We start from the raw sequence: 56574 nt of genomic DNA on the forward strand, positions 1-56574 counted from the left end.
CGTACGCGAGGTCCATCCGGTCCACGTACGGTACCGGGATGTAGGGGGGCATCCCCGGCATCTGCTGCACGTGCGGCAGTTCGTTCTTCGGGCCGACCGCGTGCAGGATCTGGATCCCGGCCTGCTGCAGCCACGGCGCGACCTGCTGGACGACCTCGTTGAGGCGGCGGGCGCCCTGCGAGCCGCCGGAGACCAGCAGGGTGGGCAGGTTCGGGTCGAGACCGAACATCGCGCGGGCCTCGGGGCGCGCGGCCGCGCGGTCCAGGGTGGCGATGGAGCGGCGCAGCGGGATGCCGATGTAGCGGGCGTCCCGCAGCTTGCTGTCGGGCGTGGAGACGGCGACCCGGGCCGCGTAGCGCGAGCCGATCTTGTTGGCCAGCCCGGGGCGGGCGTTGGCCTCGTGGACCACGATCGGCACGCCGAGACGCTTGGCGGCGAGGTAGCCGGGCAGGGCCACATAACCGCCGAAGCCGACGACACAGTCCGCCTTGGTGCGCTCCAGGATCTGCTCGGCGGCCTTGATCGTGCCGCGCAGCCGGCCCGGGACGGTGATCAGCTCAGGAGTGGGCTTGCGCGGCAGCGGCACGGCGGGGATCAGCGCGAGCTCGTAGCCCCGCTGCGGAACGAGCGTGGTCTCCAGGCCGCGCTCCGTGCCCAGGGCCGTGATCCCCACAGTGGGGTCCTGCCTGCGCAGGGCGTCCGCGAGGGCGAGCGCGGGCTCGATGTGGCCGGCGGTCCCCCCACCAGCGAGTACGACATGCACCGAAATTCACCGCTCTCCGGACGGGCGCGCCGCCGAGGCACGCCGTCGCATCGTGTTCCATCTCCGGGGGCTCCGAACGAACGCAGAGCTCCCGGTCCCCCGCTTTCTACCAAAACGGGGGTGGCGCATCGCAAGCGCCGCCCGCGCAGCGGGCTCGTCGCGTGCGAAGGCGATCAGCAGCCCGATGGCGAACATGGTCGGCAGCAGGGCGGAGCCCCCGTAGGAGAACAGCGGGAGGGGCACGCCGGCGATCGGCAGCAGGCCGAGCACCGCACCGATGTTGATCACCGCCTGAGCGGTGATCCACGTGGTCACGCCTCCCGCGGCATACCTCACGAAGGGGTCCTCCGTGCGTCCGGCCACGCGGATACCCGCATAGCCTAGAGCCGCGAAGAGGGCGAGTACCGACAGCGTCCCCGCGAGGCCCAGTTCCTCACCGGTCACGGCGAAGATGAAGTCGGTGTGCGCTTCGGGGAGTTGCCCCCATTTCTCCACACTCGCCCCGAGTCCCGAGCCGAAGATCCCGCCGGAGGCCAGGGCGTAGATCCCGTGCACGGCCTGCCAGCAGGCGTCGCCCGGACCGGGGTCGGTCGCGCCGATGCACTTCAGCCGGGCCATGCGGTTCGGGCTGGTCTTGATGAGGATCACGCCGATCGTGGCGGCGACCGCGAGCACCCCGGCGAACAGCCGGGTGGGCGCCCCCGCCAGCCACAGCAGGCCGAACAGGATCGCCGTCAGGATGATCGCCGTGCCCATGTCACCGCCGAGCATGATCAGACCGAGCAGCAGAAAGGCGACCGGCACCAGCGGCACCAGCATGTGCTTCCACTGGGCCAGCAGCTTCCTGTCCTGCTTGCGGGCGAGCAGATCGGCGCCCCACAGCACCAGCGCGAGCTTGCCGAACTCGCTGGGCTGGATCTGGAAGGAGCCGCCGAGCGAGATCCAGTTCTGGTTGCCGTTGACCGACATCCCTATCCCCGGCACCTGCACCAGCGCCATCATGAAGACGGCGCCGGCCAGGATCGGGTAGGCCAGAGCGCGGTGCAGCTTCACCGGCATCCGGGACGCGACCAGCAGCAGCACGCCGCCGATGGAGGCGGCCAGGAACTGCTTGCGGAAGAAGAAGGAACCCGGCAGCGACATCTGCAGCGCGGTGATCTGGGAGGCCGAGTAGACCATCACAAGGCCCAGCACGGTGATCAGCAGGCTGCCGCCGAAGATCAGGTAGTAGGCGGTCAGCGGCCGGTCCCAGGCCTTGCGGGCACGCGTGTACAGGCGTCGCAGCGGGTTGTCACGGCGCGGCCGGGCGGTCGCGGAGGCTCCCCGGACGGTCCGCTGGACGGGCGGACGCCCGGTGCGGCTACCGGGCATCGGGTGCTCCGCTGCACACGGCTCGTCCGCTGCATGTCGGCCCTGACGGTCCCACGCGTCCCTCCCAAGGTCGCCCGGCAGGCGGCGGCCGGGTCAGGCGCCGAGTTCGCTGACCGCTGCTGCGAACGCGTCACCGCGCTGGTTGTAGTTGGCGAACATGTCCATCGAGGCGCAGGCCGGGGCGAGGAGCACGGTGTCGCCTTCGACGGCGAGGCGCCGAGCCTCCTGGACAGCCGCGAGCATCGCCCCAGTGTCGGTCCGTTCGACGTCGACGACGGGTACTTCCGGGGCGTGTCGCGCCAGGGCTTCTCGGATCAGGGCGCGATCGGCGCCGATGAGCACGACCCCGCGAAGTCGCTTCGCCGACTTGGCGACGAGCTCGTCGAAGGTCGCGCCCTTGGCCAGTCCGCCCGCGATCCAGACGATCGACTCGTAGGCCGCCAACGAGGCTTCCGCCGCATGCGTGTTGGTCGCCTTGGAGTCGTCGATGTACGCGACGCCGTCCAGGTCCGTCACATGGGCGATGCGGTGGGCGTCCGGGGTGAAGGCCCGCAGACCGTCCCGGACGGCCTTGGCGGGCACCCCGAAGGCACGGGCGAGGGCCGCCGCGGCAAGGGCGTTGGCGATGTTGTGCGGGGCGGGCGGGTTGACGTCGGAGACCGAGGCGAGCTCCTGGGCGTTCTTCTGCCGGTTCTCGACGAAGGCACGGTCGACCAGGATGCCGTCCACGACACCGAGTTGGGAGGGCGCGGGCGCGGCCAGGGTGAAGCCGACGGCCCGGCAGCCCTCCTCGACGTCCGCCTCGCGCACCAGGTCCTCGGTGGCCTTGTCGGCGACGTTGTAGACGCAGGCGACCCGGTTGCCCTCGTAGACGCGCCCCTTGTCCTTGGCGTACGCCTCCATGGAGCCGTGCCAGTCGAGGTGGTCGGGGGCGAGGTTGAGGACGGCGGCCGAGTGGGCGCGCAGGGAGGGCGCCCAGTGCAGCTGGTAGCTGGAGAGTTCCACGGCGAGGACGTCGTACTGCTCCTCGCCGAGCACCGCGTCCAGCAGCGAGACGCCGATGTTGCCGACGGCGGCCGTGCGCAGGCCTGCCGCCTTCAGGATCGACGTCAGCATCTGGGTGGTGGTCGTCTTGCCGTTGGTGCCGGTGACGCACAGCCAGGGAGCCGCGTCGGGTCCCCGCAGCCGCCAGGCGAGTTCGACGTCGCCCCAGACCGGCACGCCGGCTTCGCGTGCCGCGGTGAAGAGCGGCTTGTCGGGCTTCCAGCCGGGTGCGGTGACGATGAGTTCGGTGCCTGCGGGCAGGGTCGCCCCGTCGCCGAGGCGCACGGTGACGCCCAGGGCCTGCAGCTCGGCGGCCTGTTCACGCGCGCGTGCGTCGTCGCCGTCGTTGACGACCGTGACCTTCGCGCCGAGCCCGTGCAGCACCTTGGCCGCCGGGATGCCGGAGACGCCGAGCCCGGCGACGGTGACGTTCTTCCCCTGCCAGTCGGTCACTTTTCTGCTGCCCATCCCGCGTAGAAGAGACCCAGTCCGACGATCACACAGATGCCCTGGATGATCCAAAAGCGGACCACGACAAGGACTTCGGACCAGCCCTTGAGTTCGAAGTGATGCTGCAGTGGCGCCATCCGGAAGACCCGCTTGCCGGTGAGCTTGAAGGAGCCGACCTGGATGACCACCGACATGGTGATGAGGACGAACAGTCCGCCCAGGAGCGCGATGAGCAGCTCGGTGCGGGAGCAGATCGCGAGGCCCGCGAGCACACCGCCGAGCGCCAGCGAACCGGTGTCGCCCATGAAGATCTTGGCCGGTGACGTGTTCCACCACAGGAAGCCGAGGCAGGCGCCCATCAGCGCGGAGGCGATGACCGCGAGGTCCAGCGGATCGCGCACCTCGTAACAGGCGTTGGGGTTGGTCAGGGTCTCGCCGTTGGCGCAGGACTCCTGGAACTGCCAGACGCCGATGAACGTGTACGCGCCGAAGACGAGGACGGAGGCGCCGGTGGCGAGGCCGTCCAGACCGTCCGTCAGGTTCACGCCGTTGGACATCGCGAGAATCATGAACAGCGCCCAGACGACGAACAGCACCGGGCCGATCGTCCAGCCGAAGTCCGTGATGAACGACAGCTTCGTGGAGGCCGGGGTGTTGCCGCGCGAGTCGGAGAACTGCAGCGAGAGCACCGCGAAGGCGATGCCGACGATCAGCTGGCCGGCCATCTTCGCCTTGGCCCGCAGACCCAGCGAACGCCGCTTGACGATCTTGATGTAGTCGTCGAGGAAACCGACCAGGCCCATGCCGCACATCAGGCCGAGCACCAGCAGACCCGAGTAGGTCGGCGGCTTGCCCGAGATGACCTTGGACAGGAAGTACGCGGCGACCGTCGCGAAGATGAACGCGATACCGCCCATCGTCGGCGTACCGCGCTTGCTGGCGTGCTCGCGCGGGCCGTCGTCGCGGATGTACTGGCCGTAGCCCTTGCGGGCCAGCAGCTTGATCAGCAGCGGTGTGCCGACCAGCGTCAGGAAGAGGCCGATGACACCCGCGAACAGGATCTGATTCATCATCGGGTGGCGACCTCACCCTCGGCGCCGGTCGCGAGCAGCGCCTGCGCGACGCTCTCGAGGCCGACCGAACGGGACGCCTTCACGAGCACGACGTCCCCCGGGCGCAACTCGCTGCGCAACAGGTCGACCGCCGCCTGTGCGTCGGACACGTGCACCGACTCCTCACCCCACGAACCCTCGTTATATGCGCCCAATTGCAGCCAGGCGGCTTCTCTGCCCCCGACCGCGACGAGCTTGCCGACATTGAGCCGGACGGCGAGCCGTCCGACCGCGTCGTGCTCGGCGAGCGCCTCGTCCCCGAGCTCGGCCATCTTGCCGAGCACCGCCCAGGTCCGCCGCCCCTTGCCCATGGCCGCGAGCGCGCGCAGAGCGGCTCGCATGGACTCGGGGTTCGCGTTGTAGGCGTCGTTGACGATCGTCACGCCGTCCGGGCGCTCGGTGACCTCCATCCGCCAGCGGGAGAGGGAGCCCGCCTCGGAGAGTGCGGTGGCGATCTCTTCCGCGGACATGCCCAGCTCATGAGCGACGGCGGCCGCGGCGAGCGCGTTCGACACGTGGTGCTCACCGTACAGGCGCATGGTCACGTCGCTGCACCCGGAGGGTGTGTGAAGGCTGAAGGCAGGCTGTCCGCTGTCCGTGAGTCGCACGTTCTCGGCCCGTACGTCCGCTTCGCCGGACTCTCCGAAAAAGACCACCTTCGCCTTCGTACGGGAGGCCATGGCCCGGACCAACGGGTCGTCGGCGTTGAGGATCGCCGTGCCGCCGTCGCTTTCCGGTGGCAGGCTCTCGACGAGCTCGCCCTTTGCCTGTGCGATCTGTTCGCGGCCGCCGAACTCGCCGATGTGGGCGGTGCCGACGTTCAGCACGAGGCCGATCCTCGGCGGTGTCAGATCGGCGAGGTAGCGGATGTGGCCGATCCCGCGGGCGCCCATCTCCAGCACGAGGAACTTGGTCTCCTCGGTGGCGGACAGGGCCGTCAGCGGCAGCCCGATCTCGTTGTTGAGCGAGCCGGGCGTGAAGACGGTCGGCGCCTTGCGCCTCAGCACCTGGGCGATGAGGTCCTTGGTGCTGGTCTTGCCGGCCGAGCCGGTGAGCGCGACGAGGGTCGCGCCGAGCTTGTGCACGACGTGTCGGGCGAGGGCGCCGAGCGCCGTCTGGACGTCGTCCACGACGATCGCGGGAACGCCGACCGGGCGCGAGGCCAACACGGCCGCCGCACCCGCCTCGACGACCGCGGCCGCGTAGTCGTGGCCGTCCACCCGTTCGCCCACGAAGGCTACGAAGAGGCTGCCGGGCTCCACCTCGCGGGAGTCCCGGACGACCGGTCCGGTGACCTCCACGGAGGGATCCGGTATGTCGTGCGTCTGCCCGCCGACGACTGCTGCGATCTCGGCGAGGGAGAGGGCGATCACAAGTTCATCCCTGGGTCTGCTGGATAGCTTCGCGAAGCACCTGGCGGTCGTCGAACGGACGGACGACGCCGGCGATGTCCTGGCCCTGCTCATGGCCCTTGCCCGCGACCAGCACGGTGTCCCCGGCGTGCGCGCGGGCGACGACCGCGGCGATCGCGGCGGCCCGGTCCTCGAACAGGAGGACCTCGCCGCGCTCGTGCGCGGGCACGGACGCCGCGCCCTCGAGCATGGTCGCGAGGATCGCGAGGGGGTCCTCGGAGCGGGGGTTGTCGGAGGTCAGCACGGCGGTGTCGGCGAGCCGGGCCGCCGCGGCGCCCATCGGGGCCCGCTTGGTGCGGTCCCGGTCGCCGCCGCAGCCGAGGACGACGTGCAGCCGCCCCTTGGTGACCTTGCGCAGCGCTCTGAGGACCGATTCGACGGCGTCCGTCTTGTGGGCGTAGTCGACGACCGCGAGGTAGGGCTGCCCGGCGTCCACCCGCTCCAACCGGCCCGGCACGCCCGGCACGGCGGCGACGCCGTCGGCGGCGGTCTGCGCGTCGATGCCGGCGGCGGCGAGGGAGACGATCGCGGCGAGGGTGTTCGCCACGTTGAAGGAGCCGGGCAGCGGCGCCTTGGCGGCGACCCGCACGCCGTCGGGGCCCACGACGGCGAACGTCGAGTCCATGGGGCCGATCTCGACGTCGACGGCGCGCCAGTCGGCGTCCGGGTGGCCCTCGGCGGAGAAGGTGACGACCGGGACCGTGGCCTCCTCCGCGAGCCTGCGCCCGTACTCGTCGTCGAGGTTGACCACACCGAGTTTGCTGCGTTGCGGTGTGAACAGCTGCGCCTTGGCCCGGAAGTAGTCCTCCATGTCGGAGTGGAACTCCATGTGCTCCGGGCTGAGGTTGTTGAACACGGCGACGTCGAAGACGCAGCCGTCGACCCGGCCGAGGACCAGGGCGTGGCTGGAGACCTCCATGGCGACCGCCTCGACACCGCGCTCGCGCATGACGGCGAACAGGGCCTGGAGGTCGGTGGCCTCGGGGGTGGTGCGCTCGGACTTGATGCGCGTCTCGCCGATGCGCGTCTCGACGGTGCCGATGAGCCCGGTGGACCGGAGCGGCTTCAGCCCGCCCTCGACGAGGTACGCGGTGGTGGTCTTGCCGGAGGTGCCGGTGATGCCGATCTGGAGCAGTTCGCGGCCCGGCCGGCCGTAGATCGTGGCCGCCAGCTCGCCCATCCGACCGCGCGGGTCGTCGACCACCAGGACCGGCAGGCCGGTCGCGGCGGCGCGTTCGGCGCCGGTGGGGTCGGTCAGCACGGCGACCGCGCCGAGGCCCGCGGCCTGCGCGACGAAGTCGGCGCCGTGCAGACGGGCGCCCGGGAGGGCGGCGTACAGGTCGCCGGGGCGGACCGCGCGCGAGTCGTGGGTGATGCCCGTGACCTCGACGGCGACACTCCGCGGCTGCTCGGCGCCCAGCTGATCGGCGAGCTCCGCGAGGGGTGTGGCGGAGACCTGGGCCGGTCGCGGCGGTCCCGGATATGTCACGGAAGCGCCCTTCTGGGTGGTTCGGGACTGATCAGCGTGTGGCACGGCGGTGAGCGTACCGGGCGCACCCGCCCGCGGGCCAAGCGAGGGCGAAGACGGGGGCGCGGGCGGCGATGCGGGCAGTACGTGGTTCCCGGGGTCGGGAGTGATCATGGTCACGGGCTTGGTTCCTGGCTTGCTCGGCGCTGAACAGTGGCGGACGGGGGTCGTGGGCGGACGGGGCGGTCAGGGCTGGGCGGTCGAGGACTGGGCGGTCAGGGCGAGAAGGAGACCGGGAGGTTCGGGGCCTTCGCGCCGGTCGGCGGGACCTGCAGGGTCTTCAGGGCGAACTCCATGACCTGCTTGAAGACGGGACCGCAGATCTGGCCGCCGAAGTAGCTGCCCTGGGTGGCGTTCTGGATGGCGCAGTACACGGTGACCCGGGGGTTGTCGGCGGGCGCGAACCCGGCGAACGACGAGGTGTAGCCCTTGTAGGTGCCGGTGGCCGGATCCACGCGGTTGGCGGTACCTGTCTTGCCCGCGACGCGGTAGCCGGGGATGCGCGCCTTGCCGCCCGTGCCCTCCTCGTCGTCCACCACCGACTCCAGCATCTGGGCGAGGGTCTTCGCCGTCTTCTGGCTGACGACCCGGCTCTTCGCGGGAGCCTCGGCGGGGGTGAAGCGGCCGTCCGGTCCCTTGGTGCCGCGCACCAGGGTGGGCTCCACGCGGACCCCGCCGTTGGCGATCGTCGAGTACACGGAGGCCGCCTGGAGCGCGTTGAGGGACATGCCCTGGCCGAAGGGGATCGTGTACTGCTGCGAGGTCGACCACTTGTCGGGCGCGGCGAGGATGCCCTTGGTCTCACCGGGGAAACCGAGCCCGGTGTGGCTGCCGATGCCGAACCTGTGCAGGTAGGAGTAGAGGACCTGGTTGGCCCGGGGCTGCGTCTTGCCGAGCTGGCCGGTGGCCAGGATGGTGCCGATGTTGCTGGACTTGGCGAGCACGCCGTTGAGCGTGAGGTACCAGGTGGCGTGGTCGATGTCGTCCTGGAAGAGCCGGTCGCCGCGGTGCAGCCGGTTGGGCACGGTGACGTGCGTCAGCGGGGTGGCGGCGTTCTCCTCCAGGACGGCGGCCATCGACATGACCTTGGCGGTCGAGCCGGGCTCGTAGGCGTCCTGGACGGACGGGTTGCCCAGGTCCGCCGAGTTGGCCTGGGAGAGGTCGTTGGGGTCGAAGCCCGGCGAGTTGGCCATGGCGAGGATCTCGCCGGTCTGCGTGTCCTGGACGATGACGTAGCCGCGGTCCGCCTTGGACTCCTCCACCTGCTCGGTGATGGCGTTCTGCGCGGCCCACTGGATGTCGCGGTCGATCGTCAGCTCGACGTCGGAGCCGGGCACCGCCGGGGTCTCGGTGGAGCCCGCGGTGGGCACCTGACGGCCGCCGGACTGGGCGTAGCGGATCTTGCCGTCCTTGCCGGCCAGGGTCGCGTTCAGCTGCTGCTCGATGCCGCCGCCGCCCTTGCCGTCGGCGTTGACCCAGCCCAGTATCCCGGCGGCGAGCTCGCCGTTGGGGTACACGCGCTTGCTGCTGGGCACCGCGAAGAGGCCGGCGAGGACGTTGACCGTGCTGCGGTCCGTCTCCGCCTTGTCGGAGAGTGCGGACCTCAGATCCCTGATCTGCTTCCAGACCTGCGGGGTCTGCCGCCCGGCGAGCTTGACGTAGCGCAGGTCCTTGTCCTTGGGCCGCAGCTTCGTGACGAGCGCGGACTGCTCCTGGCCGAGGATCGGCGCGAGGAGGGCGGCCGCCCGCTCGGGTCCGTCGTCGATCTTCAACTGCGCGCGGGTGAACATCGTCGGGTCGGCCGTGATGTCGTAGGCGTCCTCGCTGGTCGCGAAGGCCACGCCGGTGCGGTCGGTGATCTCGCCGCGCTCGGCGGCCAGCACCTGGCCGACGTACCGGTTCTGCTCGGCCTTGGCGGTATAGGTGCTCGCGTCCACGGCCTGCACCTGCAGGAGGCGGACGACGAAGGCGAGGAGCACCAGCGTCAGCGCCAGGCCGACCATGCGCAGCCGGGGCCGGGGGCTGCCGAGCCGGATGACGCGCGGCGCGGCGGCGCGGGGGGCGGGCGCCGACGGGCGGCGGGCCGGGCGGGCGCCGGGCCCCGGGCGCCGCTGCGCGGACGCGGGGCGGGAGGGCCGGGCGGGGCCGGGCACGCGCCGGCGCGGCTGTTCCCTGTCGGACACTTCCGTCACCTGCCGGGGGTCTCGGGGTCGGCTGCGGTCGGGGCGAGGGCGGCCGGGTCCGGTACGGGAGAGTCGCTCGGTACCGGATCGGCGCCGGGTACGGGTGAGTCGTCGGGTACGGGCGAGGCGCTCGGCCCGGGCGTCGTCGAGGACTCGATCGTCTGGGAGAACAGGACGGCCTCGGGCGGCCGTACGACGACGGGAGCGTCCGGCACGGACTGCCGGGCGGCGGGCGACGGAACGCCCTTCACACTGCCGTCGGGGTTCAGGAAGGCCGGGTCTCCGCCCGGGACCATGCCCAGTTCGCGTGCGCGGCGCTGGAGGGCGTCGGGGGCCGAGTAGGAGTCGATGTCCCGCTGGAGGGCCTGCTCCTCGTCGGTGAGGCTCTTGGTGTCCTTCTGGAGGTCGTCCATCTTGAACGAGCCCTCGCTCAGGGCGGAGTTCAGCACGAGCAGTCCGATGAGACCGCCGCCGAGGAGGAGGACCACGAGGAGGACGAACGGCGTGCGGGCCGCCTGCCGTGGGCCGGCCGGGAAGAGCCGCGCGAGCCGGGCGGCCCTCCCCTTCAACTCGGGTTTCCTGGCCACACGCCCTCCCCCAGGTGGAATTCCGGACCCTCGGCTCACGCCCGTCATTCGATGGACTCCCTGATTCGCTCGGCCCCGCGCAGCCGCGCCGGGGCGGCGCGCCGGTTCTCGGCGACCTCTTCCTCGGTGGGAAGTTCGGCACCACGGGTGAGCAGCTTGAGTCGCGGCTGGTAACGCTCGGGGACGACCGGCAGCCCGGGCGGTGCGGTGTTGGCGGCGCCGGCCGCGAACACCTGCTTGACCAGCCGGTCTTCGAGCGAGTGATACGACAGGACGGCGATCCGCCCGCCCACGGCGATCGACTGCACCGCGGCCGGGATCGCCCGCTCCAGGACGGAGAGTTCGCCGTTGACCTCGATGCGCAGCGCCTGGAAGGTGCGCTTGGCGGGGTTGCCGCCGGTGCGCTTGGCGGCCTGCGGAAGCGCGTCCCGGATCAGCGCGACGAGCCGGGCGCTGTTGGTGAACGGCTCCTGGCCGCGCTCGCGCACGATCGCGGAGACGATCCGCTTGGCCTGCTTCTCCTCGCCGTACGCCCGCAGGATCCGGACGAGTTCACCGGGCGGGTAGGTGTTGAGGACCTCGGCGGCGCTGACGCCGGTCGTCTGGTCCATGCGCATGTCGAGCGGGGCGTCCTGGGCGTAGGCGAAGCCGCGGTCGGCCTCGTCGAGCTGCATGGAGGAGACGCCGAGGTCGAACAGCACGCCCTGCACGCGCGCGATGCCGAGCCGGTCCAGTACCTCGGGGAGCTCGTCGTAGACGGCGTGCACGAGGGTGGCGCGCTCGCCGAAGGGGGCGAGGCGCTCACCGGACAGGCGCAGGGCCTCCTTGTCCCGGTCGAGGGCGACGAGCCTGGCCTCGGGGAACTGTGTCAACAGGGCCTCGCTGTGCCCGCCGAGACCGAGCGTGCAGTCGACGACCACCGCTCCCGGTTCCTGGAGCGCGGGGGCCAACAGGTCCAGGCACCGCTGGAGCATCACCGGGACGTGTCGACTCTGGCTCAAGGGGCCCTCTCAGATCCGGCGGGAAGACGCACCGCCGGGTCCCCGCCCTCTCGTATGGGGAAGGCCTGCCGCGGCACGCGGGGAAGTTCAGTCCAGCAGGGAGATCGTCGCCTCCCGCTTCGCGTCACTTTAGTCCACGCTGTCTCGCGGTCAATCAACCGGCCTGCGCGGCGCGGCCCGGCGCGCGCGCCCCTCCCGCACCCTTGTGGCTTACCTCACAAACGGGACGTGATGACGCTCTTTTTCCCTTCTCACACCAGGACCGGAACGGCCGTGACCAGTACCGTCATGGATATGACGACTTCCGCATCCGTACCCACCGAGTCCGAGGGCGCCATACGCGGCGGCACCGTGACCGACCGCCTGGTGGAGGCGAACGCGCGGTATGCCGCCGCCTTCTCCGACCCCGGCATGGACGCCCGCCCCGTTCTGCACGTCGCGGTCGTGGCCTGCATGGACGCCCGGCTCGACCTGCACGCGGCGCTCGGCCTGGAGCTCGGCGACTGTCACACGATCCGTAACGCGGGCGGTGTGGTCACCGACGACGTGATCCGCTCGCTCACCATCAGCCAGCGCAAGCTGGGCACGCGCAGCATCGTTCTCATCCACCACACCGGCTGCGGTCTGGAGGCGATCACCGAGGACTTCCGCACCGAGCTGGAGATGGAGGTCGGCCAGCGTCCGGCCTGGGCGGTGGAGGCCTTCCGGGACGTCGACCAGGACGTCCGGCAGTCGATGCAGCGGGTGCGCACCTCGCCGTTCCTGGTGCACGCCGACGATGTGCGCGGCTTCGTGTTCGACGTGAAGACGGGCCTGCTGCGCGAGATCGACCCCGCGTAACCGCTACCGAAACCCCGCGTAACCGCTCACGGGCGGTGTCGTTCACTGTCGTTTCGCTGTTGATTTCCGCCTCCGGGATGCCCAAATGGTCATAACACCGACATATCGCGGACAGTTGTCCACAGGCGAGTGACACGAATCGGTAACGGCAGCAAGAATGCGGGTGTGACGTCGCGCTGAGCAGTTCGCGAGTGGCGTCCGTGATTCGGGGTGGGCCGGTTTGCCGCACAGAGCGACGGCCCGGAGAAAGTTTTGGGCCGAGGAGGGCCGGGTGACGACCTATGACGAGCGAGCGAGCCTCACAGATCTGACCGCCACTGTGGAGCGTGTCCGCAGTTCGGTGGAGGGAGTGATCGAGGGCAAGCCCGAGGTCGTACGGCTTTCGCTGACCGTGCTCCTCGCCGAGGGGCATCTGCTGATCGAGGACGTGCCGGGCGTCGGCAAGACGATGCTCGCCAAGGCGCTGGCGAAGTCCATCGACTGCTCGGTGCGCCGGATCCAGTTCACGCCCGACCTGTTGCCCTCGGACATCACCGGGGTGTCCATCTGGGACCAGCAGCGCCGGGAGTTCGAGTTCAAGCCGGGCGCGATCTTCTCGCAGATCGTGATCGGCGACGAGATCAACCGCGCCTCGCCGAAGACGCAGTCGGCGCTTCTGGAGTCGCTGGAGGAGGGTCAGGTCACCATCGACGGGCAGACCTACGAGCTGCCCAGCCCGTTCATGGTGGTGGCCACGCAGAACCCGGTCGAGATGGAGGGCACCTACCCGCTGCCCGAGGCCCAGCGCGACCGCTTCATGGCCCGCGTCTCCATCGGCTACCCGAGCCCCGAGGCCGAGCTGCAGATGCTCGACGTCCACGGCGGGATCAGCCCCCTGGACGACCTCCAGCCGGTCGCGCACGCACACGAGATCGTCAAGCTGATCGACGCCGTCCGCGGGGTCCACGTCGCCGAATCCGTGCGCCGCTACGCGGTCGACCTGGTCTCCGCCACGCGCACCCACCCCGATCTCAGACTCGGCGCCTCCCCGCGCGCGACGCTGCATCTGGTGCGCGCGGCGAAAGCGACGGCGGCCCTCAGCGGCCGGGACTACGCACTGCCGGACGACGTGCAGAACCTCGCCGTGGCCGTCCTGGCCCACCGGCTGCTGCCCACCGCGCAGGCCCAGCTCAACCGCCGCACGGCGGAGCAGGTCGTCGAGGAGATCATCCAGCGCACCCCGGTGCCCTCCTCCCCCCAGCAGCACGGGTACGGGCTGGGCCACGGCACGCAGGCGTACGGCCAGCAGCAGTCGCGGAGGCTGTGATGACGACCGGGGCGGCCGGACAGCCGTCCACCGCCCGGGGCGAGCCGAGCGACAAGGGCGGCGCGCGCACGGCCCTGGCCGGTCTGACCACCCGCGGCCGTTCCTTCCTGGCCGCCGGCATCGCGGCCGCCATCTGCGCCTATGTGCTCGGCCAGCCCGACCTGCTGCGGGTCGGGCTGCTGCTGGCCGCCCTGCCGCTGATCTGCGCGGCCGTCGTCTACCGCACCCGCTACCGGGTCGCCGGCAGCCGCCGGCTCGCCCCCGCGCGTGTGCCCGCCGGCAGCGAGGCCCGCGTCCATCTGCGGATGGACAACGTCTCCCGGCTGCCCACCGGCCTGCTGATGCTCCAGGACAAGGTGCCCTACGTCCTCGGCCCGCGGCCCCGCTTCGTCCTGGACCGGGTCGAGGCGGGCGGCCGCCGCGAGGTGTCCTACCGGGTCCGTTCCGACCTGCGCGGCCGCTACCCGCTGGGCCCGCTCCAGCTGCGCCTGAGCGACCCGTTCGGCATGTGCGAGCTCACCAGGGCCTTCTCCACGTTCGACACTCTGACGGTGATACCGCGCGTGGAACCGCTGCCCCCGGTCCGCCTCACCGGCGAGGCCAAGGGCTACGGCGACGGACGGCAGCGCTCGCTGGCCCTGGCCGGCGAGGACGACGTGATACCGCGCGGCTACCGCTACGGCGACGACCTGCGCCGCGTGCACTGGCGCCTCACCGCCCGCTACGGCGAGCTGATGGTGCGCCGCGAGGAGCAGCCCCAGCGCTCACGCTGCACGGTGCTCCTGGACACCCGGGCCCTGGCCTACCAGGGCGCCGGCCCGGACGCCGCCTTCGAGTGGGCGGTCTCGGGCGCTGCGTCCGTGCTGGTGCACATGCTGGAGCGGGGCTTCTCCGTACGGCTGCTGACGGACACGGGCGACTCGGTGCCGGGCGAGGGCTCCGACGGGTTCGCCGGACCGAGCCAGGAGTCGGCGGACGCGGCCGGGCTGATGATGGACACCCTCGCGGTGGTCGACCACTCCGACGGCACAGGCCTGTCCCGGTCGTACGACGTGCTGCGCGGCGGCAACGAGGGGCTGCTGGTGGCCTTCCTCGGCGATCTCGACGAGGAGCAGGCGGCGGTGGCCGCGAAGATGCGCCAGCGCAGCGGAGGCGCGGTCGCCTTCCTGCTGGACGGCGACAGCTGGGTGCGTGAACCGAACGCCGTGCCCGATCCGATGAACAGGCAGGAGGAGCGGCTGCGGATGCTGCGCGAGGCGGGCTGGACGGCCGTGAGCGTGCCGCGGGGCGCTTCGCTGAACGAGCTGTGGCGCCAGGCGGACCGCGACGGGGCGGGCATGGTGGCCGCGAGCGGGGCGAGCGGCGGGGAGGGAAGATCATGAGCGGGCGGGCTCGACTGACGCTGTGCTCCGCGGCGGCGACGCTGATGGCGTCGTGCGCCCTGCTGCCCCTGGTGGAACCGGCGACGTGGCTGCTCCAGGCGGCGTTTCTGCTGGCGATCCAGTGCGGGGTGGGCGTGGCGACCCGGCGGGTGCCGTTGGCCCGGCCGCTGACCGTGGCCGTCCAGGCCCTGGTCACGCTGGTGCTGCTGACCCTGGTCTTCGCCCGGGAGCACGCCTTCGCCGGCGTCGTACCCGGCCCGGAGGCCTTCCGCCACTTCGGCGACCTGCTCCAGACGGGCGCCGACGACGTGGGGCGGTACGCGATCCCGGCCCCGCTGTCCGACGGCATCCGGCTGATGGTGATCGGCGGGGTGCTGGTGATCGGCCTGGCCGTGGACACCCTGGCGGTGACGTACCGCAACGCCGCGCCGGCCGGCCTGCCGCTGCTGGCGCTGTACTCGGTCGCCGCGGGCCTGTCGGACGGGGCGGCCGACTGGCTGTGGTTCCTGGTCGCCGCCGCGGGCTATCTGCTGCTGCTGCTCGCCGAGGGTAGGGAGCGGCTCTCCCAGTGGGGCCGGGTCTTCGGCGGGGCCCCGCGTGGCCCGGGCGAGCAGCCCGGTCCGGTGGCCCCGGTGCGCACCGGCCGGCGCATCGGCGTGGCCGCGCTGGGCGTCGCCCTCGTGGTGCCGCTGCTGCCCCTGCCGGCGATACAGGGCGGCCTGCTGGACGGGGCGGGCGCAGGCGTGGGCGCGGGCAACGGCAGCGGGGGCACGATCTCCGCGGTGAACCCGCTGGTGTCCCTGCGCGACAGCCTGAACGTGGACGAGGACCGCACGGTCCTGACCCTGCGCACCAACACCAGCAACATCTCGGACATGTACCTGCGGATCGTGTCCCTGGACGACTTCGACGGCACCACCTGGAAGCCGTCCAAGCGCCACATCGTCGCCGTGCCGGACGACTTCCCCTCGCCCACCGGGCTGGGCGCCACCGTGAAGCGCACGGAGATCACGACCCGGATCGCGGCCGCCGAGGGGTACTCCCAGGACTGGCTGCCGATGCCGTACCCGCCCAGCGGCGTGCAGATCAACGGCAACTGGCGGTACGAGCCGGTCGGCATGACCCTGGTCGGCGACCACGGCCAGAACACCAGCGGCAAGACGTACCAGGTGACCAGCCTCGACGTGCAGCCGACGGCGGAGCAGCTGGCCTCGGCTCCCAAGCCGCCCGGCTCGATCGAGCGTGACTTCACGAAGGTCCCGGACTCCCTGCCGGCGGTGGTGGCCCAGCGGGCCGAAGAGATCACCAAGGGCGCCACGAGCGACTACGAGAAGGCGGTCAAGCTCCAGGACTACTTCGCGGTGACGGGCGGCTTCGAGTACGACACCGAGGTCGAGGTCGGCAGCGGTCCAGGCGCGATCGCCCGCTTCCTGCGGGACAAGCAGGGCTTCTGCGTGCACTTCTCCTTCGCGATGGCGGCGATGGCCCGCACGCTGGGCATACCGGCGCGGGTCGCGGTGGGCTTCGCGCCGGGTTCCCCGCAGGCGGACGGCTCGGTGGCGGTCGGCCTGAAGGACGCGCACGCCTGGCCCGAGCTGTACTTCGAGGGCGTCGGCTGGACCCGCTTCGAGCCGACCCCGACCCGTGGCACGACGCCCACCTACACGCTCCCGGAGACCTCGGGCGACGCCCTCCCCGAGCTGCCGCAGGCCACGCGCTCGGCGGACGCCGCGCCGTCGACCGAGCCCTCGGCGAGCACCAGCTGCTCGGCGGACGACAAGAAGCTCGAGGGCTGCGCGGGCGCGCTGCCGCTGGACCCGACCGAGCAGGACGGCGGCGGCGCCCCCTGGTACCAGCTCGCCGGCTGGACGCTGCTGGGCTTCGCGGCGCTCGCCGTGCCCCTGCTGCCGATGCTGTGGCGGCTGAGACGGCGTTCGGTGCGTCTGGCGTCCGCCCAGCACTCCGCGGCGGCCGGGGCGCCCCCGGGCCGGCAGGCGGACGACTCCGGCGGTCCGGCGGTGCTGCTGGACGTGCCGCCGCAGGAAGCCGGTACGGCGGCCGCCGGACATGTCCTGGCGGTGTGGCGCGAGCTCACCGACACGGCCTGGGACTACGGCATCGAGCCGGACGAGGCGCTGACCCCGCGGCGGGCGGCGGCACGGATCGTCCGGATCGGCGAGTTGGACGACACGGTGGCCCGATCGGTGCACCGGGTCGCCGGCGCCGTGGAACAGGTGCTGTACGCGCCGGAGCCCAGGGCCGAGACCGGGCTGGCCGACGAGGTCCGCGCGGTGCGGGCGGCCCTGCGGGAGAGGGTCGGCTGGCGTACGCGCGTGCGGGCCGTCGTGGCGCCGCGTTCGGCCATCCGCGCGGTCTGGGACCTCTCCGACCGCTGGACGGCCCTCAAGGCGTCCTGGACGGCCCGTCTGACCACTCTGGTACGCCGACCGTCGGGCCAGCAGAGCGGCTGAGGAGCAGAGCGGCTGAGGAGGTGCAGCCGACGCGGAACGGCCGTCCGAGAATGGCCGAAGAGCGTCGGCTGCGGGGCCCCGACGCCCGAGCGGCAAGGCCCGAGCGGCGATGCCTGGGCGGCGATGCCCGGGCGACAGCGTCTGCGCGACAACGCTCGAGGAGCGAACGCCCTCGATGAACAAACGCCTGAGGGGGCGACCACCCGGCCGGGTGGTCGCCCCCTCATCGTTGTTCGTGTGTGGGTGGTGTCAGTGGCCGCCCTGTTCGTCACGGCGGCGCTGCCAGCGCTGTTCGATCCGGTCCATCATCGAGCGCTTCTGCCGAGTCTGACCGCGGGCGGGCCGGGCGCCCGGGGCTCCGGTTCCCGCCGCGGGTTGTTCACCCGGCTTGGGAGCCTTGCGCCAGCCGGTCACTGCGAGCACCGCGCAGCCCAGCATGACGAGGAAGCCCACCACGCTCAGCCAGACCTGTTTGGCGACCATACCGGCCATGAGGAGCGCGATTCCCACGAGGAAGCCAGCGACCGCCTGGTAGACCCGCCGCCGGGTGTACGTACGCAGCCCGCTTCCCTCGAGCGCCGACGCGAACTTGGGATCTTCGGCGTACAGCGCTCGCTCCATCTGCTCGAGCATGCGCTGCTCGTGCTCCGAGAGCGGCACGGAGTCCTCCTCATCGTGCAGTCGCCGGGGCGACCCGGGGGGTCCCTTCAGGATAGGCAGGGAATCGCCCCCGTGAAACCCGCCCCTCTACGCCAATTGGCCAACCGGAGCCCGTCATGGACGTCCCGGCTGCTGAGGTGTCCATTCCCCGACAGCCGACCCGTCATGCCGGGCGGTCTCCCTCGATCATACGGCGCGCTGCGCCCGAACGGGGGGCCTGTGGCGTACTCCATCCGCAGCCAAGGCCCTGATCAGCGGTGCGCCTCGGGAGGCGCTCAGCTCCCGTCGGTCCCCTGCGTCTCCCCGAGCACATGAAGCTGGGTGGCGACGGAGTGGAAGGCGGGGAGTTCGGCGGCGGCCTCCTCCAGCTTGAGGAGGGCCTCCAGGGCGCCGGGCTCGGTGTCCACGAGGACGCCGGGGACGAGGTCGGCGAAGATCCGCACACCGTGCACGGCGCCGACCCGCAGACCCGCGCCCTCGACCAGGGCGGTGAGCTGATCGGCGGTGAAGCGGCGCGGCACGGGGTCGCCGGAGCCCCAGCGCCCGTCCGGACCGGTGAGGGCCTGCCGGGCCTCCTTGAAGTGGCCGGCGAGAGCGCGCGCGAGCACGGCTCCGCCGAGGCCGGCGGCGAGGAGGCTGAGGACGCCTTCGGAGCGCAGCGCGGCCACCGCGTTGCGGACGCCCTCGGCCGGGTCGTCGACGTACTCCAGGACGCCGTGGCACAGGACGGCGTCGTAGCCGCCGCGCTCGACGACGTCGAAGAGGCCGTGGGCATCGCCCTGGACGCCCTTCACCCGGTCGGCGACGCCGGCCTCGGCGGTGCGGCGCTCCAGGGCGAACAGCGCGTTGGGGCTGGGGTCGACGACGGTGACCCGGTGCCCGAGAAGGGCGACGGGCACGGCGAAGTTGCCGCTGCCGCCTCCGGTGTCGAGGACGTCCAGCGACTCACGGCCGGTCGCCTTGACCCGGCGTTCGAGGGCGTCCTGGAGGACCTCCCAGACCACGGCGGTACGGAGAGAGGCGCGGGGTCGCATCGGGTCCGACACGGCAGTTGACTCCTCGGCGCGGCACCGCCCCTCACGGGGCGGAGCGAACGGGCTGCCTCCCCGACCCCGACCGGCCCGGCCCGGCCGGGAAGGCGACGGGCGGGCGGGCGGAGGGAAGGCTTCAGGCGACTTCCACCCTATTGCCTCCGACGCCTTGCCCGATCCCGGCGGTACACCGGGTCGCCCGGGTCGCCCCGGCCGTCAGCCGGTGTCCGGCCGGGCACGTCAGCCCGCGTCCGGAAGGTCGCGGTTCGGCAGGTCGCGGTTCGGGTGGGAGCCGTCCGGGGCGTCCCCCTCCTGGCGGGGCTGGGGCAGGACCGGCTGGAGTACCAGCATGCGTTCGACGAGGCGGAGGAACATCGCCACGTCGCGTATCAGGTCGTCGGCGTCCCGGCGGGTGGCGGCGCCCTGGATGCCCGCTTCGGCCCGGGCGCGACGCCGGGCCCCGGAGGCGAACAGCGCGCTCCACTCGGTGAGTTCGGGCGCTATCTCGGGGAGCACTTCCCAGGCGCTCCGGATACGGGCCCGCCGACGGGGCGAGGCATCCGGGCGCCCCCGGGCGGCGAGCACGGCCGCGGCGGTGCGCAGGGCCGCGAGATGGGCCGTGGCGTAGCGCTCGTTGGGGGTTTCGAGGACGGCCGCCTCTTCCAGCCCGGCGCGGGCCTGGGCGAGCAGGTCGAGGGCGGCGGGCGGGGCCGTGGTGCGACGGAGCACGGGGTGCACATCGCTCGCCGGGCCGGTCAGTGAGGGTGCAGGGCCGGTGGCGCGGCGCCGGTTTGCGGCGGCTGCGTGGTGGGTGGCCATGACGAACCTCCTGTCGTCTGTGTGACGGCATGCCCCGATACGGGGGTGCCGTATGTGCTCATCGTGCGGTATGCCACTGACAATCCGTTCTGACCTGGCCTTTTGCTTCGATCGAAGGTTCGGGCTAGTTTTTGCACTGACCAGTCAGTTCAAAAGTTCCAACTCAGGGGGACCTGTGGACGGAGTCGGTGTGACCGCCGACGGCTTCGGGCTCCGAGGCCCTCGCGGATGGGCGTTCCGAGGCATCGGCGTCGACGCGGGGCCGGGCTCGCTGATCGCGGTCGAGGGGCCCTCCGGCTCCGGCCGGACGAGCCTGCTGCTCGCGCTCACCGGAAGGATGAAGGCCACCGAGGGGACGGCGACCGTGGGCGGAGCGCGGCTGCCCAAGCAGCTGGCGGCCGTACGTCGGGTCGGCGCGCTCGCGCACGTCGCCGGGGTGACCGACCTGGACCCGGCCCTGACCGTCGGCGAGCACCTGCGCGAACGGGCGCTGCTGCAACGGCGGTTCGGCGACTCCGTACGGGAGTTGCTGCGCCCGCGCGCGGAGCGGACGGCGCAGACGAAGCTGCGCATCGACACCGCGCTCACCGCCGCCGGACTCGACCGCGAGGCCCTGCCCAAGGGCTCGCGGACCGCCGTCCGCGACCTGGAGCGCCTCGAGGCCCTGCGGCTGTCCGTGGCGCTGGCGCTCGTCGGGCGCCCCGCACTGCTCGGCGTCGACGACGTCGACCTGAAGCTGACGCAGGCCGAGCGGGCGGAGGTCTGGGCGCTGCTCAAGTCCCTCGCCGAGGCGGGGACGACGGTCCTCGCGGTGTGCGCCGAGGCCCCCGAGAACACGGCCACGGTCGCCGTCTCCACGCGCGCGGACACGGATGCGGACGCGGATGCCGGCACGTCCACCGAGGCCCCGGAAGAGGCCGATACCGAGCACGAAGAGGAGACGGCGCATGCGCTCGCCGAGACTGGCCGCGCTTGAGCTGCGGCGCTTCGGCCGGGGCAAGCTCCCCCGGGCCGCCCTCGTCGCACTCCTGCTGCTGCCCCTGCTGTACGGCGCGCTGTACCTGTGGTCCTTCTGGGACCCGTACGGCAGGCTCGACCGCATCCCCGTGGCGCTGGTGAACGACGACCGCGGAGCGACCGCCGACGGACAGCGGATCACCGCCGGGGACGAGATCACCGAGGGCCTGCGCGACAGCGAGGTCTTCGACTGGCACGAGGTGAGCGACGCCGAGGCACGCGCGGGCGTGGAGGACGGCACGTACTACCTGTCGCTCACCATGCCGGCCGACTTCAGCAGGCGGATCGCCTCCAGTTCGGGCGACTCCCCCGAGACGAGCGCCCTTCAGGTGCGCACGAACGACGCGAACAACTACATCGTCGGGCAGATCTCGCGGACGGTCTTCAGCGAGGTGCGCACGGCCGCCTCCACGAAGGCCTCACGGTCCTTCCTGGACAAGATCTTCGTCTCGTTCTCCGACATCCACGGCGCGACCGCCGAGGCCGCCGACGGGGCCGACGACCTCGAGGACGGCGTCGGGAAGGCCGAGAAGGGCTCCAAGGACCTCGCCGACGGGCTGACCGACGCCAAGGACGGCAGCGGCAAGCTGGCGAAGGGCCTGGAGAAGCTCGACACGGGCGCCGACAGCCTTCAGGACGGCTCGCAGAGCGTCGCGGACGGCACCCAGGCGCTCGCCGACAAGGTCAACGGGTTCTCCGCCGCGGTGGGGCCCTTCCTGAAGGACAACGAGAAGAGCATCGGGGACACCGCCCAACTGGTCGCCGACTCCGCCAAGGTGATCCGCGACAACCTCGCGACCCTGGTGAAGGCGGCCCCGACCGCCGCCGAGGGCGCCCACACGGCCTCGGACACCCTCGCCGCCGTCCACAAGGCGCGCTGCGAGGAGCAGGTGCTGCCCGACCCCGCGTGCGCCGACCTGGAGAAGGCCAAGGACGCGGCCGCCGACGTGGCGAAGGTCGCCGACGACGTCAACACGCTGATCGCCGACCAGGACGGCGACCTGACGACGCTCAGCACGAACCTCGCCGCCCTCCAGACGCAGGCGCAGTCGCTCGCCGACAGCGCCCCGCATCTCTCCGAGGACCTCGCCGACGCCGTGACCAAGGTCAACGCGCTGAACACGGGCGCCGGGAAGGTCGCCAAGGGCGCCAAGAAGCTGAACACCGGGCTCGGCACGGCCAAGACGGGTTCCGTCGACCTGGACGAGGGCGTCGGCAAGCTGGAGACGGGCGCCGAGGACCTCAACGGCGGCATGTTCAAGCTCTCCGACGGCTCCGGCAAGCTCGCCGACGGTCTGCACGACGGCGTCGAGCAGATCCCCGACTACGACGAGCAGCAGCGCGACGCACGCACCGCGGTCATGGCCGACCCCGTGCGGCTCGCCTCCCAGGACCTGCACAAGGCGCCCAACTACGGCACCGGCTTCGCCCCGTACTTCATCCCGCTGTCGCTGTGGGTGGGCGCGATGGTGGCGTACATGCTGATCGCGCCGATGAACCGGCGCGCGCTCGCCACGGGCGGCTCGGCGTGGCGGATCGCGCTGGCGGGCTGGCTGCCGGTGGTCGCGATCGGGCTGCTGCAGACGACGGCTCTGATGGCCGTGCTGCACTGGGCGATCGGCCTTCAGCCGGCGCGGGCGGCCGGCACGGTGGGCTTCCTGTTCCTGGTGACGGCGTGCTTCGCGGCCCTCGTGCAGTGGCTCAACGCGCGCTTCGGAGCGGCGGGGCGGATTCTCGTCCTCGCGCTGCTGATGCTGCAGTTGACGTCCGCGGGCGGCACCTATCCCGTGCAGACCAGCCCGGACTTCTTCAACGCGATCCACCCCTACCTGCCGATGAGTTACGTGGTCGAGGCGCTCCGCAGGCTCATCACCGGCGGCGGCCTGGGACCGGTGTGGCACGCGTGCGTGGTGCTCGTCGCGTTCACCGCGGGCGCGCTCGCGCTGACCGCCCTGTCGGCGCGCCGCCGCCAGGTGTGGACGCTGGACCGGCTGCACCCGGAACTGAGCCTGTGAAGATCGGGCGCCCCGGGGGCCGGGTTCCTGTGACAATCAGGACCATGGAAAGCAGCACCACCCCGGGCGGCCGCACCCGCCGCGAGGCCACCCGGCAGAAGCTCTACGAAGCCGCCGTCACACTCATCGCCGAACAGGGCTTCTCCGCGACCACGGTGGACGAGATCGCCGAACGGGCCGGCGTCGCGAAGGGCACGGTCTACTACAACTTCGCGAGCAAGTCGGTCCTCTTCGAGGAGTTGCTGAGGCACGGCGTGGGCCTCCTCACCGCCTCGCTGCGGGAGGCGGCCGAGCGCACGGCACGGGAGGGCGGCGACAAGGTCGACGCGCTGGACGCGATGATCCGCGCGGGCCTCGTCTTCATCGACCGCTACCCGTCCTTCACCCAGCTCTACGTGGCCGAGCTGTGGCGTACCAACCGGGCCTGGCAGTCCACGCTCATGGTGGTCCGGCAGCAGGCGGTGGCCGTCGTCGAGACGGTGCTGCGCGAGGGCGTCGAGAACGGCGAGTTCAGCGACGAGCTCGACGTGCCGCTGACCGCGGCGGCGCTGGTCGGCATGGTCCTGGTGGCCGCTCTGGACTGGCAGGCCTTCCAGCCGGAACGGTCCCTGGACGACGTCCACTCGGCGCTGTCGCGGCTGCTGCAGGGGCGGGTGAGCGGTCGCCGTTAGGGAAGCCGCCCCGTCAGGCGGGTCGCCGTGACGAGCGTCCACGCGCGTGCACATGAACACGAAAGCGCCGGTCCGTGGTGGCCACGTCCCCCGTGGGCCGCCTCGAACCGGCGCTTCCTCGTGCTCCCCCGTTCCCCTGTCCCCCCGTTGTTCCCCCGTTCGGTCGTTCCCCCGGGGTACCCCCCGTGCCTCGCTCCCGCCGAACTGGTCGGCGGAAGGAGCGGATCGAGGGCCGCTCCGTTCCGGCGCCCCGTGTCGCCGGTACCGGAGCCGCGCCCCTTTCCGTGCCTCTACTCTCCCGTTCGCGCAGGTCGGTCCCCATCCGCGCGCGTACTCAACTCACCCCCTAGGTACGTGTACTCAGGGCTGCGCACTCATCCTCAGGACGCTGCGCGGCCGACTGGTGACGATCGCGTCCGTGTCCGTACTCCCCTTGGCCGGGGGTCTGGGGGATGTCCCCCAGAAGACACAGCACCAGCGGCTGGGCCGGCGGCATCAACGCCTACGCGGTGGTGCTGCTCCTCGGCGTCTTCGGCGCGGCCGGCCTGAGCGACGACGTCCCGGGGACGTTGCAGCGTGGCCCGGCACCCCTGGCCGCCCCCACCGGGCTGACGGCGTGACTGTCGGTGGCGGCCGATAAAGTCGCAGGCATGGCAGGGATTGCAGTGATCGGCGCCGGGATGGGCGCGCTGACGGCGGCCGCCCGGCTGGCCGTGGCGGGCCACCGGGTGACGGTCTACGAGCGCACGGGGACGTACGGCGGAGCGGTGCGCCGCTTCGAGCGCGAGGGATTCGGCTTCGACACCGGTCCCGGGCTGCTCCCCCTCCCCGCCGTCTACCGTGACCTGTTCGTCAAGACGGGCAAGGAGCCGCTGGAGGCCTGTGTCGAGCTGGTCCAGGTCGACCCGTCCGCCCGGCACCTGTTCGCGGACGGCACCGAGGTGTCGCTGCCGAACGCCTCGCGCGCGGGCGTCGTCTCGGCTCTGGACGAAGCACTCGGGGCGCAGGCCGGACAGCGTTGGGGCGACTTCCTGGTCCGGGCCCGCGAGGCCTGGGACCGCACGCGTCGCCCGCTCCTGGAGGAGCCGCTGTGGCCGAACTGGTCGGTGCTGGCCGACAACGAGCCCTACCCTGCGGTCCCCCACAAGCGCCTGCTGCGCACCCGCCGGGCGGGCACCCTCGCCGAGGTCGGCGCCTGGGAGCTGCGCGATCCGCGGCTCGCCGCGCTGCTGGAGGGCCACGCGCTCGCGTACGGCCTCGATCCCCGGGTCACCCCGGCGAGCGCGGCCGTCCTGCCGTACCTGGAGCACGCGTTCGGCACCTGGTACGTGCGAGGCGGGATGCGGGAGCTGGCCCGCGCGGTGTACGAGCGGTGCCTGGCCCGCCGGGTCGAGTTCGTCTTCGACGCCGAGGTCGCTCGGATCCTGGAGAAGGACGGCCGGGCGGCGGGCGTGGAACTGGCGGGGGGCACGCTGGCGGAGGCGGACTTCGTGGTCGCCCCCGGCAGCGTCTCCGCTGGTCCCGGCGGCGTCGCCCATGGTCCCGGCAGTGTCGCCGGTGGTCCCGGGAGCATCGCCGGTGGTCCCGGCCGCGGTGAGGGCGAGATCGCGCCCCAGCAGGGCCTGCCGAGTCGGCTGACCGTGCTGCTGGCGCTGCGCGGCGCCCGGCCGGAGGGCGCCGCACACCGCACGGTGGTGCACACGGCGGACCGCGAGGCCGAGTTGGAGAGCCTCTTCGGTACGACGCCGTCCGTGCCCGCGCAGCCGACGGTCACGGTTCTGCGGCCCGACGACGCGCGACTGGCGCCGGACGGCGACCACGAGTCGGTCACGCTCTCTGCCGTGGTCCCAGCCGGTGCGGCGATCCGCGACGAGCACGTGGAAGCGCTGCTCGCCGCCGCCGAGCGGGCCGTTCCCGGCCTGCGGGACCGCGTCCTGTGGCGCGAGGTGCGCACTCCCGCCGACGTCGAGCGGGAGACCGGCGCGGCGGGCGGGGCCGTACCCGCGCCGGCGCTCGCGGCGGCCGGGGGGCGGCTGCTGCATCCCGCCAACTCCACGGGACTGCAGGGCCTGTTCACCGTCGGCGGCTGGTCGCACCCGGGCGGCGGACTCCCGCATGCGGGCATGTCGGGCGCGCTGGTGTCCGGCCTGATCGTGGAGGGCCCGGAGTTCCGGGGCTCGCAGTGAGCCCCCGGTGCTCATGGTGAGCTCACGGCAAGCCGGCCCGGCGGGCAGGCTCCTAAGAGAACGCGGCCGTCAGAACCGATACTGCTCGTCGTAGCCGTTGCCCTGGCCCTGCCCCGGCTGCTGTCCGTCGCCCTGGTACGGGTACTGCTGCTGCTCGGGCGGGAATTCGCCGCCGAGCGGGTCGTCGGTGTTGCGCTGCTGCGGGACCCAGACGCCGCCGGCCGGGGTCTCCCCGTAACCGCCGTTGCCGTACTGGTCCTGGCCGTAGCCCTGCTGCCCGTACTGCTGCTGGCCGTAGCCGGCGTCGTAGGAGCCGCCGCCGTAGGTCTGGGTGCCGATGTACGGGTCGGAGTAGGCGGCGTACTGCTGCTCACCCGTGGCGTCATAGCCGTACTGCTGCTGGTGGTACCCGGAGTAGGTGTTGTCGTACCCGTAGTTCTGGTCCGCGCCCTGCGCGGCCGTCGCGTACTGGTCCTGGGGCTGGCCCTGCGGCTGCCCCTGGCCGGTTGCGGCCGCGTACGCGGCGTCGCTGTATATGCCGTAGGAGCCGGTGTCGTCGGGCAGCGGCTGCGGCTCGTAGACGGAGGTGGTCTCGGCGGCCGTGGGGTCGACGCCCCGGGCGGCGGGCGTGAAGACGTCGTCGCGGTCGTAGTCGTCGTCGCCGTAGGCGCGCTTGTCCTGACCGAACGCCACGTCGTCGGTGCCGTAGGGCGCTGCCGCGTCGAATCCGGCCTCGGCCGTCTGCAGGTCGGAGACCTCGAGGGTCGGGTCCTGGCGCTCGGCCTTGCCACGGCGGCGCTTGGGGAGGAAGCCGCGGGCGCCCTCCGTGTCCGCGCCCTCGCCCTCCTCCGCGTCTCCGCGCCGGAAGGCCCAGCCTTCGGCGAAGCCGCGACGGAACGACAGCGTGACGTAGGTCTGGCCGACCGCGAAGGCGATCGCGCCCAGCGCGATGACGACGACCGATGGGATCAGGACACCGAGGACGACGCCGAGGAACCCGACGAAGGCCAGCAGTCGCCAGCGCAGTCGCGCCTTGTACTGCAGCAGCACCTCGCCCAGCAGCCACAGCGCGACGATGCCGAACGCGATGTAGAGGACCGTCCAGCCCATGTACGCCCCTCTCCCAGTGGCCGCTACGCAGTGTGTCGTATGTGAGTGCGACCGGTCTATGCCTGCGGCGGGTGGTGCAGACCCAGGTTCTCGTAGATTTCCAGCGTCGCCGTGGAGTTGTTGAGCGTGATGAAGTGCAGTCCGGGCACTCCCTCGGCCAGCAGCCGTGCGCAGAACTCCGTGGCGAAGTCGATGCCAATGGAGCGTACAGCGGCCGGATCGTCTTTGGCTGTGAGGATCCGCTCTTTCAGAGCGGCCGGGAAGTGGGCGTTGCTGAGCCTGGGCAGGCTTTCCAACATCTTCACACTCGTCACCGGCAGGACCTCGGGGATGACCGGAGTCACACAACCCGCTGCCTCGACCCGGTCGCGCAGGCGCAGATAGGACTCGGGCTCGAAGAACATCTGCGTGATGGCGTAGTCGGCGCCGGCCCGGCACTTGTCGACGAAGTGCGCGACGTCCGCGTCCCAGTCGTCGGAGCGCGGGTGCATCTCGGGGAAGGCGGCGACGCCCACGCAGAAGTCGCCCGACTCCTTGATGAGCCGGACGAGTTCGGCGGCGTACGTCAGGCCCTGCGGGTGCGGCACCCATGCGCCCATGGGGTCGCCGGGCGGGTCGCCGCGCACCGCGAGCATGTTGCGGATCCCGGCGTCGGCGTACTGGCCGATGATGTTGCGGAGTTCGGCGATGGAGTGGTCCACGGCGGTGAGGTGCGCGACCGGCGTCAGGGTGGTGTCGACGACGATCTGCTGGGTCTCCTTGACCGTGGTCGCCCGGGTGGAGCCGCCGGCGCCGTACGTCACCGACACGAAGTCGGGTGCGACCGCCTCGACCCTGCGCAGCGCGTTCCACAGGCTTCGCTCACCCTTGGGCGTCTTCGGCGCGTAGAACTCGAACGAGTACGTCTTCTTGCCGGTCGCCAGGATGTCGCGCACGGTGCGCGCGCGGTCCGTCCTGGTGGATGCGGTTCCTAGGGCCATACCCGCAGGTTAGCCAGGGGCTGGCGGTCCCCCAACCGAATGCCGGAAATTTGCCCGAATTGTCGACTTGTTGTCCACCCCTTGGACGCGCGGCCGGGGCCGGCCCGGCCGGGCTACGCCTCGCTCAGCCGCTTCGCGAACTCCGCCGCCGCGGCGCCGGGATCGTCCGCCTCCGTGATCGCCCGGACGACGACGACCCGGCGGGCGCCCGCCGCCAGCACCTCGTCGAGGTTGCCGAGGTCGATGCCGCCGATCGCGAACCAGGGGCGGTCGGCGCCGAGGGCGGCCGTGTGCCGCACCAGGTCGAGGCCGGGCGCATGCCGGCCGGGCTTGGTGGGGGTGGGCCAGCACGGTCCGGTGCAGAAGTAGTCCACGCCCTCCTGGCCGGCGGCGGCCTCCGCCTCCGCCGCGGCGTGCGTGGAGCGGCCTATGAGGACGTCGGCGCCGAGGATCGCGCGGGCCGCGGGGACCGGCAGGTCGCCCTGGCCCAGATGGAGGACGTCGGCCCCGACGGCGTGGGCGACGTCCGCGCGGTCGTTGACCGCGAGCAGCTTGCCGTGCCGGGCGCAGGCGTCGGCGAACACCCTGAGATGCTCCAGTTCCGCCGCCGCCTCCATGCCCTTGTCCCGCAGTTGGACGATGTCGACGCCGCCCGCGAGGACCGCGTCCAGGAACTCCGGGAGGTCGCCCTGGCGGGTGCGGGCGTCCGTGCAGAGGTACAGTCGGGCGTCGCCGAGCCGGGCGCGGGCGGTGTCAGGCATACGAAAGTCCCCCCAGGGTGGTGGTGTACGAGGGCCGGCGGCCCCCGTACACCGGGTCATTCGGTTCGAATCCGCAGGTCGGACGCCAGGCGTCGCCGGGTCAGACGGCGAGCGCCTGGGCGCGGCGCTTCACCTCCGTGCCGCGGTTCTCACTCAGGGCCTGCGCCGGGGTGCCGGGGAGGGTCGGGTCGGAGGTGAAGAGCCACTCCAGGATCTCTTCGTCCGTGAAGCCGTCGTCCCGCAGCAGGGTCAGGGTCCCGGACAGGCCCTTCACCACCTTGTCCCCGTCGATGAAAGCGGCGGGGACGTGCAGTGCGCGGTTCTCGCCACGGCGTACGGCGATGAGCTGGCCGTCCCTGACCAGCTGCCGGACGCGCGTCACCTCGACATCGAGCATTTCTGCGATGTCGGGCAGGGTGAGCCAGGCGGGGACGAGAACATCGGTCTTTGCGTCAATCTCGGTCACGGGAACAAGCCTGCCATCTGCCACCGACAGTCGGAAGTCGGGCCGGTCCGACCGGGGGCGTTCGGGCCAGGGCGGACCGGGGCGTTCAGGCCGGGGCCGTCGCCGTCTTCAGCGGTCTGGCCGGGTCGGCGAGGAGCAGCGGGTCCATGGGCGTGCCCGCCTCGATCAGCCGCCTGCCCTGGGCCAGGTCGCGCGGGCGCCCCACGGCCAGCAGGGCGACCAGACGGTCCTCGCGCAGCCAGCAGACCGTCCAGGCCGGTCCGGACGGGTCGCCGCGCCACAGGGTGCGGTCGGCGTCGGCGTGGTGCCCGGCGTACTGGACGAAACGGCCGAACTGCTCGGACCAGAAGTACGGGACGGGGTCGTAGACGGCCAAGGGCTCGTCGGTGCTCGCGCCGACGATGTTCGCCGCGACCGTGCGCGGCCCCTGGAGGGCGTTGTCCCAGTGGTGGACGAGAAGGCGCTCGCCGTACCTTCCCGAAGGGAAGGAGGCGCAGTCGCCGACCGCGTACACGTCCGGCACGGAGGTGCGCAGACTTGCGTCGGCCACGACCTCGCGGTGCGCGCCCAGCTCGACGCCGGAGCCGGCCAGCCAGGCGGTGGCGGGGCGGGCGCCGATGCCGACCACGACGGCGCCGGCGGGCAGCCGCGAGCCGTCGTCGAGGACGACCGCGCCGGGCTCGACGCGCGCCACGCGCGCGTGGGTGCGCAGAACGGCGCCGCTGTCGGCGTACCAGTCGGCCATCGGGGCGGCGACCTCGGCGGGCAGGGCCCCGGCCAGCGGCCGGTCGGCGGCCTCGACGACGGTGACCGCGCAGCCGGCCTCGCGCGCGGCCGTGGCGAACTCCGCGCCGATCCAGCCGGCGCCGACGACCACGACGTCGTGCTGTCGGGCGAGCACGGGCCGTAGCCGTTCGGCGTCGTCCAGGGTGCGCAGCAGGTGCACCCCGGGCACGCCCTCGGCGCCGGGCAGCCGGATCGGCTGGGCGCCGGTGGCGAGCACGAGGACGTCGTACGGGACCGGGCCGCGCTCGGCGTCCAGCTCGTGGTCGGCGGGGCGCAGGCCGAGGACCTCGCGGCCGAGCTCCAGTTCGATGCCGAGGCCCTCGAAGTCGACGTCGAAGGCGGAGCCCTCGGACGTGCCGAGCAGGACGGCCTTGGACAGCGGGGGCCGGTCGTAGGGCTGGTGGGGTTCCGCTCCGACGAGTTTCACCGTGCCGTCGAAGCCCTGGTCGCGCAGGGCGACCGCGGTCTGCACGCCGGCCATGCCCGCGCCGACGACGACCACGCGCCGCGCCGTGGGCCTGCCTTCCTGGGTCTGCTCGCTCACCTGATCACCATAGTCGGATCACCCTAGCCAGCTGACGCCCCGTCAGTCAGCCGTCCTGCGCTGTGACCTGCTCCACGACGCTCGTGCCGCTGCCCTCCTGCGACTCCCACTCCCAGGTCTCGTCGAGGCGCACCCGGCCGTCGGGCAGCTCCACGACGGTCGACGCGCAGTGACCCGAGGACGTCGTCCCGTCGTACTTGAGCTGTACGTAGCGGAAGTCGAGCCGGTCTCCCTCCCGAGTACCCACCAAATGCCCCCGTACGACGTCGCCGCCCGCGTACTCGGCCCAGATCACGCCGTCCTTCTCGTGGTACGTGAAGCGGGTGCGGGTGCCGACCTGCCCGGGGGCCTGGTCGGCGACCGGGGCGAGGACCAGGCCGTCGAGTGACCGTGCCATGGGCGCAGGCTCCCTTACTGAGGTGTGCGGGGTCGGGCTAGGGTGGCCAACGTAGAGCACTCGCGGGAGCCCGGACGCACCGGGCTGAGAGGGAGGCTGGCGGCCTCCGACCGTACGAACCTGATCCGGGTCATGCCGGCGAAGGGAGGGGCTGGACGCCCATGTCGTCTCCACTGTCACCGTCGTCTCCACGTACGTCGGACGTCCTCGTCATCGGGGGCGGGATCATCGGGCTTGTCACGGCCTGGCGGGCCGCGCAGCGCGGCTTCGCCACGGCGGTGGTGGACCCGGAGCCGGGCGGCGGGGCCGCCCGGGTGGCCGCCGGAATGCTGGCCGCCGTCACCGAACTGCACCACGGCGAGCAGACCCTGCTCGGCCTCAACCTCGCCTCGGCCCGCCGCTATCCGGACTTCGTGGCCGAGCTGAGCGAGCTGACCGGACACGACCTCGGCTACCGGCGCTGCGGCACGCTCGCGGTCGCGCTGGACGCCGACGACCGTGCCCACCTGCGTGAACTGCACGCCCTGCAGCGGCAGTCGGGGCTGGAGTCGGAGTGGCTGTCCGGGCGGGAGTGCCGGCGCCTGGAGCCGCTGCTCGCGCCCGGCGTACGCGGCGGGCTGCGGGTGGACGGCGATCACCAGATCGATCCGCGGCGGCTGGCCGGGGCGCTGCTGGCCGGGTGCGAGCGGGCGGGCGTGGTCTTCCACCGCGCCTGGGCCGAGCGGCTGTCCGTCGTGGACGGGCGGGCCGTGGGGATCGTCGCACGGGACGGTACGACGCTGGGGGCGGGGCAGGTGGTGCTCGCCGGGGGCAGCCTGAGCGGGCGGCTCAGCGGGGTTCCGAAGGACGTCCTGCCTCCCGTACGGCCCGTGAAGGGGCAGGTGCTGCGGCTGACCGTGCCGCGGCCGTACGCGCCGTTCCTGAGCCGGACCGTGCGGGCCGTGGTGCGCGGCAGCCAGGTCTACCTGGTGCCGCGGGAGAACGGCGAGCTGGTCGTGGGCGCGACCAGCGAGGAGCTGGGCTGGGACACGACGGTGACGGCGGGCGGCGTGTACGAGCTGCTGCGCGACGCCCATGAGCTGGTCCCGGGGATCACCGAGCTGCCGCTCACGGAGACCCGCGCGGGGCTGCGGCCCGGGTCCCCGGACAACGCGCCGCTGCTCGGGCCGACGGAGCTGGAGGGGCTGCTGCTGGCCACCGGGCACTATCGCAACGGCGTGCTGCTGACGCCGGTGACCGGTGACGCGATGGCGCATGCCCTGGCCACCGGGGAGCTCCCGGACGAGGCCCGTCCCTTCACGCCCAGGCGTTTCGCGCTCCAGGAGCAGCCCGCATGAACATCTCGGTCAACGGAGAGCGCCGGGAGTTCGCTCCCGGCACGGCTCTCGACAGCGTCGTACGCGCGCTGACCCCGGCCCCCTCGGGAGTGGCCGCCGCCCTGAACGAAACCGTCGTCCCGCGCGCGCAGTGGCCGTCGACGTCCCTCTCCGAGGGGGACCGTGTCGAGGTCCTCACCGCCGTCCAAGGAGGCTGAACCATGGCCGACGATCCCTTCGTCCTCGCAGGCACGTCCTTCTCGTCCCGGCTGATCATGGGCACGGGGGGTGCGCCCAGCCTGGAGGTGCTGGAGCGGGCGCTGGTGGCGTCCGGGACCGAGCTGACGACGGTCGCGATGCGCCGCGTCGACCCTTCGGTGCGGGGTTCCGTGCTGTCGGTGCTGGAGCGGCTGGGCATCCGGGTGCTGCCGAACACGGCGGGGTGTTTCACCGCCGGGGAGGCCGTGCTGACGGCTCGGCTGGCACGGGAGGCGCTGGGGACGTCCCTGGTCAAGCTGGAGGTCATCGCCGACGAGCGGACGCTGCTGCCGGATCCGATCGAGTTGCTGGACGCGGCGGAGACGCTGGTGGACGACGGGTTCACGGTGCTGCCGTACACGAACGACGATCCGGTGCTGGCCCGGAAGCTGGAGGACGTGGGGTGCGCCGCGGTGATGCCGCTGGGTTCGCCGATCGGCTCCGGCCTGGGCATCCGCAACCCGCACAACTTTCAGCTGATCGTGGAGCACGCGCGGGTGCCGGTGATTCTCGACGCGGGGGCCGGTACGGCTTCGGATGTGGCGTTGGCGATGGAGTTGGGGTGTGCGGGGGTGATGCTGGCGTCGGCGGTGACGCGGTCCCCGGACCCTGAGCGGATGGCGTCCGCCATGCGGGCCGGGGTCGAGGCGGGCAGGTCGGCCCGCCTCGCCGGGCGGATCCCCCGCCGCTACTTCGCGGAGGCGTCCTCTCCTGCGGAGGGCCTCGCGGCGCTGGACCCCGAGCGACCTGCCTTCTGACCGCCGGTCCACCTCCGAAAAACATCGCCCACCCACGCACCACCCGTTGCAGTCGGCCCAGAAGTGGGCCTCGCCCGTGGGGGCCGTGCACCGTTGGCGGCCAACCCGCCGGTCCACCACTCGCGTCACAGGTCGGCTGCAGTCGGGGGTCGATCGTGGTGGAGGTGGGGGTGGTGTCAGTGGCTGCTCGTAGACTCGCCTGCGTGGACACGACCCTTCAGGACCCTCTGGTCGGGCAGGTGCTCGACGGCCGCTATCGCGTCGAGGCGCGGATCGCGGTCGGCGGGATGGCCACGGTCTACCGGGCCGTGGACACCCGCCTCGACCGCGTGCTCGCGCTCAAGGTGATGCACCCGGCGCTCGCCGCCGACGGGGCGTTCGTCGATCGGTTCATCCGGGAGGCGAAGTCCGTGGCCCGCCTCGCCCACCCGAATGTCGTCCAGGTGTTCGATCAGGGTGCCGACGCGTCGTACGTCTATCTCGCCATGGAGTACATCGCCGGGTGCACCCTGCGTGACGTGCTGCGTGAGCGCGGGGCGCTGCAGCCGCGGGCCGCGCTCGACATCCTGGAGCCGGTGCTCGCCGCGCTGGGAGCCGCGCACCGCGCCGGGTTCGTGCACCGGGACATGAAGCCCGAGAACGTGTTGATAGGGGATGACGGGCGGGTCAAGGTCGCCGACTTCGGGCTCGTACGGTCCGTGGACACCGTGACCAGCACCACCGGGGCCGTGCTCGGCACCGTCGCCTATCTCGCTCCCGAGCAGATCGAGCAGCCCGGCGCCGCCGATCCCCGGGTCGACGTGTACGCGTGCGGGGTCGTGCTCTACGAGATGCTCACCGGTGAGAAGCCGCACGACGGCGACTCCCCCGCGATCGTGCTCTACAAGCACCTCCACGAGGACGTTCCGCCGCCGTCGGCCGCCGTCCCCGGTCTGCCGTTCGAGCTGGACGAGCTGGTGGCCACCGCCACCGCCCGCACCCCCGGAGTCCGGCCGCACGACGCCGTCGCGCTGCTCGGGCAGGTGCGGGAGGCGCGCGCCCCGCTCAGCGAGGCGCAGCTGGACGCGCTGCCGCCGCAGGCCGTCTCCGCCGGGCACGACATCGCCGAGGACCGCACCAGCGTCATCCCGCGCTCGCTGACCGTGCCGCGCCCGCTGCCCGTCAACGAGGACGACCCCCTCGACCCGGCGCACGGCGACGGCTCGGTCGACCGGACCTCCCGGTTCCAGAGCCCGCCGCCGCTGCCGCCGCGGCGGCGCGCCGTGCGCCCGCCCCGGCGCGGGGTGCTCGCGCTCATCACCGTCGTCCTGCTGGTGTTCGGCGTGGGCGCGGGCGTCTGGTACATCAACTCCGGCCAGTTCACCAAGGTCCCCGCGGTGCTGACGCAGAAGGAGGCGGACGCCAGGAAGCGGCTGGAGGCGGCCGGGCTCGAGGTCGGCAAGGTCCAGCACCGGTACAGCGACACCGCGAAGCGCGGCACTGTCATGGAGACGGACCCCGAGCCGGGCGCCAGGATCCGCAAGAACGACTCGGTGACGCTCACCGTCTCCGACGGCCCCGAGATCGTGAAGGTGCCTGATGTGACGGGCTCCCGGCTGGACAAGGCCGAGGAGCTGCTGAAGACGGACGGCCTGGAGCCGGGCCTGGTCACCAAGGCGTTCAGCGACGACGTCATCAAGGGCTTCGTGATCAGCACCGACCCCAAGGCGGGCACCCAGCGGCGCGCGGGCACCGCGGTCGCGATCACTGTCAGCAAGGGCAGCCCGATCGACGTCCCGGACGTCACCGGGGAGACCCTGGCCGACGCCAGGGCGGAGCTGCAGGAGGCCGGCCTGAAGGTGAAGGTCGCCGCCGCTGCGGTGAACTCCGAGTTCGACAAGGGTCAGGTCGCGGCGCAGACCCCGGAGGCCGACAGCGAGGCCACCGACGGCGACACGGTGACGCTGACGCTGTCCAAGGGGCCGGTGCTGGTCGAGGTCCCGGACGTGGTCGGTGCGAGCGTCGACGACGCCACCTCGCTCCTGGAGCAGTCCGGGTTCGAGGTCAAGGAGGACCGTGGGCTGCTCGGGCTCTTCGGCGACAGCGTCAAGAAGCAGTCCGTGGAGGCCGGCGAGATGGCGCCCAAGGGGTCGACGATCACCATCACCATCCGGTGACCGGCGGGGCGGCCGGGCATGACACCCTGACCGGGTGAGTCCTCGATCCCCCTTCCCCTCCCGCAACCCCGTCGGCGGTCATGTCCCCGTGGCCGGCGGACTGCACGACGTGGGCATGTCGTACGCGCATGACCTCAAGGCCGAGACGGTCCAGGTGTTCGTCGCCAACCCGCGCGGCTGGGCGACGCCCGTCGGCAACCCGCGGCAGGACGAGGCGTTCCGCGAGGCGTGCGCGGCGGAGTCGGTCCCGGCGTATGTGCATGCGCCCTACCTGATCAACTTCGGCTCGCACACCGAGGCGACGGCCGAGAAGTCGGTGGAGTCGATGCGGCACTCGCTGCGCCGTGGGCGGGAGATCGGCGCGCTGGGCGTGGTCGTCCACACCGGGAGCGCGACGGGCGGGCGGGACCGGTCGGTGGCGCTGAAGCAGGTGCGCGAGTATCTGTTGCCGCTGCTGGACGAGCTGACCCACGACGACGACCCGTTCCTGCTGCTGGAGTCGACGGCCGGGCAGGGCGCCTCGCTCTGCTCCCGGACCTGGGACTTCGGACCGTACTTCGAGGCGCTGGACGCCCATCCCAAGCTCGGCGTCTGCCTCGACACCTGTCATATCTTCGCGGCCGGGCACGATCTGACCGGCCCGGCCGGGATGCACCAGACCCTCGATCTGCTGGTGGACACGGTCGGCGAGGGCCGGCTGAAACTGATCCACGCCAACGACTCCAAGGACGTGGTCGGCGCCCACAAGGACCGGCACGAGAACATCGGCGCCGGTCACATCGGCGAGGACCCGTTCCGCGCGCTGATGACCCACCCCGCGACCGAGGGCGTACCGCTGATCATCGAGACGCCCGGCGGCAAGGAGGGACACGCGGCGGACGTGGAACGGCTGAAGAAGCTCCGCGACGGCTGAGGCGTCTGTCAGTCCTCGTTCTCGACGAGCACGTGCGAGGTGTCGACCACATGGACCACGAGCACGATGAGCAGGCCGTCGCTGATGATGTACTCGATCGCCAGGGTGCGGGTCAACGCGACCGAGCGGGTGTTCTCGTCGTCTGAGATCGCCGCGGAGATTTTGGTGCGCGGGTCCCCGGCCAGTATGGCGAGGCCACGCCGAAGCCCCTGAAGGCTGTCCTCGGAGAGGGTGTCGCGCACGTGGGCAGCTGACTCCGAGAAGATCACGTTGAAGACGGCCATGAATGGCTCCCTGCACGATTGTCGTGGTACCCGGCGAAAAGCCTACCGGCCCGCGACACCCCGGCGCCTCAGAGCTCCGGCCCGTCCCCCGGCACCTCCTGGTAGGAGTACCGCTGTTCCTTCCAGGGGTCGCCGATGTTGTGGTAGCCGCGCTCCTCCCAGAAGCCGCGGCGGTCGGCGGTCATGTACTCGATGCCGCGGACCCACTTGGGGCCCTTCCAGGCGTAGAGGTGCGGGACGACCAGGCGGAGCGGGAAGCCGTGTTCGGCGGTGAGCAGCTCGCCGTCCTTGTGGGTGGCGAAAATCGTGCGCTCGGCGGCGAAGTCGACGAGGCGCAGGTTCGAGCTGAAGCCGTACTCGGCCCACACCATCACATGGGTGACGTTCGGCGCGGGCGGCGCGATCTCCAGGATCGTCCGGGCGGGGATGCCGCCCCATTCGGCGCCGAGCATGCTGAACTTCGTCACGCAGTGCAGATCGGCCATGACGGAGGCGTACGGAAGGGCCGTGAACTCCTCGTGGTTCCAGGAGCTCTTCTCACCGTCGGCGGTAGCGCCGAAGACCCTGAAGTCCCAGCGTTCGGGCCGGAACTTGGGCACCGGACCGTAGTGGGTGACCGGCCAGCCGCGCTGCAGTCGCTGTCCCGGCGGAAGTTCTGACACTGCTTCTTCCCCAGATTCGCGCTCCACCGGCTGACCCATGACTCCATCCTGACAGACCCGCGACGGTGCACATGACCAGCCATGACCGCCCATATCCAGAATCGGGCAACTGCTACTAAGCATGCACTAACTTACTAAGTACGCACTTACTGGACGATCTTCGGCACCGGTGAAATCATGCGGCGGAACCTCCCCGAATTCCCCACCCCGAATTCCCATGCGGAAGGAGCCTCTGCGATGCAGGGCGACCCCGAGGTCATCGAGTTCCTCAACGAGCAGCTCACCGGTGAGCTGACCGCGATCAACCAGTACTTCCTCCACGCCAAGATGCAGGAGAACTTCGGCTGGACGAAGCTCGCGAAGTACACCCGGCACGAATCGTTCGACGAGATGAAGCACGCCGAGGTGCTCACCGACCGAATTCTGTTCCTGGACGGGCTGCCGAACTACCAGCGGCTGTTCCATGTGCGGATCGGTCAGACGGTCAAGGAGATGTTCGAGGCCGACCGGAAGATCGAGGTCGAGGCGATCGACCGCCTGAAGCGCGGTATCAAGGTGATGCGCGAAAAGGGCGATGTGACGTCCGCGAACATCTTCGAGTCGATCCTCGAGGACGAGGAGCACCACATCGACTACCTCGACACGCAGCTGGAGCTGGTGGAGAAGCTCGGCGAGGCGCTGTACATCGCACAGCTGATCGAGCAGCCGGAGAGCTGAAGCCCCGGGCGGTTCGCAGGCTAAGCGGCTTCCTCGAGGTCGGTGAGGACCGGCCGGCCCTGGTCGGCCAGCTCACGGCGCGGGCATGCGCCTCGGCCGAGGATGGCCTGAATTCGACGTACGCACGAGCCGCAGTCCGTTCCGGCCTTGCAGGCCGAGGCGATCTGGCGGGGCGTGCAGGCGCCGTCGTCCACGTGCTTCTGGACCTGCGCTTCAGTCACTCCGAAGCAGCTGCAGACGTACACGCGGACTCACCTCCCGCCGAGATCAATAAGGCTAACCTAACCTTACCCGGAGCCCGGCGAGCGCAAAAGTGCGGTGGGGCGCGGATCCTATGTGATCCGCGCCCCACCGCACAGGTAGGTAATGGGCCAGGAGCTACTGGTCCCTGTACATCTCGGCCACGAGGAACGCCAGGTCCAGGGACTGGCTGCGGTTCAGTCGCGGGTCGCAGGCGGTCTCGTAGCGCTGGTGGAGGTCGTCGACGAAGATCTCGTCGCCGCCGCCCACGCACTCGGTGACATCGTCGCCGGTCAGCTCGACATGGATGCCGCCCGGGTGGGTGCCAAGGCCCTTGTGGACCTCGAAGAAGCCCTTGACCTCGTCGAGCACATCGTCGAACCGGCGGGTCTTGTGACCCGAGGCCGCCTCGTAGGTGTTGCCGTGCATCGGGTCGGTGATCCAGGCGACGGTCGCGCCCGAGGCGCTGACCTTCTCGACCAGCTCGGGCAGCTTGTCGCGGACCTTGTCGGCGCCCATACGGACGATGAAGGTCAGCCGACCCGGCTCGCGGTCGGGGTCCAGGCGCTCGATGTACTGCAGCGCCTCCTCGGCCGTGGTCGTCGGGCCGAGCTTGATGCCGATCGGGTTGCGGATCTTCGAGGCGAACTCGATGTGCGCGTGGTCCAGCTGCCGGGTGCGCTCGCCGATCCACACCATGTGCGCGGAGACGTCGTACAGCCGGCCGGTGCGGGAGTCGACACGGGTGAGCGCGGACTCGTAGTCGAGCAGCAGCGCCTCGTGCGAGGAGTAGAACTCGACCGTCTTGAACTCCTCCGGGTCGGCCCCGCAGGCGTGCATGAAGTTGAGTGCCTGGTCGATCTCGCGGGCGAGCTGCTCGTAGCGCTGCCCGGACGGGGACGACTTCACGAAGTCCTGGTTCCAGGCGTGCACCTGGCGCAGGTCGGCGTAGCCGCCGGTGGTGAAGGCGCGCACCAGGTTGAGCGTGGAGGCGGACGCGTTGTACATCCGCTTCAGCCGCTCGGGGTCCGGGATACGGGACGCCTCGTCGAACTCGAAGCCGTTGACCGAGTCGCCCCGGTACGTCGGCAGGGTCACGCCGTCACGGGTCTCGGTGCCCTTGGAGCGCGGCTTGGAGTACTGGCCGGCGATCCGGCCGACCTTGACGACCGGCACGGAGGCCGCGTACGTCAGCACCGCGCCCATCTGCAGCAGCGTCTTCAGCTTGTTGCGGATGTGGTCGGCGGACACCGCGTCGAAGGCCTCGGCGCAGTCGCCGCCCTGGAGGAGGAACGCCTCTCCCTTGGCGACGGCCGCCATCCGGGCGCGCAGCTGGTCGCACTCGCCCGCGAAGACGAGCGGCGGATACGACTCGAGGTCCGCGATCACTGCGCGCAGAGCCTCGGTGTCGGGGTACTCGGGCTGCTGCGCCGCGGGCAGGTCTCGCCAGGTGTTGCCAGCGCTCGCGCTGGTCTTAGCGTTCACGGTCACGCCCTCAACATTACGGGGTCGTGTCGAGTCGTTTTCGCATCGGCTCGACAGGTGAGACGCAGGTTCGCTCAGGTGTGCGCGGGATCGCGTGCGGTAGGGTGCGTCGCATGTTCGCGCTTTCGACCCAGAACTGGTGGTGGACCGCTCATCCGGCGGCCCACTGACTGCGCGTACGCAAGACTTCGCGAAGGCCGCCCGAGGGGCGGCCTTCGGTGTTTCCGGGGCCGTTCCCTCTCCGTCGACGAGATCGAGAAGGAATCCGAACCCGATGAACCTGCCGGACCTGCTGCACGACCCCCGCCCCTTCGCCCTGCTCCGCCGCCGCACCCCCGGCCGCGACGAGCACACCGTCGAACTGCTCCTCGGCCCGGTCGCCTCCTACGACCGCCTCGCCGACCTCCCCGACGAGGGCCTCGCGCTCGTCCCGTTCCGGCAGATCCGCGAGCGCGGCTTCGACGTCCGGGACGACGGGACGCCGCTGGCGGTGCTGACGCCCGAGGAGACGTACGAGATCCCGCTGGCCCAAGCGCTGGCCCAGCTCCCCTCCCATGACGTCCAGGTCCGCTCCGGCGGCTTCGACGTCGACGACGACGAGTACGGCGAGATCGTCGGGCGGGTGCTGCGGGACGAGATCGGGCGGGGCGAGGGCGCCAACTTCGTGATCCGGCGGACGTACGAGGGGGAGATCCCGGGGTTCGGGCGGGCCGACGCCCTCGCGCTCTTCCGGCGGCTCCTCGAAGGCGAGCGCGGCGCCTACTGGACGTTCGTCGTGCACACCGGGGACCGGACGCTGGTGGGGGCCAGCCCCGAGGTGCATGTACGGATGTCCGGCGGCACGGTCGTCATGAACCCGATCAGCGGGACCTACCGGTATCCCGCCGAGGGTCCGACGCCCGAGCACCTGCTGGACTTCCTCGCCGACGGCAAGGAGATCGAGGAGCTGTGCATGGTCGTCGACGAGGAGCTCAAGATGATGTGCACCGTCGGCGACATGGGCGGGGTGGTGATCGGCCCCCGGCTCAAGGAGATGGCGCATCTCGCGCACACGGAGTACGAGCTGCGCGGCAGGTCCTCGCTGGATGTGCGGGAGGTCCTGAAGGAGACCATGTTCGCGGCGACCGTCACCGGCTCGCCCGTGCAGAACGCCTGTCGGGTCATCGAGCGGCACGAGGTCGGCGGGCGCGGCTACTACGCGGGCGCGCTGGCGCTGCTCGGCCGGGACTCCGGCGGCGCGCAGACCCTCGACTCCCCCATCCTCATCCGCACCGCCGACATCGACGCGGCCGGGCGGCTGCGGGTGCCGGTCGGCGCCACGCTCGTCCGCGGCTCGGATCCGGCGGGCGAGGTCGCGGAGACGCACGCCAAGGCGGCGGGCGTGCTGGCCGCCCTGGGCGTACGGCCGTCCCGCCCGCGCGCGGAGCACACGCGCGTGCGTCTCGCCGACGACCCACGCGTGCGTGCCGCGCTCGACGGACGCCGCGCCTCGCTCGCGCCGTTCTGGCTGCGGATGCAGGACCGCTCCGCGGAGCTCACCGGACACGCCCTGGTCGTCGACGGCGAGGACACCTTCACGGCGATGCTCGGGCACGTGCTGCGCTCCAGCGGGCTGGACGTGACCGTCCGGCGCTACGACGAGCCCGGGCTGCGGGAGGCGGTGCTCGGACACGAGGGGCCTGTGGTGCTGGGGCCCGGTCCCGGCGACCCGTCCGACCTGGCCGATCCCAAGATGCGGTTCCTGCGGGAGCTGACCGCCCGGGTGCTCCGGGCGCACCGGCACGGCGTCCTCGGCGTCTGCCTCGGGCACGAGCTGATCGCGGCGGAGCTGGGGCTGGACATCGTCCGCAAGGAGGTGCCGTATCAGGGGGCGCAGACGACCGTGGACCTGTTCGGGCGGGCGGAGACCGTCGGGTTCTACAACAGCTTCGTGGCCTCCTGCGACGACGAGACCGCCCGCGAGCTGGGCGCGCACGGCATCGAGGTGAGCCGGGCCGCGAACGGGGAGGTGCATGCCCTGCGGGGGCCCGGGGTCGCGGGTGTGCAGTTCCATCCGGAGTCGGTGCTGACGCTGAACGGGGCGGCGGTCGTACGGGAGCTGGTGGGCCGGGTGCGGCAGACGAGCGCCTTGTAGCCGACGAAGGTTCGACGAGGGCTCGACGAGGGTTCGGCGAAGGCTCCTCGGCTACAGGCCGCGGCGCAGGCGCTCCGTCAGTGCCCTGCCCTGCTGCGGTGCGGGGCGGGGTTCCGCGAGGCGGGTGAGGAGGCGGTCGAGGTGGAGGTCGACGGTCGATTCGACGAGTTCGGCGTACGCCTCGGCCGCGAGCGCGGCCCGGTGCCGGGAGACGGCCACCACGGCCAGCGCGATCAGCGCGGCCGGCCACCACAGGACCGCGAGCAGCAGGTACAGCAACGCCCAGCCGCCCAGGGCGAACGCCGTGTCGAGGCGGGCCCGGGTGTCGGTGAGGGTGTCTCGGGTGGCCGTGGGGAGGATGAGCCAGAGGCGGGGCCAGACGGTGGCGAGGTCGATGCCGTACTCGTTGTCCAGGCGGACGGCGGGGGCGCGGAGCCGGTCGCCGAGCCGGGTGGGGTGCTCGGGCGGGATCAGGGCGACGGCGTTGCGGCGGGCGGCCGAGGCCGGGTCGCCGCCTTGGTGATGGGCGTCGTCCGCGGCCCGCCAGGCGGTGGCGCGGCGGGCGGTCAGCCGGGCGGAGAGGGCGGCGAAGGGCCGTGGCCAGGGGCCGCACAGGGCGCGTTCGACGGGCGCGGCGAGCGCCTGGGCGACCGCGCCGACGCCGGCGGAGAGGGGCACGGCGGCGAGAACGAGCAGGACCGCGCGGACGGCGAGGCTGTTCTGCCGGTCCGGCTCCCCCTCGGTGAGCCCGGCGAAGCCGTCCCACAGGACGCGCCAGTCGTGCCAGTCGCCCTGGCCCAGCCGCACGGCGACCGCGGCGGCCAGCAGATAGGCCAGGCCGGGCAGGACGAGCAGGGTGAACCATCGCTCGGCCAGCTTCCGGCCCAGCTCGGCGAGGAACCCCGTCACCGGGTGTCCCTCACGCGTCCGCGACGAAGGTCAGCACACGCTCGTGGACGAGGCACTCGGGCGGGCCCTGTCCGGCGCGGCGCAGCTCGACCCGGTGGCAGGCCCCGACCGGGCACAGATAGCTGCCGCGCACCGGCGGGCCGGGGGCGCCGACGGGCGTGGGGGCGCGGGCCAGCAGCGGGGCGGTGAGGGTGACGTCGAGGGAAGCGAGCACCTCGCCGATGTCCGCGCCCTCGCGCAACCGCCGTACCGCCTGTTCGAGGGCCGCCCGCCGGGGTCCGCTCAGCAGCCGCAGGGTCGCCAACTCCCGGCAGAACTCGGCGTGCAGATCGTCGTCCGCTGTTTCCACGACGACGATCGTAGAGTCCCTCGCCCGGCTCACGCCCCGGAATGCACATGCGCGGCCCAGCTCAGCGGGCGGTCCGGGTGGCGGGCGCGCAGCCGGCCGACCGCGTGGTGGAGGGCGAGGGCGGCGGGCGGGGCGCCGGGGTCCGCGTCCTTCAGGGTCTCGTACACGGCCTGCGCGATCTCCGCCGACGATTCGTCGTCCACCCGCCACAGGGTGCCGATCACCTGGGAGAAGCCCGCGAGTTGGAGCGATCCGGCGAGGTGCAGCGCCTCGTCGGGCAGCCGGGCGCCGCCCACGGCGGTCTCGCACGCGGAGAGGTAGGCGAACTGGGCGCCGGGCAGATGGAGTCGGGAGATGTCCAGGACCGAGAGCTCCCCGTCGGGCAGCAACAGCCGTCCGCGGGAGGGCTGTTCGAGGTCCTGGACGCCGTGGCAGGCGAAGTGCGCCCATGAGTGTGCGGCGAGCGCGGTGCGTACGGCGTCGACCTGCGCCGCGTCCCCGGTGAGCAGGGTGCCGCCGACCGCCGCGCGGGTCAGGTCGGCCTCGCGCAGGGCGCCGGGAAGCGGTGCCTGGCCGTCGAGTTCGGGGACGGCGACGATCAGCGGGCGGGCTTCGGCCGCCGAGCCGGCGCGGGCCCGGAGCAGGGGGGCGACGCCCGGCGTGTAGGAGGACACCACCCGGTCCGGTACCTCGCCCGCCGCGTGCAGCGGCAGGAAGGACAGCGCTCCGGAGGGGCACCACCACAGGCGGGGCGGGTCCTCGCCGGGCGCGGGCGGGCCGGTGATGCCGAGGGCGTCGAGGACCGGTTCGGCGACCGTGCGCCAGAGCCAGTCGAGGATGTCCAGGGCGGCCTGTTCGGCGAAGGCGCGGGCCAGGCCGGAGCGGGCGGCGGCGGCCACGGCCCGGACCAGCGTCTCGCCGCGCTCCCTGGCCTCGGCCTCGGAGAAGTCCGGCAACCGCACGCCCTTGAGACCGGCGCCGTCGAGCACCAGCGCGTAGCTGAGGTTCATCGGGCCGCCGGTGACCATGACGACCGGCCCCTGCTCCCCGGCCCGCAGCAACTGCCCTGCCCGGGGCGGGCGCAGGAAGTCCTGGAAGCCGTCGAGGGCGCGGATCTCGTCCAGGGCCTCCTGCCACTCGCGGGCGAGCCGGTGGCGGCGGTCCGCCTCCTCGCCCGCCATGCCGTGGCCGGGAATCCGGTCCAGTTCCCGGCGCAGGGCGTCGAGCCGGGCGGCCGACTCCGGGTGCGCGGCGGCCAGTCCGTCGGTCTCGGTCCGCGTTTCCAGGATCTGGGCGGCGAGCACGCCGCGCCCCGCCTCCAGCAGTTCCAGCGCTTCGAGGGGCCGTCCGGCGGCCAGCGCGATCATCGCGGCGAAAGAGCCGGCCCGCCCCATCCTGCCGAGCATCTCCTCCTGGTCGGACCGGTCGACCCCGCGCCAGGCGAGCAACGGCAGCGTCTCCATCATGGTGCGGACCGCGGCCAGGGACCGCTCCGCGTCCCCGATGGCCCGTGCCACGATGGCGAGTTGCAGCGCGGCGGTCGCACGGACCTGCGCGGGCTGCCCCGGGTCGGCGGCGAGTTCGGCGTTGACGGCGAGGGACTCGTCCCGGACGGCTTCGGAGGAGCCGCCGGCGCCAAGGGTCGTGGTGAGGATCCGGGAGAGCACGGTGAGGGCCTGGCCGCGGCGCGGCTCGCCGGGCGGCAGCAGGCGTACGGCCGTGCGCGCCGCCTCCAGGGCCCGATCGAGGTCGGCGCGGTCGCCGCCGCTCGCGTGGCGCGCCCACAGGGCGTGCGCCAGGTCGCCGTGCAGGACGAAGTCGGCGCGCCGCGACTCCTGCGGCACTTCCCGCAGGACGGCTTCGTAGTGGCGTACGGCGGTGTCGGCGGCCTCGATGTCGGCGCCGGGCGGCTGGGCGCGGGCCAGCAGGATCCCGCCGAGGGCGATCAGCAGGTGGCCGCGCAAGGCGTGGCCGGGGCCGGCGGCAGCCAGGGCCCGCTCCACGAGCCGCTGTCCGCGGTCGAGGTCGGTGGTGTCCGAGGTCTGGCGGGCGTGCTCGACGATCAGGCCGACCAGATTGCCCAGGATCACGGGTTGTTCGGCGACGAAGTCGGGGGTCTCCCTCTGCAGCCACTCCGCCGCGTCGATCGCCTCGCGCAGGGAGGCGAGGTGCCGGGTCCGGCCGTGCCGCTCGACCAGCGCCGCGACGAGGGAGCCCGGCAGTTGCGGGGGCACGTCGGCGCCCGGCGGCAGCACGGCGGCGCCCTCGCGGCAGCAGGCGATCGCCTCGTCGAGCAGGGCCAGGTCGGCGGTGGCCCGGTAGCGGTGCACGAGCACCTCGGCGAGCCGGGCCAGCGCACGGGCCCGGTCCCCGGCGTCGTCGGCGCGGGCCAGCGAGCGGCGGGCGGCGTCCTCGGCGGGCCCGTGCCGCTGCGGGCGGCTCGCTTCGCCGGTGGCGAGCAGCAGGTCGGCGAGGGCGCCGATGACCTGGCTGTCCTCGGCGTGGGCGGCGCCTGGGGCGGTCTGCCGAGTCATCGTGGCCAGGGCCCGCTCGACCGGCTCGATGCGGCCGGACTCGCGGTACTCGTGCAGCGCGGCGGTGCCGTAGGAGGTGAGCGCCTCGTGCTCGGCCGGCCCGGTGGACAGTCCCTCGGCCATCAGGGCCAGGGCGTGCCGGCGGTCGGCGCTGTCTCCGCGCATCTGGTAGCGGTACTGGAGGTGCCGGCCCAGATCGGCGGCGTACTGCCCCGGATCGAGGGCGTGCAGTTCCACGTAGGCCGCGATGGTCTCGTCCAGGATCTCCGGGTCGCGGCGGCGGGCGAAGCGCTGGGCGAGCAGACCGGCGTACTCGTGCCGGTACCCGTGCTGGAGGCGGTGGTACTCGGGATGGCGCATGATCGCGCGCTGCAGGTCCAGGGCCTCGTCGAGCAGTTCGACGTCCTTGGTGTCCTGGACGGTGGCGGTGAGGAGGGCGCCGACCGTCATCCCCGCCTGGGCCAGCCAGGCGAAGCTCGCCGGGTCCAGCGGGGCGAGCGCGGCCCGGGCCAGGTCGACGGCGTCGTGGAGGAGGGCGGGGTCCCGCAGGCGGAGCGAGCGGCCGGTCATCAGCTGGGCGAGGCGGGCGCCGCGCTCGGCCCGTTCCGCCTCGGTGGCCAGGTCGAGTGCGGCGCGGGCGTGGCTGACGGCGACGTCCTCGTCGGCGGGGTCGCCGCTCGCCCTGAAGCGCCGTCCCGCGAGGACGGCGAGGAGTTCGTGGACCTTGCCGCGGGCCGTGTCGCTGGGCGCCGGGCCGTCCAGAGCGCGGGTGCCGAAGATCAGGGCGGTCTCCAGGCACCAGCGACGCAGCCACTGCGCAGTGCGGTCCGATTCGGAATGGGCGGCGTGTTTGGCCCCCATCCGGGCGGCGAGGCCGGCCGCCTGTGCGTCGACGGGCGCCGACGGGTCGAAGAACCAGCGCAGGGCCGGCGGCACGGGCACCGGAACCACGCGGTGCAGCACGGCGCTCGCGAGGAGGCTGACCGTGAGCTCCGGTGCGTCGTCTCCCCCGCCGGCGGCCGCCTCGGACGCCTCCTTGCACAGCGTGGCGAGCGAGCGGAGCTGCGCGAACTCCGGGGTCGGCGGGGCCTTGCCGTCGCGTACGGCGGGCCAGACGGCGGCAAGTGTCTCCGCCTCGGCCTCCACTAACGCGGGCAGGCCCGGCGACTTCCACGATCCGGCCACGAACTCCCCTTTTCCCATGGCGACTTGACGCCCTGTCAGCCGAAGAACACCCCGACTTCCGCGTACAGTGTCGGGTCCACCGTCTTCAGCCGTGCCGTCGCCTCGGCGATCGGTACCCGGACGATATCCGTGCCGCGCAGGGCGACCATCTTGCCGAAGTCGCCCTCGTGGACGGCGTCGACGGCGTGCAGGCCGAAGCGGGTGGCGAGCCAGCGGTCGAAGGCGCTCGGCGTGCCGCCGCGCTGGACGTGGCCGAGCACCGTCGTACGGGCCTCCTGCCCCGTCCGCCGCTCGATCTCCTTGGCGAGCCACTCGCCGACGCCGGACAGCCGGACGTGTCCGAAGGGGTCCAGCGACCCGTCCTTCAGCACCACGTCGCCGTCCTTGGGCATCGCGCCCTCGGCGACGACCACGATCGGGGCGTACGAGGACCGGAAGCGGGAGGTCACCCAGGCGCACACCTGCTCGACGTCGAAGCGCTGCTCGGGGATGAGGATGACGTTGGCCCCGCCCGCCAGGCCCGAGTGGAGGGCGATCCAGCCGGCGTGCCGGCCCATCACCTCGACGACCAGGACCCGCATATGGGACTCGGCGGTGGTGTGCAGCCGGTCGATGGCCTCGGTCGCGATGCCGACGGCGGTGTCGAAGCCGAAGGTGTAGTCGGTGGCGGACAGGTCGTTGTCGATGGTCTTCGGGACGCCGACGCAGGGCACCGCGTACTCGTCCCAGAGCCGGGCGGCGACGCCGAGGGTGTCCTCGCCGCCGATGGTGACGAGCGCCTCGATCCGCTGCTCGGCGAGGGTCTCCCTGATGCGGCGGACGCCGTCCTCCTCCTTGAGGGGGTTGGTCCGCGAGGAGCCGAGGATGGTGCCGCCGCGGGGCAGGATGCCGCGCACGGCGGGGATGTCGAGGCGGACCGACCTCTTGGTGAGGAGGCCCCGCCAGCCGTCCCGGAAACCGACGAACTCATGGCCGTACTCCTGGACGCCCTTGCGGACGACCGCCCGGATGACGGCGTTGAGGCCGGGGCAGTCCCCGCCTCCGGTCAGTACTCCTACGCGCATGGAAGTTTCCCTTCGCCGCGGTTGTCCGACGAAGAGTCAGTTTTGCGCGCCCCTCACTCGTCGTCGAGGCCTCGCTCTATCGCGTACCGGACGAGCTCCACCCGGTTGTGCAGCTGGAGTTTGCCGAGGGTGTTCTGGACGTGGTTCTGGACCGTGCGGTGGGAGATGACGAGGCGTTCGGCGATCTGCTTGTAGCTCAGGCCCTTGGCGACCATGCGCAGCACCTCGGTCTCCCGGTCGGTCAGCCGCGGCGCGTTCGGCTCGCCGCCGCCGGCGGCGGGGCCGGGGTCGGAGGCCAGCCTGCGGTACTCGCCCAGCACCAGACCGGCCAGGCCCGGAGTGAACACCGGGTCGCCGACGGCCGTCCGGCGCACCGCGTCCAGCAGTTCCTCGGTGGACGCCGACTTCAGCAGGTAGCCGGTCGCGCCGGACTTCACCGCCTCCAGCACATCGGCGTGCTCGCCGCTCGCCGACAGCACGAGGACCCGCAGCGCCGGGTTCGCGGCGACGACCTCCTTGCACACCTGGACGCCCGGCTTCGCGGGCAGGTTCAGGTCCAGCACGAGCACGTCGGGCGTGGTGGCCTTGGCGCGGCGCACGGCCTGCTCGCCGTCGCCTGCGGTGGCGACGACGTCGAAGCCGGACTCCGCGAGGTCCCGGGCGACCGCCTCGCGCCACATGGGGTGGTCGTCGACCACCATGACCTTGATCGGTCCCTGTTCCCGGCTCGGTTCGCGGCTCTGTTCCCGGCTCGCTTCCCGGCTCGCTTCCTGGCTCATGGCTGCCCCGCCTTCCCCCGCCGCTTCACGTTCTTCTCCTTCGGCGCCTTCGGTACCGTCAGTTCGACCTCCGTGCCCTGCCCCGGAGTCGAGATCAGCTCGGCGCTGCCGCCGAGGTCGCGCAGTCGGCCGCGGATCGACTGGGCGACCCCGAGCCGCCCCTCGCCCTCGGCCTGCGCGAGCCGCCCGTCCGGGATGCCCGGCCCGTCGTCCCGCACGGTGACGATCACCGTGTCGGGCTCGTCCTCGACCAGGATCCAGGCCCGGGCGTCCTCCCCGGCATGCCTGCGGACGTTGTCCAGGGCGGCCCCGACCGCCGAGGCCAGCTCCCGCGCGGCGGGCCCGGGCAGCAGGACCGGGGCGCCGGGGTCGGCGAGGTTGACGCGGGCCGCGGCGAAGGGGGCGAGCAGCGCGCGCAGATCGAGCGGACCGCTCTCCTGCGCCGGCTCCCGCGGCTCTTCCTCCACCGCGTACACGACGGCGCCGTCGGCCGCGTCCTGCGACACCCGGGAGATCGGCACCAGACCGCCGGAGACCAGCGTGCGCAGCGCGACCTCCTGCTCGCCCGCCATCCGGCCCAGCTCGGCCGCCTCGCCGCCGATCACCGCCCCGCGCCGCTGCACCATGGCCAGCACCTGGAGCACGCTGTCGTGGATGTCCCGGGCGAGCCGCTCCCGTTCCCGGGTCGCCGCCTCGATCTCCAGGGCGCGGGCGAGGGTGCGCTCGGAGGCGCGGGCGACCTCGACGACATAGCCGATGGCGATGGAGGCCACCCATACGAGGATCACGTTGTGGACGGTGTCGCGGGCCGGGGTGCCGCGCTCGACCAGGTTGGTCACGGCGACCGCGGAGGAGGCGAAGGCCGCCCAGCGCCAGCCGCCCTTGATGGCGAACGCCAGGACGGAACCGGCGGTCCATATCGACGGCAGCGTCGGACCGCCCGACTGGATGCGCTCATGGGTGTCGGCGACGGTCGTGAGCATGATGCCGGTGAGCGCGACGGTGAGGTCCGCGGCGAGGAACCGCTTGGTGCAGCTGGCCGCGTTCGCGACCCTGGGCAGGGTGGCCACCGTCCACACGAACAGGACGCAGTAGTAGGCGACGGCGACCCAGGGGCGCTCGAACCCGTCGTAGGCGGTGGCGAAGAACCCCACCGCGTACAGCATGGTGAGCACCCGGTAGCCGGCGAGCGCGCGCCACAGCGGCAGCTCCACCGACATGGTCATGACTCTCTCGCGTTTGGCCATCCCGATCTCGTCCCCCGTCCCCCGAGCCCGCCCCCGGACTGCCGACTACTTCTCTTGCCCTCTGTCTTTGTCCGCCTGGTCCTTCTCGGCCTGCGCGAGGGCCGCCTTCGCCGCCTTCTCCGCCGCCTTCTCCGCTTCCTTCTCGGCCTTCGCCGCCTCCGCGATCTGCCGCTTGGCGGCGGTCGCGTATATGTCGACGTACTCCTGACCGGACAGCTTCATGATCTCGTACATGACCTCGTCGGTCAGCGCGCGCAGTACGAAGCGGTCGTGGTCCATGCCCTGATAGCGGCTGAAGTCCAGCGGTCTGCCGATCCGGATGCCGGGCCGCATGATCTTCGGGAGGACCTTCCCCGGCGGCTGGATCTTCTCGGTGTCGATCATCGCGACCGGGATCACGGGCGCGCCGGTGGCGAGCGCCACGCGCGCGAGGCCGCCCGGTTTGCCGCGGTAGAGCCGGCCGTCGGGCGAGCGCGTGCCCTCCGGGTAGATGCCGAACAGCTCGCCGCTCTCCAGCACCTCGACGCCGCTCCTGATGGCGGCCTCGCCGGCGCCGCGTCCGCCGGAACGATCCACCGGGAGCTGGCCGACGCCCCTGAAGAAGGCGGCCGTCAGCCGTCCCTTCACACCGGGCGTGGTGAAGTACTCGGCTTTCGCGATGAAGGTGACCTTGCGGTCGAGGACCGCGGGCAGGAAGAACGAGTCGGAGAAGGACAGGTGGTTGCTCGCCAGGATCGCGGGGCCCTCGGCGGGAATGTTCTCCAGGCCTTCCACCCAGGGCCGGAAGGTGACCTTCAGCGGTCCCCCGATAGCGACCTTCATCGCGCCGTACAACAAGCGAGTGCCTCCTGTTTGTGTCGCTCAGACCTTAACCCGCCCGTGGCGGCAAAGGCTCCGACGACCCTGGTCGGTGTCAGTGGGGTCGCGTACGGTGAAGCAGACGTCCCTCCCATGAAGAACAGACGAAGACAGGAGACCGAAGGTGCCGGTCCTTCCTGGAGCCGAGCCGTACCGCCATGAGGGCGGGGAGGTCGGGGTGCTCCTCTGTCACGGCTTCACCGGTTCCCCGCAGTCGCTGCGCCCATGGGCGCAGTACCTGGCCGAACAGGGCCTGACGGTCTCGCTGCCGCTGCTGCCCGGCCACGGCACGCGCTGGGAGGACATGGCGCTCACCGGCTGGCAGGACTGGTACGCGGAGGTGGACCGCGAGCTGCGCGCCCTGCGCCGGCGGTGCGCGAAGGTGTTCGTGGTCGGCCTGTCCATGGGCGGCGCGCTGGCGCTGCGGCTGGCCGCGAAGCAGGGCGCGGGGGTGGAGGGCGTGATCGTCGTCAACCCCGCGAACAAGGTGCACGGACTGTCCGCGTACGCCCTTCCGGTGGCCCGCCATGTCGTCCGCACGACGAAGGGCATCTCGAGCGACATCGCGAAGCAGGACGTGCTGGAGAAGGGGTACGACCGCGTGCCCCTGCACTCGGCGCACTCCCTGCGGACCTTCCTGCGGCTGGTCGACGGCGAGCTGCCGCAGGTCACCCAGCCGCTGCTGCTTCTGCACAGCGTGCAGGACCATGTGGTGCCGCCGGCCGACTCGGCCCGGATCCTCGGCCGGGTGTCGTCCACGGACGTGACCGAGATCCTGCTGGAACAGAGCTACCACGTGGCAACGTTGGACCACGATGCGGACCGGATCTTCGAGGAGAGCTACGCGTTCATCGCCCGGATCGCGCCCAGTGTCGGCAAGGAAGGGACGGCCGTAGGTGGCTGAGCACGACTCCGACCGCGAGGACCGGGAGAACCGGGACGAGCGGGACGGGCGGGACGGGCTGGACGCCCGTCAGGGCGGCGAGCCGGAAGAGCAGAGCGTGCCCTTCGACGAGGCCGCCGCGTGGGCGGCGATCGTCGCGGGGTACGGCGAGGAACCGGTGGACCCGCCGGGGGCCAAGCCGTTCAAGTCGGTCGAGGACCTCGCGCTGCTCGAGGCCGTGACGAACGACGACGGGCCGGAAGCCGGGCCGGAAGGCACGAAGGAACACGCGAAGGAATCGACACCGGAATCGGGGCCGGAATCGGGCATAGAGCCCACTCCGGACCCGGTCGAGGAGCAGAAACCGGCCAAGCCGCTCGGGAGTTCGATCGCCTTCGCACCCGGCGTCGGCCCCCGCGACTACACCACCCCCGAGCCGGCGGAGGAGGACTTCGACGAGGACGACGAGGGTCACTTCGTTCCGCCGGAGCCGCCGCCGCTGCCCGCCGCGGACGCCACGGCCAAGTTCGCCTGGCTCGGGGTGATCGGCGGGCCGCTCCTGCTGCTGCTCGCGGTGCTGCTGGGCTGGGAGATGACGTGGTGGCTGACGACCGTCGGCATCGGCGGCTTCCTCGGCGGCTTCGCCACGCTGGTGATGCGGATGAAGACGGACGACGAGGACGACCAGGACCCGGGGCGGGGCGCGGTCGTCTAGACGGCGGGGATTCCGAGGCCGGCGGGGATTCTGAGGGCGGCGAGGACCGGCAGGTGATCCGTGGCCGCCCTCAGGGCAGAACCTCCCGATGCCTCCTCGCACTGCTCGGCCCCGGGGGCCTCGCAGGCTTCGGGCGGCTGCGCCGGACTCCGTCCGTCGGGGGGTCAGGTTGCGGGCACGCGCAGCGCGGCCAGCACGGGCAGGTGATCCGTGGCCGCCCTCAGGGCGTCCTCGGTGATACCGGGGAGTCCGGTGGGCACCCCGCAGCCCAGTACCTCCACGCCCTTGGTGGCGAAGATCGCGTCGATACGGCGGTCGGGGCCGGTGGCGGGGAAGGTGTGCTCGGCGCCCCAGGGAGCGGCGGTGCGGCAGTCCCGCAGGACGGTGGTCAGACGGCCGAAGGTGCGTCCGTCGGGGCGCTCGTTGAGGTCGCCGCCCGCGACCGCGTGTTCCACGCCCATCCCCGCGAGCCGGTCGAGAAGCATCCCGCCCTGCTGGTAGCGCTCCCCCCGCTCCAGACTCAGATGGCAGCTGAGGACGCCGAGGCGAGCGCCCGCGATCCGGACGACCGCGGTGGCGAAACCGCGGCGGTGGCGCCCGGGGGTGAGGGGCAGGAGGACGTCCTCGGCGCGCTCGACGGTGGCGCGCAGGTTGCAGAGGATCGCGGGGCCCGCTGCCGTGCCGCCGCCGGTCAGGATCACCAGGTCGGTGGCCGCGGCCAGGCGGGCGAGTTTCTTGCGCCACCGGAAGAAGAGGGGGGCTTCCTGGATGAGGACGAGGTCGGGGGCGCAGGCGGAGACGACGCGGGCGAGGGCGTCGGTGTCGTCGCGCATCGAGCGGATGTTGTAGGTCAGGACCCGGATGACTGCCGAACCGTCAGGCTCGGTGCGGGAGTTGGGGAGCGGCGTCATGTTGATCAATTTACGCCCATTGGCGCGGGGCGCGAGGTTTGTGTGCGACTGCCGGTTCCGTCGTGGCTTGTCGCGCAGTTCCCCGCGCCCCTGGGTGGGCTCGGTCACGCTGCCCGAAAAGTGATCCCTACATGATCGGGTCGGGCTCTCTCGCCAGGTCCGCCGCTCCGACCAGGCCCGCCTTGTTGCCGAGTTGGGCTGCGATCACCTCGGCGACCGGGCGCCAGTTGCCGCCGACCAGCCAGCGCTTGTAGGACTTACGGATCGGGTCGAGGACCAGTTCGCCCTCGTCGGAGAGGCCGCCGCCGACGATGAAGGCGGAGGGGTCGAAGAGGGAGGCGAGGTCGGCGAGGCCCGCGCCGGCCCAGCGGGCGAGCTCGCGGTAGGAGTCGACGGCGACCGCGTCGCCCTGGCGGGCGGCCATGGAGATGTGCTTGCCCTCGATGCCGTCCGGGCTGCCGTCGCCCAGGCCGAGCAGGACCTCGGCGTTCTCCGGGGTGGCGTTGGCGCGCTGCTTGGCGTACCGCACCAGCGCGCGGCCGGAGGCGTACTGCTCCCAGCAGCCCTGTGAGCCGCAGCCGCACAGCAGGCCGTCCGGCACCATGCGGATGTGGCCGAACTCGGCGGCGACGCCGAAGTGGCCGCGGCGCAGCTTGTTGCCGATGATGATGCCGCCGCCGAGGCCAGTGCCGAGGGTGATGCAGATGACGTTGCGGTGGCCCTTGCCCGCGCCGAACTTGTACTCGCCCCACGCCGCGGCGTTGGCGTCGTTCTCGACGACGACGGGGAGACCCACGCGGGCCTCGACCTTCTCCTTCAGCGGCTCGTTGCGCCAGTCGATGTTGGGCGCGAAGTAGACCTCCGAGCGCTGGCGGTTGACATAGCCGGCGGCTCCGATGCCCACGCCGACGATCTCGTGCCCGGCGCGCGCGCCCTCCACGGCGGAGGCGATGGCGTCCACGATCCCCTCGGGCGTGCCCGGGGTCGGCACCTTGTACGTCGAGAGGATGTTGCCTTCCTCATCGACCACGCCGGCCGCGATCTTCGTGCCGCCGATGTCGACGCCGATGGTGAGTCCCATGAATCCCTCAGTTTCGGTCGAGCCCCGCTACGGCCAACCGTACCCGAGGCCCTGCCGTGGAAGGGCTTCAGTCCAAGTCGATGCGCTGGCCGGGACCGGTGTCGTCGCCACCGTCACGGCCGCCGTCGCGGGGGGTGTCCCGGGGGTCGTTCGCCCCGGTCGTCCAGCGTCGTTCCTGGGTCTGGACCGCCGAGCGGTAGGCGGCGAGGAGTTCGGTGCCGGCTGCCGCGAGGTGGTCGAAGACGTCGGGGTTGCGCTCGATGACGGGCTCCACGACGGCCTTGGCCTGCTGGACGACCTGGCGGACCACCTGCTCGGCGGCGGGTCCGGCGACCGCGCCGAGCAGCGGGGACTGCAGCGAGGACAGCTTGTCGCCGACGGCGTCGACCAGCTTGCGCAGTTCCTCGGCGGCCGAGCCCTGGGGCCGGCCGTACTCGGCGCGGCGGCGGGCCTTCTCCGCCGCCAGGTCCTCGGCGGCGGCGGTGGCCCAGGCGTCGGCGTCGCTCACCCGGGGCTGCTCGTCGAACGGCCGCTCGTCGAAGCCTGCTGTCCCGGCGGGCTCCCCGGCGGCGTCGGGCGTGGGGCGCTCTTCGCTCATGACGGACTCCTGATGACTCCTGGTGGACGACACCTGACGGACGACACCTGATCGACGACCCGGCTACCGCTCGTCTCTACGACGTTACCCGAACGGCGGTATATCGCTCACGTCGTCCGCGGCCACAGCCCGGGGTCGGGGGCGAACCGCACGCACAGCTCGCCGTCGCGCAGGGCGGCGCCGTCGACGGTGCAGCGGCGCAGGACGGAGGGCAGCGGGACGATGCGGCGGAACGGCCCGGCGGTCACCACGAGTTCGTCGCCGCGCCGGATGAGGTCGAGCTCGTCCCGTATGGCGCCGGGCAGCGGGAGGTGCCAGACGAGGACGCCGTCCTGGGCGAGCCGGTCGGCGACGGGCCACTCGACCGGGGAGGCTGCCGGGTTGACGGCGGGCACGGTGAGCGCGGCGAGGTCGTCGGCGCCCCGGGGATCGTGTCCGAGGTGGGCGACGCGGTGGGCGTCGCCCCACTCCCCCAGCGTCTTGTGCTGCTGGGCGACGAGTCCGGTGAGCAGGCCGGTGTCCGCGGCCTCCTCGGGCAGGACGCGGTTGGCGACGAGGGATTCGACGGGCAGGGCGCGCAGGGCGAGGCCGAGGCGGGCGTCGCGGACGGCGTCGGCGCCGGCCGGTCCGGGCTCGGCGACCAGGCGGACGGCGGTGTCGCGGTCGGCGAGGACGGCCTCGACGGCGGCCAGCTCGGTGTCCCAGCGGGCCGTCGTCTCGTACAGCCACTCGGCGGGCATCGGCACGCCGGCGAGGCGGCCGAGCATGGGGCGCAGGGCGCGGGCGGCCTGGCGTTCCGGCGGGAGGAGTCGGCGCAGGTAGCGGCGCAGTTCCTCGGGGAGCGCCAGCAGGGCCAGGGCCTGTGGGGCGGGCGGCAGGTCGACGACGAGAAGGTCGTGGGCCTCGGCGAGGGCGGCGTCCCGCAGGGCGCGCAGCAGGGTCAGCTCCTCGGCGCCGGGGAGCGGGGTGACCTCCTCCGGGTCCAGCCGGGAGGCCCCGAGCAGGTCGAGGACGGTGGTGGCGCGGTCCTGGAAGCCGGTGAGGTCGTCCCGGAAGCCGGCGGCGGCGTCGGGACGCCAGGCGGTGAGGTGCGGGGTGACCCGCACGGGGCTCGCTCCGGTGCGTACCCCGAGCGCGGCGCCCAGGGTGTCGGTGCGGTCTGCGCTGAGGACGAGAGTGCGGGACCCTCCGGCGGCTGCCTGGTGTGCGGTGGCGGCCGCGACTGTCGTACGGCCGCTGCCGCCGGGGCCGGTGATCAGGAGGGTGCGCATGAGGGTGAACGGTAACCGAGGTCGGAGGGCCCTCCCGACCTGCTGCTCCCGGCCCTCGGCCCGCTGCTCCCCGGCCGCCGGCCCGGCGCCGCCCGGCTTCGGCCTACTTCTCGGTCGCCTCGGCGCCCGTGTCCCCCGACTCCACGCGCTTCTTCAGGCCCGCGAGCGCACGGTCGATGATGACCTTCTCGGCCTTGCGCTTGATCATGCCCAGCATGGGGATCTTGACGTCCACGGTCAGCTGGTAGGTGACCTCGGTCGCGCCCCCGCCGGCCGGCTTGAGGAGGTAGGAGCCGTCGAGCTGGCGCAGCATCTGGGACTTCACCAGCGTCCAGGACACCTCGTGCTGTCCGGTCCAGGTGTAGCCCAGGACC

Annotated in this window: 53 protein-coding genes and 1 riboswitch (2 of these 54 cut by a window edge); of the genes, 19 read left to right on the plus strand and 34 right to left on the minus strand. The window is 72.2% G+C overall.

Going from position 1 to position 56574, the window contains the following annotated elements; genetic code table 11:
* The 9 genes from murG to rsmH all read right to left on the minus strand — a co-directional run.
* A protein-coding gene (gene murG, locus ABZ725_RS38935) for an undecaprenyldiphospho-muramoylpentapeptide beta-N-acetylglucosaminyltransferase (RefSeq protein WP_351910997.1) crosses the window boundary here: on the minus strand, positions 1 to 763 show its 5' portion. It extends 335 nt beyond the left edge of the window; the window shows 763 of its 1098 coding nt (coding positions 1-763); the start codon lies at positions 761 to 763; its stop codon lies beyond the left edge, outside the window.
* 6 nt (positions 764 to 769) lie between these two features.
* Positions 770 to 2134: a putative lipid II flippase FtsW gene (gene ftsW, locus ABZ725_RS38940; protein ID WP_358807123.1), complete on the minus strand. Its 1365-nt coding sequence runs from the start codon at positions 2132 to 2134 to the stop codon at positions 770 to 772.
* Positions 2135 to 2227: 93 nt separating this feature from the next.
* On the minus strand, positions 2228 to 3646 hold the full coding sequence (gene murD / locus ABZ725_RS38945; protein WP_358807124.1) for a UDP-N-acetylmuramoyl-L-alanine--D-glutamate ligase: 1419 nt from the start codon (positions 3644 to 3646) through the stop codon (positions 2228 to 2230).
* Positions 3628 to 4701, minus strand: coding sequence for a phospho-N-acetylmuramoyl-pentapeptide-transferase (gene mraY / locus ABZ725_RS38950; protein WP_358807125.1), 1074 nt, complete (start codon positions 4699 to 4701; stop codon positions 3628 to 3630). Before mraY ends, murD begins: the two co-directional genes overlap by 19 nt.
* On the minus strand, positions 4698 to 6113 hold the full coding sequence (gene murF / locus ABZ725_RS38955; RefSeq protein WP_358807126.1) for a UDP-N-acetylmuramoyl-tripeptide--D-alanyl-D-alanine ligase: 1416 nt from the start codon (positions 6111 to 6113) through the stop codon (positions 4698 to 4700). The genes mraY and murF overlap by 4 nt, the downstream gene beginning before the upstream one ends.
* A gap of 4 nt (positions 6114 to 6117) precedes the next feature.
* Positions 6118 to 7641 (minus strand): UDP-N-acetylmuramoyl-L-alanyl-D-glutamate--2,6-diaminopimelate ligase, encoded by a 1524-nt coding sequence (locus tag ABZ725_RS38960; protein ID WP_358807127.1) that lies wholly within the window; start codon positions 7639 to 7641, stop codon positions 6118 to 6120.
* Positions 7642 to 7895: 254 nt separating this feature from the next.
* The gene (locus tag ABZ725_RS38965; RefSeq protein WP_358807128.1) at positions 7896 to 9863 is read right to left on the minus strand and encodes a penicillin-binding protein 2; all 1968 of its coding nucleotides are present in this window, start codon (positions 9861 to 9863) and stop codon (positions 7896 to 7898) included.
* A gap of 5 nt (positions 9864 to 9868) precedes the next feature.
* Complete coding sequence (locus ABZ725_RS38970; protein WP_358807129.1) at positions 9869 to 10450, minus strand: septum formation initiator family protein; 582 nt, start codon at positions 10448 to 10450, stop codon at positions 9869 to 9871.
* A 44-nt stretch (positions 10451 to 10494) separates the two neighbouring features.
* The gene (gene rsmH, locus ABZ725_RS38975) at positions 10495 to 11451 is read right to left on the minus strand and encodes a 16S rRNA (cytosine(1402)-N(4))-methyltransferase RsmH (RefSeq protein WP_351911005.1); all 957 of its coding nucleotides are present in this window, start codon (positions 11449 to 11451) and stop codon (positions 10495 to 10497) included.
* A 294-nt stretch (positions 11452 to 11745) separates the two neighbouring features.
* Here rsmH and ABZ725_RS38980 point away from each other — a divergent pair, with 294 nt between their 5' ends.
* The 4 genes from ABZ725_RS38980 (at position 11746) to ABZ725_RS38995 (ending at position 17450) form a co-directional block, all read left to right on the plus strand.
* The gene (locus ABZ725_RS38980) at positions 11746 to 12291 is read left to right on the plus strand and encodes a carbonic anhydrase (protein ID WP_351911006.1); all 546 of its coding nucleotides are present in this window, start codon (positions 11746 to 11748) and stop codon (positions 12289 to 12291) included.
* A 271-nt stretch (positions 12292 to 12562) separates the two neighbouring features.
* On the plus strand, positions 12563 to 13597 hold the full coding sequence (locus tag ABZ725_RS38985) for a MoxR family ATPase (RefSeq protein ID WP_358807130.1): 1035 nt from the start codon (positions 12563 to 12565) through the stop codon (positions 13595 to 13597).
* Positions 13597 to 14979, plus strand: coding sequence for a DUF58 domain-containing protein (locus ABZ725_RS38990; RefSeq protein WP_358807131.1), 1383 nt, complete (start codon positions 13597 to 13599; stop codon positions 14977 to 14979). Before ABZ725_RS38985 ends, ABZ725_RS38990 begins: the two co-directional genes overlap by 1 nt.
* The gene (locus ABZ725_RS38995) at positions 14976 to 17450 is read left to right on the plus strand and encodes a DUF3488 and transglutaminase-like domain-containing protein (protein ID WP_358807132.1); all 2475 of its coding nucleotides are present in this window, start codon (positions 14976 to 14978) and stop codon (positions 17448 to 17450) included. The genes ABZ725_RS38990 and ABZ725_RS38995 overlap by 4 nt, the downstream gene beginning before the upstream one ends.
* 249 nt (positions 17451 to 17699) lie before the next feature.
* On the opposite strand, the gene ABZ725_RS39000 is transcribed toward ABZ725_RS38995, so the two are convergent.
* The 3 genes from ABZ725_RS39000 to ABZ725_RS39010 form a co-directional block, all read right to left on the minus strand.
* The gene (locus ABZ725_RS39000; protein ID WP_358807133.1) at positions 17700 to 18110 is read right to left on the minus strand and encodes a DUF3040 domain-containing protein; all 411 of its coding nucleotides are present in this window, start codon (positions 18108 to 18110) and stop codon (positions 17700 to 17702) included.
* Between the two features lie 275 nt (positions 18111 to 18385).
* Positions 18386 to 19156: a methyltransferase gene (locus ABZ725_RS39005; RefSeq protein WP_358807134.1), complete on the minus strand. Its 771-nt coding sequence runs from the start codon at positions 19154 to 19156 to the stop codon at positions 18386 to 18388.
* Between the two features lie 225 nt (positions 19157 to 19381).
* A complete protein-coding gene (locus ABZ725_RS39010; RefSeq protein ID WP_358807135.1) occupies positions 19382 to 19960 on the minus strand; it encodes an SAV_6107 family HEPN domain-containing protein in 579 nt (192 codons plus the stop codon).
* 175 nt (positions 19961 to 20135) lie between these two features.
* On the opposite strand from ABZ725_RS39010, the gene ABZ725_RS39015 reads away from it, so the two are divergent.
* The 5 genes from ABZ725_RS39015 (at position 20136) to ABZ725_RS39035 (ending at position 25849) form a co-directional block, all read left to right on the plus strand.
* On the plus strand, positions 20136 to 20936 hold the full coding sequence (locus tag ABZ725_RS39015; protein ID WP_358807136.1) for an ATP-binding cassette domain-containing protein: 801 nt from the start codon (positions 20136 to 20138) through the stop codon (positions 20934 to 20936).
* The gene (locus tag ABZ725_RS39020) at positions 20908 to 22992 is read left to right on the plus strand and encodes a YhgE/Pip domain-containing protein (RefSeq protein ID WP_358807137.1); all 2085 of its coding nucleotides are present in this window, start codon (positions 20908 to 20910) and stop codon (positions 22990 to 22992) included. Before ABZ725_RS39015 ends, ABZ725_RS39020 begins: the two co-directional genes overlap by 29 nt.
* 44 nt (positions 22993 to 23036) lie before the next feature.
* Positions 23037 to 23663 (plus strand): TetR/AcrR family transcriptional regulator, encoded by a 627-nt coding sequence (locus ABZ725_RS39025; protein WP_358807138.1) that lies wholly within the window; start codon positions 23037 to 23039, stop codon positions 23661 to 23663.
* Positions 23664 to 24115: 452 nt separating this feature from the next.
* Positions 24116 to 24283, plus strand: coding sequence for a hypothetical protein (locus ABZ725_RS39030; protein ID WP_358807139.1), 168 nt, complete (start codon positions 24116 to 24118; stop codon positions 24281 to 24283).
* Positions 24284 to 24313: 30 nt separating this feature from the next.
* Entirely contained in the window at positions 24314 to 25849 is a 1536-nt protein-coding gene (locus ABZ725_RS39035) for an NAD(P)/FAD-dependent oxidoreductase (protein ID WP_358807140.1), read from the plus strand.
* 69 nt (positions 25850 to 25918) lie between these two features.
* Here the strand turns inward: ABZ725_RS39035 and ABZ725_RS39040 are convergent, their stop codons facing one another.
* The 6 genes from ABZ725_RS39040 to ABZ725_RS39065 form a co-directional block, all read right to left on the minus strand.
* The gene (locus ABZ725_RS39040; protein WP_358807141.1) at positions 25919 to 26959 is read right to left on the minus strand and encodes a hypothetical protein; all 1041 of its coding nucleotides are present in this window, start codon (positions 26957 to 26959) and stop codon (positions 25919 to 25921) included.
* Positions 26960 to 27015: 56 nt separating this feature from the next.
* Positions 27016 to 27939: a methylenetetrahydrofolate reductase [NAD(P)H] gene (gene metF / locus ABZ725_RS39045; RefSeq protein WP_351912494.1), complete on the minus strand. Its 924-nt coding sequence runs from the start codon at positions 27937 to 27939 to the stop codon at positions 27016 to 27018.
* 113 nt (positions 27940 to 28052) lie between these two features.
* The gene (gene thiE / locus ABZ725_RS39050; RefSeq protein WP_358807142.1) at positions 28053 to 28700 is read right to left on the minus strand and encodes a thiamine phosphate synthase; all 648 of its coding nucleotides are present in this window, start codon (positions 28698 to 28700) and stop codon (positions 28053 to 28055) included.
* Between the two features lie 100 nt (positions 28701 to 28800).
* Positions 28801 to 29166, minus strand: a complete 366-nt coding sequence (locus tag ABZ725_RS39055) for an Rv2175c family DNA-binding protein (protein WP_358807143.1) — start codon at positions 29164 to 29166, stop codon at positions 28801 to 28803.
* 85 nt (positions 29167 to 29251) lie between these two features.
* Entirely contained in the window at positions 29252 to 30496 is a 1245-nt protein-coding gene (locus ABZ725_RS39060; RefSeq protein WP_358807144.1) for an FAD-dependent oxidoreductase, read from the minus strand.
* A gap of 46 nt (positions 30497 to 30542) precedes the next feature.
* Positions 30543 to 30893, minus strand: a complete 351-nt coding sequence (locus ABZ725_RS39065; protein ID WP_358807145.1) for a hypothetical protein — start codon at positions 30891 to 30893, stop codon at positions 30543 to 30545.
* Positions 30894 to 30945: 52 nt separating this feature from the next.
* Positions 30946 to 31057, plus strand: a riboswitch (TPP riboswitch).
* Here ABZ725_RS39065 and thiO point away from each other — a divergent pair.
* The 5 genes from thiO (at position 31055) to ABZ725_RS39090 (ending at position 36294) form a co-directional block, all read left to right on the plus strand.
* Positions 31055 to 32230, plus strand: a complete 1176-nt coding sequence (gene thiO / locus ABZ725_RS39070) for a glycine oxidase ThiO (RefSeq protein WP_358807146.1) — start codon at positions 31055 to 31057, stop codon at positions 32228 to 32230. (Overlaps the previous riboswitch by 3 nt.)
* A complete protein-coding gene (gene thiS / locus ABZ725_RS39075; protein ID WP_351912485.1) occupies positions 32227 to 32427 on the plus strand; it encodes a sulfur carrier protein ThiS in 201 nt (66 codons plus the stop codon). The genes thiO and thiS overlap by 4 nt, the downstream gene beginning before the upstream one ends.
* Before the next feature lie 3 nt (positions 32428 to 32430).
* A complete protein-coding gene (locus ABZ725_RS39080; RefSeq protein ID WP_351912484.1) occupies positions 32431 to 33225 on the plus strand; it encodes a thiazole synthase in 795 nt (264 codons plus the stop codon).
* A 203-nt stretch (positions 33226 to 33428) separates the two neighbouring features.
* Positions 33429 to 35381 carry a Stk1 family PASTA domain-containing Ser/Thr kinase gene (pknB, locus tag ABZ725_RS39085; RefSeq protein ID WP_358807147.1) on the plus strand — a complete coding sequence of 651 codons (1953 nt, stop codon included), beginning with the start codon at positions 33429 to 33431 and terminating at the stop codon, positions 35379 to 35381.
* Between the two features lie 34 nt (positions 35382 to 35415).
* Positions 35416 to 36294: a deoxyribonuclease IV gene (locus ABZ725_RS39090; protein WP_358807148.1), complete on the plus strand. Its 879-nt coding sequence runs from the start codon at positions 35416 to 35418 to the stop codon at positions 36292 to 36294.
* 8 nt (positions 36295 to 36302) lie between these two features.
* Here ABZ725_RS39090 and ABZ725_RS39095 read toward each other — a convergent pair whose 3' ends face one another.
* Together ABZ725_RS39095 and ABZ725_RS39100 are read right to left on the minus strand one after the other, a co-directional pair.
* Entirely contained in the window at positions 36303 to 36578 is a 276-nt protein-coding gene (locus tag ABZ725_RS39095) for a hypothetical protein (RefSeq protein WP_358807149.1), read from the minus strand.
* A gap of 68 nt (positions 36579 to 36646) precedes the next feature.
* Positions 36647 to 37279, minus strand: coding sequence for a sulfite oxidase-like oxidoreductase (locus ABZ725_RS39100; protein ID WP_351912477.1), 633 nt, complete (start codon positions 37277 to 37279; stop codon positions 36647 to 36649).
* A 198-nt stretch (positions 37280 to 37477) separates the two neighbouring features.
* Here ABZ725_RS39100 and bfr point away from each other — a divergent pair, with 198 nt between their 5' ends.
* Positions 37478 to 37957, plus strand: a complete 480-nt coding sequence (gene bfr, locus ABZ725_RS39105) for a bacterioferritin (RefSeq protein WP_351912475.1) — start codon at positions 37478 to 37480, stop codon at positions 37955 to 37957.
* 20 nt (positions 37958 to 37977) lie between these two features.
* Here bfr and ABZ725_RS39110 read toward each other — a convergent pair whose 3' ends face one another.
* A complete protein-coding gene (locus tag ABZ725_RS39110; RefSeq protein WP_351912473.1) occupies positions 37978 to 38202 on the minus strand; it encodes a (2Fe-2S)-binding protein in 225 nt (74 codons plus the stop codon).
* A 133-nt stretch (positions 38203 to 38335) separates the two neighbouring features.
* Positions 38336 to 39688: a class II 3-deoxy-7-phosphoheptulonate synthase gene (locus tag ABZ725_RS39115; protein WP_351912471.1), complete on the minus strand. Its 1353-nt coding sequence runs from the start codon at positions 39686 to 39688 to the stop codon at positions 38336 to 38338.
* A 107-nt stretch (positions 39689 to 39795) separates the two neighbouring features.
* Between ABZ725_RS39115 and ABZ725_RS39120 the strand changes: the two genes are divergently transcribed.
* On the plus strand, positions 39796 to 39852 hold the full coding sequence (locus tag ABZ725_RS39120; RefSeq protein WP_078912442.1) for a trp operon leader peptide: 57 nt from the start codon (positions 39796 to 39798) through the stop codon (positions 39850 to 39852).
* A gap of 104 nt (positions 39853 to 39956) precedes the next feature.
* Entirely contained in the window at positions 39957 to 41816 is a 1860-nt protein-coding gene (locus ABZ725_RS39125; protein ID WP_358807150.1) for an anthranilate synthase family protein, read from the plus strand.
* A 51-nt stretch (positions 41817 to 41867) separates the two neighbouring features.
* On the opposite strand, the gene ABZ725_RS39130 is transcribed toward ABZ725_RS39125, so the two are convergent.
* From ABZ725_RS39130 to ABZ725_RS39160, 7 genes are all read right to left on the minus strand, one after another.
* The gene (locus tag ABZ725_RS39130; RefSeq protein WP_358807151.1) at positions 41868 to 42725 is read right to left on the minus strand and encodes a hypothetical protein; all 858 of its coding nucleotides are present in this window, start codon (positions 42723 to 42725) and stop codon (positions 41868 to 41870) included.
* Positions 42726 to 42735: 10 nt separating this feature from the next.
* Positions 42736 to 43074, minus strand: coding sequence for a hypothetical protein (locus ABZ725_RS39135; RefSeq protein WP_358807152.1), 339 nt, complete (start codon positions 43072 to 43074; stop codon positions 42736 to 42738).
* Between the two features lie 29 nt (positions 43075 to 43103).
* Positions 43104 to 46793: a CHAT domain-containing protein gene (locus ABZ725_RS39140; RefSeq protein ID WP_358807153.1), complete on the minus strand. Its 3690-nt coding sequence runs from the start codon at positions 46791 to 46793 to the stop codon at positions 43104 to 43106.
* A 35-nt stretch (positions 46794 to 46828) separates the two neighbouring features.
* Positions 46829 to 47857, minus strand: coding sequence for a 6-phosphofructokinase (locus tag ABZ725_RS39145; RefSeq protein ID WP_358807154.1), 1029 nt, complete (start codon positions 47855 to 47857; stop codon positions 46829 to 46831).
* A gap of 53 nt (positions 47858 to 47910) precedes the next feature.
* A complete protein-coding gene (locus tag ABZ725_RS39150) occupies positions 47911 to 48558 on the minus strand; it encodes a response regulator transcription factor (protein WP_358807215.1) in 648 nt (215 codons plus the stop codon).
* 74 nt (positions 48559 to 48632) lie between these two features.
* On the minus strand, positions 48633 to 49883 hold the full coding sequence (locus ABZ725_RS39155) for a DUF5931 domain-containing protein (RefSeq protein ID WP_358807155.1): 1251 nt from the start codon (positions 49881 to 49883) through the stop codon (positions 48633 to 48635).
* Between the two features lie 45 nt (positions 49884 to 49928).
* Positions 49929 to 50705 (minus strand): lysophospholipid acyltransferase family protein, encoded by a 777-nt coding sequence (locus tag ABZ725_RS39160; RefSeq protein WP_358807156.1) that lies wholly within the window; start codon positions 50703 to 50705, stop codon positions 49929 to 49931.
* Between the two features lie 160 nt (positions 50706 to 50865).
* Here ABZ725_RS39160 and ABZ725_RS39165 point away from each other — a divergent pair, with 160 nt between their 5' ends.
* Both ABZ725_RS39165 and ABZ725_RS39170 read left to right on the plus strand, forming a co-directional pair.
* Complete coding sequence (locus ABZ725_RS39165) at positions 50866 to 51645, plus strand: alpha/beta fold hydrolase (protein WP_358807157.1); 780 nt, start codon at positions 50866 to 50868, stop codon at positions 51643 to 51645.
* Complete coding sequence (locus ABZ725_RS39170) at positions 51638 to 52339, plus strand: hypothetical protein (protein ID WP_358807158.1); 702 nt, start codon at positions 51638 to 51640, stop codon at positions 52337 to 52339. Before ABZ725_RS39165 ends, ABZ725_RS39170 begins: the two co-directional genes overlap by 8 nt.
* Before the next feature lie 164 nt (positions 52340 to 52503).
* Here the strand turns inward: ABZ725_RS39170 and ABZ725_RS39175 are convergent, their stop codons facing one another.
* The 5 genes from ABZ725_RS39175 to ABZ725_RS39195 all read right to left on the minus strand — a co-directional run.
* Positions 52504 to 53250 (minus strand): endonuclease/exonuclease/phosphatase family protein, encoded by a 747-nt coding sequence (locus ABZ725_RS39175; RefSeq protein WP_358807159.1) that lies wholly within the window; start codon positions 53248 to 53250, stop codon positions 52504 to 52506.
* Between the two features lie 127 nt (positions 53251 to 53377).
* On the minus strand, positions 53378 to 54331 hold the full coding sequence (locus ABZ725_RS39180; RefSeq protein WP_358807160.1) for an ROK family glucokinase: 954 nt from the start codon (positions 54329 to 54331) through the stop codon (positions 53378 to 53380).
* 67 nt (positions 54332 to 54398) lie between these two features.
* On the minus strand, positions 54399 to 54929 hold the full coding sequence (locus ABZ725_RS39185) for a DUF5304 domain-containing protein (protein WP_358807161.1): 531 nt from the start codon (positions 54927 to 54929) through the stop codon (positions 54399 to 54401).
* 107 nt (positions 54930 to 55036) lie between these two features.
* Complete coding sequence (locus ABZ725_RS39190) at positions 55037 to 56200, minus strand: ArsA-related P-loop ATPase (protein WP_358807162.1); 1164 nt, start codon at positions 56198 to 56200, stop codon at positions 55037 to 55039.
* Positions 56201 to 56303: 103 nt separating this feature from the next.
* Positions 56304 to 56574 carry the 3' portion of an SRPBCC family protein gene (locus ABZ725_RS39195; protein ID WP_351912444.1) on the minus strand. It continues 194 nt past the right edge of the window, so the window shows 271 of its 465 coding nt (coding positions 195-465); the start codon falls outside the window, past its right edge — the gene reads right to left on this strand; the stop codon is at positions 56304 to 56306.

The organism is Streptomyces sp. NPDC006872 (genome assembly GCF_040635845.1).
Lineage (GTDB): Bacteria > Actinomycetota > Actinomycetes > Streptomycetales > Streptomycetaceae > Streptomyces.

Excerpts from the sequence above, each read along its gene's own strand:
- bfr (WP_351912475.1), top strand. The coding sequence starts at position 37,478 with ATGCAGGGCGACCCCGAGGTCATCGAGTTCCTCAACGAGCAGCTCACC.
- thiE (WP_358807142.1), bottom strand. The coding sequence starts at position 28,700 with ATGCCTGACACCGCCCGCGCCCGGCTCGGCGACGCCCGACTGTACCTC.
- ABZ725_RS39190 (WP_358807162.1), bottom strand. The coding sequence starts at position 56,200 with ATGCGCACCCTCCTGATCACCGGCCCCGGCGGCAGCGGCCGTACGACA.
- ABZ725_RS39080 (WP_351912484.1), top strand. The coding sequence starts at position 32,431 with ATGGCCGACGATCCCTTCGTCCTCGCAGGCACGTCCTTCTCGTCCCGG.
- thiO (WP_358807146.1), top strand. The coding sequence starts at position 31,055 with ATGTCGTCTCCACTGTCACCGTCGTCTCCACGTACGTCGGACGTCCTC.
- ABZ725_RS39030 (WP_358807139.1), top strand. The coding sequence starts at position 24,116 with ATGTCCCCCAGAAGACACAGCACCAGCGGCTGGGCCGGCGGCATCAAC.
- metF (WP_351912494.1), bottom strand. The coding sequence starts at position 27,939 with ATGGCCCTAGGAACCGCATCCACCAGGACGGACCGCGCGCGCACCGTG.
- ABZ725_RS39025 (WP_358807138.1), top strand. The coding sequence starts at position 23,037 with ATGGAAAGCAGCACCACCCCGGGCGGCCGCACCCGCCGCGAGGCCACC.
- ABZ725_RS39175 (WP_358807159.1), bottom strand. The coding sequence starts at position 53,250 with ATGACGCCGCTCCCCAACTCCCGCACCGAGCCTGACGGTTCGGCAGTC.
- mraY (WP_358807125.1), bottom strand. The coding sequence starts at position 4,701 with ATGATGAATCAGATCCTGTTCGCGGGTGTCATCGGCCTCTTCCTGACG.
- ABZ725_RS38995 (WP_358807132.1), top strand. The coding sequence starts at position 14,976 with ATGAGCGGGCGGGCTCGACTGACGCTGTGCTCCGCGGCGGCGACGCTG.
- ftsW (WP_358807123.1), bottom strand. The coding sequence starts at position 2,134 with ATGCCCGGTAGCCGCACCGGGCGTCCGCCCGTCCAGCGGACCGTCCGG.
- ABZ725_RS39180 (WP_358807160.1), bottom strand. The coding sequence starts at position 54,331 with ATGGGACTCACCATCGGCGTCGACATCGGCGGCACGAAGATCGCGGCC.
- murD (WP_358807124.1), bottom strand. The coding sequence starts at position 3,646 with ATGGGCAGCAGAAAAGTGACCGACTGGCAGGGGAAGAACGTCACCGTC.
- ABZ725_RS39150 (WP_358807215.1), bottom strand. The coding sequence starts at position 48,558 with ATGGTGGTCGACGACCACCCCATGTGGCGCGAGGCGGTCGCCCGGGAC.
- ABZ725_RS39065 (WP_358807145.1), bottom strand. The coding sequence starts at position 30,893 with ATGGCACGGTCACTCGACGGCCTGGTCCTCGCCCCGGTCGCCGACCAG.
- ABZ725_RS39100 (WP_351912477.1), bottom strand. The coding sequence starts at position 37,279 with ATGGGTCAGCCGGTGGAGCGCGAATCTGGGGAAGAAGCAGTGTCAGAA.
- ABZ725_RS39010 (WP_358807135.1), bottom strand. The coding sequence starts at position 19,960 with ATGGCCACCCACCACGCAGCCGCCGCAAACCGGCGCCGCGCCACCGGC.
- ABZ725_RS39040 (WP_358807141.1), bottom strand. The coding sequence starts at position 26,959 with ATGGGCTGGACGGTCCTCTACATCGCGTTCGGCATCGTCGCGCTGTGG.
- ABZ725_RS39035 (WP_358807140.1), top strand. The coding sequence starts at position 24,314 with ATGGCAGGGATTGCAGTGATCGGCGCCGGGATGGGCGCGCTGACGGCG.
- ABZ725_RS39185 (WP_358807161.1), bottom strand. The coding sequence starts at position 54,929 with ATGAGCGAAGAGCGCCCCACGCCCGACGCCGCCGGGGAGCCCGCCGGG.
- thiS (WP_351912485.1), top strand. The coding sequence starts at position 32,227 with ATGAACATCTCGGTCAACGGAGAGCGCCGGGAGTTCGCTCCCGGCACG.
- ABZ725_RS39145 (WP_358807154.1), bottom strand. The coding sequence starts at position 47,857 with ATGCGCGTAGGAGTACTGACCGGAGGCGGGGACTGCCCCGGCCTCAAC.
- ABZ725_RS39125 (WP_358807150.1), top strand. The coding sequence starts at position 39,957 with ATGAACCTGCCGGACCTGCTGCACGACCCCCGCCCCTTCGCCCTGCTC.
- ABZ725_RS38980 (WP_351911006.1), top strand. The coding sequence starts at position 11,746 with ATGACGACTTCCGCATCCGTACCCACCGAGTCCGAGGGCGCCATACGC.
- ABZ725_RS38990 (WP_358807131.1), top strand. The coding sequence starts at position 13,597 with ATGACGACCGGGGCGGCCGGACAGCCGTCCACCGCCCGGGGCGAGCCG.
- ABZ725_RS39095 (WP_358807149.1), bottom strand. The coding sequence starts at position 36,578 with ATGGCCGTCTTCAACGTGATCTTCTCGGAGTCAGCTGCCCACGTGCGC.
- ABZ725_RS39155 (WP_358807155.1), bottom strand. The coding sequence starts at position 49,883 with ATGGCCAAACGCGAGAGAGTCATGACCATGTCGGTGGAGCTGCCGCTG.
- ABZ725_RS39160 (WP_358807156.1), bottom strand. The coding sequence starts at position 50,705 with ATGAAGGTCGCTATCGGGGGACCGCTGAAGGTCACCTTCCGGCCCTGG.
- ABZ725_RS39020 (WP_358807137.1), top strand. The coding sequence starts at position 20,908 with ATGCGCTCGCCGAGACTGGCCGCGCTTGAGCTGCGGCGCTTCGGCCGG.